At 53.7% G+C, this 44,700-nt stretch carries 39 protein-coding genes and 1 pseudogene; 18 read left to right on the top strand and 22 right to left on the bottom strand.

The window, feature by feature from the left end:
* A pseudogene (locus AC27K1_RS20980) lies at nt 1-294 on the top strand (hypothetical protein); the annotation flags it as partial.
* Nucleotides 295-423: 129 nt separating this feature from the next.
* The gene (locus AC27K1_RS20975; RefSeq protein WP_487152747.1) at nt 424-2,124 is read left to right on the top strand and encodes a hypothetical protein; all 1,701 of its coding nucleotides are present in this window, start codon (nt 424-426) and stop codon (nt 2,122-2,124) included.
* A 1-nt stretch (nt 2,125) separates the two neighbouring features.
* Here AC27K1_RS20975 and AC27K1_RS20970 read toward each other — a convergent pair whose 3' ends face one another.
* The 3 genes from AC27K1_RS20970 to AC27K1_RS20960 are packed head-to-tail and all read right to left on the bottom strand — an operon-like array spanning nt 2,126 to nt 5,036.
* Nucleotides 2,126-2,422: a PAAR domain-containing protein gene (locus AC27K1_RS20970; RefSeq protein ID WP_487152746.1), complete on the bottom strand. Its 297-nt coding sequence runs from the start codon at nt 2,420-2,422 to the stop codon at nt 2,126-2,128.
* A complete protein-coding gene (locus AC27K1_RS20965; protein ID WP_487152745.1) occupies nt 2,419-3,003 on the bottom strand; it encodes a DUF6931 family protein in 585 nt (194 codons plus the stop codon). Before AC27K1_RS20965 ends, AC27K1_RS20970 begins: the two co-directional genes overlap by 4 nt.
* Nucleotides 3,004-3,005: 2 nt before the next feature.
* Nucleotides 3,006-5,036, bottom strand: a complete 2,031-nt coding sequence (locus AC27K1_RS20960; RefSeq protein ID WP_487152744.1) for a type VI secretion system Vgr family protein — start codon at nt 5,034-5,036, stop codon at nt 3,006-3,008.
* A gap of 180 nt (nt 5,037-5,216) precedes the next feature.
* Here AC27K1_RS20960 and AC27K1_RS20955 point away from each other — a divergent pair, with 180 nt between their 5' ends.
* The 14 genes from AC27K1_RS20955 (at nt 5,217) to AC27K1_RS20890 (ending at nt 22,446) form a co-directional block, all read left to right on the top strand.
* Nucleotides 5,217-6,620: a type VI secretion system protein TssA gene (locus AC27K1_RS20955; protein WP_487152743.1), complete on the top strand. Its 1,404-nt coding sequence runs from the start codon at nt 5,217-5,219 to the stop codon at nt 6,618-6,620.
* Nucleotides 6,621-6,664: 44 nt separating this feature from the next.
* On the top strand, nt 6,665-7,189 hold the full coding sequence (locus AC27K1_RS20950) for an Hcp family type VI secretion system effector (protein WP_487152742.1): 525 nt from the start codon (nt 6,665-6,667) through the stop codon (nt 7,187-7,189).
* A gap of 76 nt (nt 7,190-7,265) precedes the next feature.
* Complete coding sequence (gene tssB, locus AC27K1_RS20945; protein ID WP_487152741.1) at nt 7,266-7,802, top strand: type VI secretion system contractile sheath small subunit; 537 nt, start codon at nt 7,266-7,268, stop codon at nt 7,800-7,802.
* Entirely contained in the window at nt 7,799-9,280 is a 1,482-nt protein-coding gene (gene tssC / locus AC27K1_RS20940; RefSeq protein ID WP_487152740.1) for a type VI secretion system contractile sheath large subunit, read from the top strand. The genes tssB and tssC overlap by 4 nt, the downstream gene beginning before the upstream one ends.
* A 26-nt stretch (nt 9,281-9,306) precedes the next feature.
* Complete coding sequence (locus tag AC27K1_RS20935; protein WP_487152739.1) at nt 9,307-10,683, top strand: type VI secretion system contractile sheath domain-containing protein; 1,377 nt, start codon at nt 9,307-9,309, stop codon at nt 10,681-10,683.
* 44 nt (nt 10,684-10,727) lie between these two features.
* Nucleotides 10,728-11,135 carry a hypothetical protein gene (locus AC27K1_RS20930; RefSeq protein WP_487152738.1) on the top strand — a complete coding sequence of 136 codons (408 nt, stop codon included), beginning with the start codon at nt 10,728-10,730 and terminating at the stop codon, nt 11,133-11,135.
* A 29-nt stretch (nt 11,136-11,164) separates the two neighbouring features.
* Nucleotides 11,165-12,979 carry a type VI secretion system baseplate subunit TssF gene (gene tssF / locus AC27K1_RS20925; protein WP_487152737.1) on the top strand — a complete coding sequence of 605 codons (1,815 nt, stop codon included), beginning with the start codon at nt 11,165-11,167 and terminating at the stop codon, nt 12,977-12,979.
* Nucleotides 12,961-13,938 carry a type VI secretion system baseplate subunit TssG gene (locus tag AC27K1_RS20920; protein WP_487152736.1) on the top strand — a complete coding sequence of 326 codons (978 nt, stop codon included), beginning with the start codon at nt 12,961-12,963 and terminating at the stop codon, nt 13,936-13,938. The genes tssF and AC27K1_RS20920 overlap by 19 nt, the downstream gene beginning before the upstream one ends.
* Nucleotides 13,939-14,049: 111 nt before the next feature.
* Nucleotides 14,050-15,105 carry a type VI secretion system-associated FHA domain protein gene (locus AC27K1_RS20915; protein ID WP_487152735.1) on the top strand — a complete coding sequence of 352 codons (1,056 nt, stop codon included), beginning with the start codon at nt 14,050-14,052 and terminating at the stop codon, nt 15,103-15,105.
* Nucleotides 15,105-15,587, top strand: a complete 483-nt coding sequence (tssJ, locus tag AC27K1_RS20910; protein WP_487152734.1) for a type VI secretion system lipoprotein TssJ — start codon at nt 15,105-15,107, stop codon at nt 15,585-15,587. Before AC27K1_RS20915 ends, tssJ begins: the two co-directional genes overlap by 1 nt.
* A 54-nt stretch (nt 15,588-15,641) precedes the next feature.
* Nucleotides 15,642-16,964, top strand: coding sequence for a type VI secretion system baseplate subunit TssK (gene tssK / locus AC27K1_RS20905; RefSeq protein ID WP_487152733.1), 1,323 nt, complete (start codon nt 15,642-15,644; stop codon nt 16,962-16,964).
* A 36-nt stretch (nt 16,965-17,000) separates the two neighbouring features.
* Nucleotides 17,001-18,176, top strand: a complete 1,176-nt coding sequence (gene icmH / locus AC27K1_RS20900) for a type IVB secretion system protein IcmH/DotU (protein WP_487152732.1) — start codon at nt 17,001-17,003, stop codon at nt 18,174-18,176.
* Nucleotides 18,173-21,628 (top strand): type VI secretion system membrane subunit TssM, encoded by a 3,456-nt coding sequence (gene tssM / locus AC27K1_RS20895; RefSeq protein WP_487152731.1) that lies wholly within the window; start codon nt 18,173-18,175, stop codon nt 21,626-21,628. Before icmH ends, tssM begins: the two co-directional genes overlap by 4 nt.
* Nucleotides 21,625-22,446 carry a protein kinase domain-containing protein gene (locus tag AC27K1_RS20890; RefSeq protein WP_487152730.1) on the top strand — a complete coding sequence of 274 codons (822 nt, stop codon included), beginning with the start codon at nt 21,625-21,627 and terminating at the stop codon, nt 22,444-22,446. Before tssM ends, AC27K1_RS20890 begins: the two co-directional genes overlap by 4 nt.
* On the opposite strand, the gene AC27K1_RS20885 is transcribed toward AC27K1_RS20890, so the two are convergent.
* The 18 genes from AC27K1_RS20885 to AC27K1_RS20800 all read right to left on the bottom strand — a co-directional run bounded on the left by AC27K1_RS20885 (nt 22,340) and on the right by AC27K1_RS20800 (nt 41,965).
* The gene (locus AC27K1_RS20885) at nt 22,340-23,095 is read right to left on the bottom strand and encodes a sulfite exporter TauE/SafE family protein (protein ID WP_487152729.1); all 756 of its coding nucleotides are present in this window, start codon (nt 23,093-23,095) and stop codon (nt 22,340-22,342) included. The two genes, AC27K1_RS20890 and AC27K1_RS20885, sit on opposite strands and share 107 nt — an antisense overlap.
* 77 nt (nt 23,096-23,172) lie before the next feature.
* Complete coding sequence (gene ccoS, locus AC27K1_RS20880; protein ID WP_487152728.1) at nt 23,173-23,358, bottom strand: cbb3-type cytochrome oxidase assembly protein CcoS; 186 nt, start codon at nt 23,356-23,358, stop codon at nt 23,173-23,175.
* A gap of 4 nt (nt 23,359-23,362) precedes the next feature.
* A complete protein-coding gene (locus AC27K1_RS20875) occupies nt 23,363-25,816 on the bottom strand; it encodes a heavy metal translocating P-type ATPase (RefSeq protein ID WP_487152727.1) in 2,454 nt (817 codons plus the stop codon).
* 11 nt (nt 25,817-25,827) lie between these two features.
* Nucleotides 25,828-26,334 carry a FixH family protein gene (locus tag AC27K1_RS20870; RefSeq protein WP_487152726.1) on the bottom strand — a complete coding sequence of 169 codons (507 nt, stop codon included), beginning with the start codon at nt 26,332-26,334 and terminating at the stop codon, nt 25,828-25,830.
* 79 nt (nt 26,335-26,413) lie between these two features.
* Nucleotides 26,414-27,838: a cytochrome c oxidase accessory protein CcoG gene (gene ccoG / locus AC27K1_RS20865; protein ID WP_487152725.1), complete on the bottom strand. Its 1,425-nt coding sequence runs from the start codon at nt 27,836-27,838 to the stop codon at nt 26,414-26,416.
* Between the two features lie 148 nt (nt 27,839-27,986).
* Nucleotides 27,987-28,883 (bottom strand): cytochrome-c oxidase, cbb3-type subunit III, encoded by an 897-nt coding sequence (ccoP, locus tag AC27K1_RS20860; RefSeq protein ID WP_487152724.1) that lies wholly within the window; start codon nt 28,881-28,883, stop codon nt 27,987-27,989.
* The gene (locus AC27K1_RS20855; RefSeq protein ID WP_487152723.1) at nt 28,876-29,091 is read right to left on the bottom strand and encodes a cbb3-type cytochrome oxidase subunit 3; all 216 of its coding nucleotides are present in this window, start codon (nt 29,089-29,091) and stop codon (nt 28,876-28,878) included. Before AC27K1_RS20855 ends, ccoP begins: the two co-directional genes overlap by 8 nt.
* Nucleotides 29,092-29,098: 7 nt before the next feature.
* Complete coding sequence (gene ccoO, locus AC27K1_RS20850) at nt 29,099-29,710, bottom strand: cytochrome-c oxidase, cbb3-type subunit II (RefSeq protein WP_487152722.1); 612 nt, start codon at nt 29,708-29,710, stop codon at nt 29,099-29,101.
* A 19-nt stretch (nt 29,711-29,729) separates the two neighbouring features.
* Nucleotides 29,730-31,154, bottom strand: a complete 1,425-nt coding sequence (ccoN, locus tag AC27K1_RS20845; protein WP_487152721.1) for a cytochrome-c oxidase, cbb3-type subunit I — start codon at nt 31,152-31,154, stop codon at nt 29,730-29,732.
* A 660-nt stretch (nt 31,155-31,814) separates the two neighbouring features.
* Complete coding sequence (gene hmgA / locus AC27K1_RS20840; RefSeq protein WP_487152720.1) at nt 31,815-33,164, bottom strand: homogentisate 1,2-dioxygenase; 1,350 nt, start codon at nt 33,162-33,164, stop codon at nt 31,815-31,817.
* 197 nt (nt 33,165-33,361) lie between these two features.
* Nucleotides 33,362-34,249: a hypothetical protein gene (locus AC27K1_RS20835; protein WP_487152719.1), complete on the bottom strand. Its 888-nt coding sequence runs from the start codon at nt 34,247-34,249 to the stop codon at nt 33,362-33,364.
* Nucleotides 34,250-34,634: 385 nt separating this feature from the next.
* Nucleotides 34,635-35,426, bottom strand: coding sequence for an outer membrane protein OmpK (locus AC27K1_RS20830; protein ID WP_487152718.1), 792 nt, complete (start codon nt 35,424-35,426; stop codon nt 34,635-34,637).
* A 184-nt stretch (nt 35,427-35,610) separates the two neighbouring features.
* Entirely contained in the window at nt 35,611-36,318 is a 708-nt protein-coding gene (gene deoD / locus AC27K1_RS20825) for a purine-nucleoside phosphorylase (RefSeq protein WP_487152717.1), read from the bottom strand.
* Between the two features lie 54 nt (nt 36,319-36,372).
* Nucleotides 36,373-37,620 carry a phosphopentomutase gene (locus AC27K1_RS20820; RefSeq protein ID WP_487152716.1) on the bottom strand — a complete coding sequence of 416 codons (1,248 nt, stop codon included), beginning with the start codon at nt 37,618-37,620 and terminating at the stop codon, nt 36,373-36,375.
* 49 nt (nt 37,621-37,669) lie between these two features.
* On the bottom strand, nt 37,670-39,007 hold the full coding sequence (gene deoA / locus AC27K1_RS20815) for a thymidine phosphorylase (protein WP_487152715.1): 1,338 nt from the start codon (nt 39,005-39,007) through the stop codon (nt 37,670-37,672).
* Nucleotides 39,008-39,041: 34 nt separating this feature from the next.
* Complete coding sequence (gene deoC / locus AC27K1_RS20810) at nt 39,042-39,815, bottom strand: deoxyribose-phosphate aldolase (protein WP_487152714.1); 774 nt, start codon at nt 39,813-39,815, stop codon at nt 39,042-39,044.
* A 58-nt stretch (nt 39,816-39,873) separates the two neighbouring features.
* Nucleotides 39,874-41,097 (bottom strand): NupC/NupG family nucleoside CNT transporter, encoded by a 1,224-nt coding sequence (locus AC27K1_RS20805; protein ID WP_487152713.1) that lies wholly within the window; start codon nt 41,095-41,097, stop codon nt 39,874-39,876.
* A 463-nt stretch (nt 41,098-41,560) separates the two neighbouring features.
* On the bottom strand, nt 41,561-41,965 hold the full coding sequence (locus tag AC27K1_RS20800; protein WP_487152712.1) for a hypothetical protein: 405 nt from the start codon (nt 41,963-41,965) through the stop codon (nt 41,561-41,563).
* Between the two features lie 263 nt (nt 41,966-42,228).
* Between AC27K1_RS20800 and AC27K1_RS20795 the strand changes: the two genes are divergently transcribed.
* Nucleotides 42,229-42,495 carry a hypothetical protein gene (locus AC27K1_RS20795; RefSeq protein WP_487152711.1) on the top strand — a complete coding sequence of 89 codons (267 nt, stop codon included), beginning with the start codon at nt 42,229-42,231 and terminating at the stop codon, nt 42,493-42,495.
* 3 nt (nt 42,496-42,498) lie between these two features.
* Here AC27K1_RS20795 and AC27K1_RS20790 read toward each other — a convergent pair whose 3' ends face one another.
* Nucleotides 42,499-43,227, bottom strand: a complete 729-nt coding sequence (locus AC27K1_RS20790; protein ID WP_487152710.1) for a substrate-binding periplasmic protein — start codon at nt 43,225-43,227, stop codon at nt 42,499-42,501.
* Between the two features lie 127 nt (nt 43,228-43,354).
* Between AC27K1_RS20790 and AC27K1_RS20785 the strand changes: the two genes are divergently transcribed.
* Nucleotides 43,355-44,512, top strand: coding sequence for a radical SAM protein (locus AC27K1_RS20785; RefSeq protein WP_487152709.1), 1,158 nt, complete (start codon nt 43,355-43,357; stop codon nt 44,510-44,512).
* Nucleotides 44,513-44,700 lie beyond the last annotated feature (188 nt).

The following is a 44,700-nucleotide window of genomic DNA, read 5'->3' as shown; positions in this document are numbered from 1 at the left end:
AATCGTTTTGTTGTACAGTCATTGACCTCCCATGAAATCAGAACGTTGTTAGAGCACGGCGTGAAAGTTACCATCAATTCAGATGATCCCGCTTATTTTCGAGCGTATATTAATCAAAATCTGGTTGCGCTAGCTGAGGATGGCTCTTTCACGAAAGAGGAAATTGTACGACTTGTGGCAAATGGTTTTGAGATCGCCTGGTTGTCAGAGGAGATAAAAGCCCGATATCTTCAGCAACTTGATCAATATATCGCACAATATGGTGACCATAATGCGGTGAAGGCATTTATTTAATCTTTGCAGGGCTTGCTGAAAAAAAACCGTTGGAAGATTAGCCGTTAATTCTGACTTCGTACTATATAGATCTCCTGATTTGCAAGACGTGCACCTGAGCACTGTGCTCTATCGAGTGGAGGTTATGTCATGCACTTCCAGAGCGAGTGGCTTGAGTTACCCTTGCCAGCCTACCGGGCCAAACTGAATGAGTGGGTGCGTGCTCTGGCCAGTTGGCAATACCGCAAGGAAACCCGGGTCCGGCATTTTCAGCAGGCGCTGGATAGGGTTTACACCTTTTGTGAAAAAAAATACAACAGCACCCATCCCTCGTTGCTTCTGGGAACACCGGAATATGCCGCTATTGCGGCCATCGGCTCCCGGCATTTTCGTGAAAACATGGCGATTTACCAGCCCACTGATGTGATGCCGCAGCGTATCGAAAGATTATTGATGAATGGAAGAACGGAAGCTGCCCTGCGTAACAAGCTGGATCTGCTCAAATACTGGAAGCATGGCGGAAACGAGCAGTTCGATCTTTACTCGCCCCTGGTCAGGGCACGGATGACATTATTGCAGGCCTCGGCTCAACAGGTGGCCAATGATTATTTTAACCGCGTGACGCGCCCGGTCTGGTACCACACCGTGAAGCTGGATACGAATGTTTCACGTACAGCCCCTTCGCGTGATGAGCAGACAGCCAGTTTCAGTGCAGGCCTTGAGGGGCATATCCAGAAAACGGTTGAGTATGAATACCAGGTCGACCTGAAAGGCGTGCTGACCGGTGAAGCGAAGGCCCGGCTGCAGGCGCTGGCGGGTGTCAGGCTGGGTGTAAAAGGGCGTATTGGGAATACCGGCTTCAATCCTGCGGAGTTGACTGAAAAGGCGTTCTATTCGGGAAAGGCCAGGGAGGCATTGAATGCGGTTGTGAAGGGAGACAGCGTGGGGGAGGGCATTAGGTCCGCGATCGGTAAGGCGGAAGACTATAAACCGATGCCCGGCGCAGAGCTGTCCGCTGAAGCGGAAGTGAATGTCGGGTTAAGGGTGTCGGGTACGGTCGCACTCGCTTATAAGGATATTGTCGAGAGCAATCTCGAGTTTGAGGGGCTTGCGGGGGCGTTGGCGTCAGGCAGCGGCAAACTGACGGCAAACCTGGACGGTGTGAACGTGGACTTGAATGCCAGTGCCTTTGCGGGGCTTAAGGGGAGTTTTACCCAGGAAGTGACAATCAGGCATAAGGGCGTCAGTGTTGCCAGTTGCTCTTTCACAGGAGAAGGGCAGTTGGGCGTGGGCACCAGCGCCAATCTGTGCATTGCATTCAGCCGTTACGAAGGCTTCAGGTTCCAGTCTGCGGCTTCCGGCGCCCTTGCCGTTGGTGGCGGTGTGGATTTCAGCATGGGACTGAACCCGGTTGGCCTGCACCTGGTATGTTATGACAACATCTACCGCCATGTTATCGTGCAGCTGGCGTCAGCACACCCGGGATTACTGGCTGAGGCCGATCGTCGTCATGAGTATATTGCCGCCTGGGCCAATTATGGGACCATTAAAGGGCAGATCGCTGAACTGCTGAGCCAGGTGGAAGACGATCGTGAAACATTGCAGCGGGCCGCCCTGAGACAGCCCGGCGTCCAGTATGGCCGGTATGATTTCAGCAAGGTGGAAGACCTGCATATCGCGGGTCGCAGCCAGTTCAGTCTTGATAAGCCGACACTGTCAGAAGAACAGAAACTCAAGCTGTCCGAGCAGGCGCTGGTAGCCACCAGAATGCGTGAAGCCGACCAAAACACCCGGCAACACCCGGCATTTGCCCAACGCTCCGGCGTGTTTGTCATGACGACACCGCTGTAATTCAGCCGCCGATCAGCACCGTTGGCATCCCTATCACAATGGTGCCACCGTGGGCAGTAGTATCTCCCATACGGGCGGCGGGCTTGCTATTGATCAGGACGGTGGCGCTGCCCAGGATGACCGAATCCGGTGGGCCTACACAGGTACACAGTTGTCCCAGCGTCGCTGCAGGCACGTTGCCAATCAACACGGTACAGGGCATCGGAAGCAATGGGCCGCCGACATGGGGAACCGGTGGAACAGCCGGGGTCTGCATGGGGCAAACATGCATATCACCGGCACGGGCAGCAGGTTTCATAAGGTTATCTCCTTTGTCAGGCGGCCATCGCCACCAGAAGCAATATCCAGCCCAATACGAAGATACTCCGGATAGCGGTGTTCTGCCTCATCACCATCGGGTAAAACGGCACAGAGGTTAATAGCGCCGGCAACAGCATGGGCATAAAGACCGGCGGGAGGCTGAACGACCGGTTGGTCTTCCGGGGTGATACTGCCGCTGCTCCAGAAAACAGCCTGGGCAATCCAGCCGGGCGCCGTTTCAAGACCGGCTGCTCGGGCCATTTTTTCCGCATGGCGCCGACTGGTCTCATCCGGTACTTTCACCCAGGCGAAAGCAGCCTGGATGGCCAGTTGTTCAGCATCGTGCCAGTCAGATCGATGTTGCGTACAGCAACAGGCCCACCAGACGGCTTCCCGAACCGGCAGGGCATGGGCCAGGAAAATGACAAGGTCCGGGTAATGGCCAGCCTTTTCCAACGCTTCGATAAAGGCGGCTGGTGTCAGCCCATCTTCGAAGCATGCAAGCGCGTTGTCCGAGGGTTGGTAGCGCGCGAGAATATCATTCGCCAGCGGGTAGGGAATTTTCAGGTAAGCAGCCATGGTCAATTGATTTTGGCAATGGCGCCCTGAACCTGCACCATGGCGCCGGCGCTGATTTTGGCCATGGCGTCCCCCTTGACGTTGACGATGGGACCTTTCAGGTCGGCTTTTGCCTGGCCCTGAACCGTTGTTGTCGTACCCTTCAGTGTGGCGGAACCCGTTGCCTTGATGTCAATGGTTGGCGCTGACAGCGATATACTGGAGGGTGAGATGACAATTTTGCTGGCACCGACTTTCAGTTCAATAGATGATTTGCCTGTCACTGTTATTGTATTGCCTTCAACCGTGATGGCCGAAGGGGCTTCAAGCGCCATATCCACGCCAGCCTTGGCATAAATCGTCTGTTTGCTGGACAGTGTCATATTATCCGTACTATTGAAGTCGGCGGTTTTATCAGCATTAACGTTTAAGGCGTCTTCTGTCTTGACCGTCATGCACTTGCGTGACGACCAGTCAGCGGTTTTTTCGACATGGGTGGTTTGTTTACCGTTTATGGTCTGATGCCAGTCATTTTTGATCAGGCTGTTCCAGTCCCGTTCTGCCTGAATCCAGAGTTCTTCCTTGCCGGTGTGGTCGTTGAAACGCAGCTCATTGCAGTTGGCCGTGTTACCGTTGGGTGTTGAATGGGTGCGAATGCCAAACTGCGTTGTCACCGGGTAGGGTGGCACATGACGCCCGTTGTAAACCGAGGTCAACACCACGGGGCGGTCTGGATCGCCATCAATGAAACTGACCAGTACTTCATCACCGACGCGGGGAATGAACTGCGTACCAAATTCATTGCCTGCAAGGGACTGGGCAACCCGCAGCCAGCAGCTGCTGGTATCATCATTTTTGCCTGCCCGGTCCCAATGGAAAAGCACTTTGATGCGCCCCTGTTTGTCATGATGAATACGGGTGTTGGCAGGGCCGGTGACAGTGGCGCTTTGCAGTCCGTGAATGATGGGTTTGGCATGGGCCGGGCTGCGGTAAGGCATACTGGCCGGAATGCAGGTAAAACAACAGTGGTATTCTTTTTCCCGCAGTGCCTCGGTGGCGCGTAACTGCTGTTCAGTACCGACAATCAGGTATTCATCATTCATACGGCTTTCCGGGTGTTCAGCGAGTTTGAAGCGCTGTCCAACAGCCAGCGTTGTGACATGTGAGGCACCCAGGTAATGGCGGAACTGGCCATCCAGTCTTTCCGTGAGCTGACGGCCCGTACTTCGCATCCTGGAACGCTCAGCCCTGCCGGCGGGGTAGCGGTACCATTCCAGCTGTGATCGCATACCTTTTCCGCGACAGAAACGGGTGTCATGGTGGCCGCCGTCAATCGGTTGTGCCAGGGCGTCGTTGTAATCCCTGAGGTAGACGCGTGTGCTATTGAGCTGGTTGACTTCCCGCCACTCGGTAATGGCGAACTGCTTTTGACCGGTTTCCCGGACATAAGGGAATTCATAGTCAGGCGATTGGGGGAATGCCTGGTTGGTGTCACCGATCAGCAGTTTGGCCTGGTCGCCCTGTACCACCGGGTGGTAGTGCCAGCCCTCATCAGCGATCAGGCGACGGATGAAATCGGCATCGGATTCGTTGAACTGTACGCAGTACTCTCTCTTGCAGGGCTGGCCACTGAGATTGAACCGATAGGCGCCCCGGAATCCCGCGTCATCAAGCACCCTGGAAATAATGACCCGACTGTTGCTGTTTTGGAAAACACGGCACTGGACGCGGTAACGCAGCAGGTCAAGCCAGTGTTCACCGGTGAGCCGATAGATCCAGGTGTTCCTGTGACTGTGGTAATCCAGTTCTTCCAGTCCGGCAATGGTGGTGACATAACGCCAGGCTTCTTTGCGCTGCGTACCAGAGCCCGGGCGATAGACAATCGTGATGTGCTGTCCGAGCAGGTCAAATGACAGGCGGGAAGGGCTTTCCAGTGTTGCCTCAAGGCGGCAGGCGCCGCAGACCGAATCATGGACGGTCAACGTGGATAGCACCATATCCCTGCCGTCAATCCGTGCAGAGACAGGACGAACGTCACTGTGAACACCCGGCATGGCCAATCTTGACTCCTGTGGCGCCTCATTCAGAACGTAACTTCGCGATCAAGACACAACTATAGAGCAAGCGGTGAAAGTCGGCGGTGTTAAACACGTGACATTTATCGACTCAATCCGTCGTTTGAGTGAAAAGCAGCTATAACTCATAAATCTTGGGATCGGGTGACGGAAGCATTTGTGTCTGGAACAGAAGTACTTGATGAGGTATCCGTTGAGCCGTTATTGCAGGCCATCACGGAAGGGGCTCCCTGTGGCGCCTCACTCAAGGCTGATCGTCGTTTATTTCGGCCATTGAGAAACAGTTTCAATCTCGCACAGACAGACCTTCGACAGTTGAGCCAGGAGCCTGATCCTGCCCACCTTGAAACGATACAGGACGACTGTCGGCAACACTGGCGACAGCTGGCCGGGCTGATCAGGCAAACGCTCGGCACGCAATCCAAAGATATTGAAATCACCGGTTGGCTGGTAGCGGCGCAGGTGATGCTCGATTCCTCACTGTCTGGCATGGCGAATGCCTTCAGGTTGCTGTCTGGTTTGTTTGAACGTTTCAGCGAACAGCTTTTTCCCCGGCTAACAGAAGAAAAACTGGCTGGGATGGCTGAGCATGAGGCAGAAAAAGCGCAGATCACTTGTCGCCTGGATGCCCTGATTCCGTTACTGGGTGAGACAGAAGGCAGCGGCTTGCTTTATATGCCGCTGTGCCTGGCGCCATTAATTGGCGATATCACCTATGCACAGTACATGAGTGATGAGCGTACGGGTCAATTGCCGGCACTAAAACAACAGGCGTCTTCCTGTCAGGCGTCAGAGCAGGACATCGCCCGGTTGAGGCTGGCAAACATTCGGTCGTCGCTCGATGTATTGACCTCGCTGGACGCCCTGTTGATGCCACAGGTGCATGGAATGGGCATACGGTTCCCCGGGTTTCGCTTTTTGACCGACTTGCTGAACGGTTTTTCCCAGGCTGTTTCGGTGTTAACGGGGATGACCTTGCCTGCGGCGTCCGCACCCGCACCTGAAAAGCCTGGGGTTGCTGACAAAGCCGATATACCCGGGGCGGAAGCGCGGGAGCCGTTGCCTGAATCGCAGGCGGATGACAAGACGACGGCCGTCAAACAGAATCCGCCTGGTGAAGGGGAAATGTATACGCGTGATCATGCATTCCGCCAGCTAAGGGCGCTGGCGGATTATTTCCGTCGTACAGAACCTCACAGCGTTGTGCCTTACTTGCTGGAAAAAGCGATTCGTTGGGGCTATACCCCTTTGCCAGAGTTATTGGATGAATTGCTGCTCGGGCATCAGGCTTTGAAACAGCAGATCTTTGTTCAGACGGGACTTGATCTTGATGCTTTGGCGCCGTTGCCAGAACCGGAAGTTGTCGCGCCGGTGACCCCCCGGGTTGACGCGAGTGCTGTGCAGGCCGGGGAGGATGTCAGTGGTTCAAAAACCGTACAGGACGATGTGCGGCAGGCAACCGGTGATGCGGGGAGTGGTCATGTGTCGCCTGAATCCGCGCCTGAAAAGCATACAGAAGAAACGACCGGGCCAAGCGATGGAGGCAGCGGTTTGAGCTGGTAGCACCGGGGCAGGTTTGAATGAGATGTTTCTGACAGGTATTCGATATGGCAAGTATTTATATGCGAGTGGATGGTCTGGATGTGCAGGGTGTTGCCACCATTGAAGGACTGGAAAACCTGGGCAAGGGATGGTTTGCGATCAAGTCTTTCAACTGGGGTGGTGTGCGGTCAGTGACCATGGATATCGGCAACGCGAATAATGCCGATTCCGGCATGGTGGCGATGAGTGAGGTGAATGCGACCAAGCAGGTCGACGGGGCGTCCGAGGGACTGCTCTCTTTCCTGTATATGCCGGGTGATGAAGGCAAGGTGGTAGAAGTGGTTTTTACCAAGCCGCATCGATCGGGCCAGGGGGCGGAAGTCTATTTCCAGATAAAGATGGATAAGGCCCGGCTGGTGACCTATAACGTCAGTGGCACGGATGGTGGCGAGCCCTATGAAAGCCTGGCCTTTTCCTACATTACGCTGCACCAGAAACACTGGCACGAATCGGCGGGCGGCAAGCTGGAGGCCGGTGGCCTTGTGTCGTATGACCTGGCCACGGGTAAAGTCATTTCCGGGAAGAAATGAGTGGTAATGGTTTCAGGGATGATCGTTAGTCAGGCGTATTCGCCTTTGCGCGAACGCTGAAGCGAGGTGAGTTGTCATGGCACTGCACTCCCAGCACAAAAGGGTCAGTAAAAACCGGGTCAGTATTACCTATGATGTCGAGACCAACGGCGCGATGGAAACACGGGAGCTGCCGTTTGTCGTGGGTGTGATCGGTGATTTTTCCGGTCACAAACCTGACAGTGAGAAAACGGATCTTGAAGAACGGGAATTTGTCCAGATTGACAAGGATAACTTCGACAGTGTGCTGAAACAGGTAGGGCCAAGGTTATCGTTCAAAGTGGACAATCGCCTGAGTCCCGGTGACGACTCCCAGTTCGAGGTCAACCTTCGGTTTAATGCGATCAAAGATTTTCACCCTGAAAGCCTGGTCGAACAGATTGAACCCCTGAAAAAACTGGTGGAAGCGCGTAATCAGCTCAAAGTGCTGCTCAGCAAGGCGGACCGTTCCCGTGACCTGGAGCGGTTGTTGAAAGAGATTTTACAGAATACGGAGTCCATTCAATCGCTGGCCAGTGAGCTGGGCGTTGATGTTTCAGGCGACGATGCGGGCAGCGGAGATGAGACCTCATGAGTACTGAAGCAGATGTCCAGGAAGAGGGCGCACAAGCCGCAACAGAAGCCGTCAGTATCCTGGATCGCGCCATTGGCGCAACCAGCCAGACATCGCCGGATACGACCAGGGAGTTGATGGCGGAACTGACCCGGCAGGCACTGGAAGGCACAGTGACCTGGGACAAGAACCTGACCCTGACCATGGAAAAGGCCATCACGGCCATTGATGCAAAAATCTCGGAGCAGCTGGCGGCAGTGCTGCATGACGAGGCCTTCCAGAAACTGGAAGGGAGCTGGCGGGGATTGCTGAAGCTGGTCAGGAACAGTGAGCTGGGGCCTGACCTGAAAATCCGCATCAGTGACTATACCCGGGATGAGCTGCTGGAACAGTTTGAGAATGCGCCAGCCATAGACCGGAGCCGTTTTTTCAACATGGTCTACCAGGAAGAGTTCGGTACGGCCGGTGGTGAGCCGTTTGGCGCGCTGTTAGGTGACTATGCCTTTTCGTACCAGGATGAAGATGTTGCGTTGCTCCGTTACATGGGCGAGGTGGCGGCCGCGTCCCATGCGCCCTTTATCGCCGCCATCAATCCCGCCATGTTCGATTTCGCCGGCTTTGAAACCTTCTACGAGGGAAAGCCGGTCGCCGCCGGGTTTGATTCACCCGCCTATGGCGCCTGGAATGCCTTCCGGGACAGTGATGATGCCCGTTACGTGGCCTTGACCCTGCCGAGAACCATGGCCCGCTTACCCTACGGGGCCGAAACCCTGCCCGTGAAGGCGTTTGCTTTTGAGGAGTTTGCCAAAGATGACACGGGACATCGTTATCCGGACAGCGGCAAGCGTTTTGTCTGGAGCAATGCCTGTTATGAATACGGGTTGTTGCTGACCCAGGCTTTTACCAAGTTTGGCTGGTGCACGGCTGTTCGAGGCATGGAAAACGGGGGCAAGGTAGAAAACCTGCCACTGTACAGCTACACCACGCCTGCGGGTGAACGGGTGGTCTGGAGTCCGACCGAGGTTAACTTTACGGATGAGCGGGAGAAAGAGCTGAGCGATCTCGGCTTCCTGCCGTTAGTGCATTACAAGAATACGAATTTTGCCGTTTTCATGGGTGGGCAGACGTCTCAGCGACCCAAAACGTACACTGACCCGGATGCGACCTCCAATGCCGCTATTTCTGCGCGTTTGCCCTATATCATGGCCAGCAGCCGTATTGCCCATTATCTGAAAATGATCGGGCGGGATCGTATCGGCTCCCACATGGAGCCAGAAGATGTAGAGAAGCAGTTAAATGAGTGGATTGGGCAATATGTGAATCCCAATGCGATTGGCAATGAGGCCAAGGCGCGGCATCCCCTGCGCGAAGCGTCCATCACGGTGCAGGAGCAACGGGGACGTCCCGGTTGTTATTCCGCTGTCGCTTATATGCGCCCGTGGCTGCAAATGGAAGAGCTGACCACGTCACTGCGGATGGTGGCGAGAATTCCCGGTTAATATAATGGCCTGAAGTTGTCCTGTTTATGGTATCTGGCCCTGTTGTTGATAAAGCGTTTGTCTGTGAGTTTTGCCAGGACTATCACGGTCCTGAAGACCATGCGCGGGCCATTATTGCCTGCCTGATTGCGGAACTGGATGTCGTGCTCAGTGATCAGTTGACGCAGGTGATACGCCATGAAGCGTTCCGGGTGCTGGAAGCCTCCTGGCGAAGCCTTGAAGGGGTGGTGTTGACCCAGGGAAGCAGCGGCTGCCAGCACCTGAAATTACTCGATTGTACCTGGGCCGAGTTATCGGCTGATCTCAACCTTGCCGCTGATATACAGCGCAGCGCCATGTTTCGTAAGGTCTACTCCCGTGAGCTTGACACCGCCGGTGGCGAACCCTTTGGTTTGCTGCTGGTGGATCATCCGGTATCGTCGGGCGCCTCGTCAGCGGCAGGATTTGATGATCTTTATACCCTGCAGTTGCTCGCCGAACTGGGCGCCAGGGCGCTGTGTCCGGTCATCAGCGGCGTTGACCGGTATTTCCTGGGTGATGACCCGTTGCGGATCATGCATGATCGGTCACGCGTTAGCCGAATCCTGGATAGCGAGGATATGACGTCCTGGCAATTGCTTCGCACGATTGAGTCAGCCCGCTTTCTAGGGCTGGTATTGCCTGCCATACGGCTCCGGCCCCGCTGGCAGGATTGCTTTCCCGGGTTTGTTTTCAGTGAACCGGCGGATAATGAGGGTGATTTGTGGGGAAGTGCGTCCTGGGCCTTTGTTGCCAACGTGATGGGTGAGTTCAACCGTATCAGCTGGTTTGGTTTTCTCCGGAGCTGTGATGAAAGTGGTGTCTCGGGGGCAATTGTTCACCATGTCCGTGAAGCAGGCCGAAGCGACCGCCGGGAGCCACACAACTATCTATATGCGCCCGTTGCCGATGTCGATATTCCGGCTGAGCAGGATGCATTCTGGGCCGAGCAGGGCTTTATTTCCCTGTCCAGTATTTACCTGAGTGGTCAGCTGGGTTTTTTCAGTAACCCATCGGTTTACCGGGCAGACAGCGTTCACAATGAACAGGTCAAGACCATGATACAGACGACATTGATGGCTTGCCGGTTTGCACATTACGTCAAGGTGCTGGCCCGTGATCTCGTGGGCACCTGGGACAGTGCCGATGAATGCCGCCAGCTGCTTCAGAACTGGATACAGAATTATGTCAGTGAGGTGGATTACGGCGAAGATGCGGTGATGGCGCGATACCCCCTGCGGGCGGCCAAAGTCATTCTGACGACGGATTCGGAGGATTCAACCCGTTACCGGTGCGAGATCAGTCTTTTACCGCAATATCAGTACGATTACCTTGACAGCTATATCCAGCTGACTACCGATGTTGTGTCCGGCAGGTCGACCTGATCGGAATGTATTTCCAGTGAATGCCAGTTCACCAGGAGCGGGTTATGGGGTTTGTAAGGCGTTTTAGGCAGAGTCGGGAAACCAGTGATGAAGGTCTCCGTGCGGATATTATCCAGCACCTGGTCACGCTGCTGTCGAGTCGCTGTCCTGTCTGGGGCGGGGCGTTAGAGAATGAAGTACTCAGGACGTCTATTGCGGGCCTGGGTTTGATGGATCCTCTGCGACGTGTGTCAGACTGGCAAGGGCGTCAACTGGCGGAGGATGCCAGCGACCTTCTTCAACGTTTTGAGCATCGCCTGGACCAAATCCATGTTGACGTCATTGAGTCCAGCCAGACCACCAACCGGGTTCAACTCCATATTCAAGCCAGCCTGGGTATCCCGTCCATGAAACGTCAGTCAGGGTTCTCCGGGGAAATATTTGATACCCGGCTTGAGGTGAAGGGACTTTAACGATGAGGCGCTGCCCGGGAGGACGTTAGTTGCCTGAATCACTGTTGAGCTATTTTGAACGTGAACTGGTTTTTCTCAGGCGGCAGGCGACTGATTTTGCGCGGATGCATCCAAAGGCTGCACGGAACCTGGATATCAGTGTCGGCAGTATTGAAGACCCGGACCTGATTCGCCTGACGGAAAGTGTGGCGTTATTAAACGCCCGGCTGCAACAGCGTCTTGATGACCGTTACCCGGAGCTGGTGCATCAGCTGCTGCAATTGTTGTTTCCGCATTTTCTTCGTCCGGTGCCCGCGTGGGTCATTCTGGTCTGTGAGCCGGATGAGGATCTCGGCGCGCCCCAGAAAATTCCCCGGCATTCAACCTTTGAAGCGATAACGCGGAACAATGATCGCTGTCTCTTTCGAACCTGCCGTGAACAGACGGTGTATCCTTTTCGGTTAACCCGTGTTGAAGCACAGCTCGCGCCTTTTGATTGTCAGCGACCAGCGGGCGCAGAAGACGCCCGTGCAGTGATTATCCTCAGTATTGAAGCCAATGATCCGGACATGAACCTTGACGAACTGGGGCTCGATGGCCTTGATCTGCATCTGTGTGGTGAGGGCAAGTTTGTATTGCAGCTGTATGATGCGCTCATCCATGGTCTGCAGCAAATAACGGTGGCGCAGGGGGATGTCGTGAACCGGTTGCCGCCAGACTGCCTTTACGGGGCAGGTTTCGAGGGGGAGTGTGACCTGTTGCCCTACAATGCCAAAACCTTTGCCGGCTTTCGTTTACTGAGTGAACTTTTTCTCTACCCGGAGAAATTCAATACCATCACGCTGGATTGCTCAGACATCTCGGGTACCGGGCCACGAATGGACATCGTGTTGTTCCTGGATGATTTGCCGGCCAACATTGTCAGGCTGTTGTCAGAAGACAATTTCCGACTGTTCTGTGTCCCGGCGGTCAACCTGTTTCCCCTGACATCGGAACCGATAAGAATTGACCATAAACGGCAGAGCTACCCGGTGATGATGGCCCCTGCACCGGATGATCAGGCGTCAGACGCCGGTGGTGGAGCCGTTTCCGGAAGCGATGGGCTGGACGTGTTTTCTATCGAGCGAATAGTGGATGTGACCGGTGGCGAAAGCCGGTTGGTCCCACCGCTGTTTGGAGAAAATTACCGTTCCCCGGAATCCTCGGTGCGCTGGTGCCTGCACCAGGCGCAACAGGATGACGGCACCTTGTTAAGTACAGTGTCCGTGGCGGATATGGGGAGCGAACCGATACAGAAGGAAGCCGTCTGGATTGCAGAGACAATGTGCAGTAACGGACGGCGGGTCAACCAGTTGGCTCCCGCGACCTCGATGACCAGTCTCGATACGTTGTCACTGTCGGGTACTGTTCGAATATTGCAGCGTCCCCATGTGCCGGTAAGAAATTTTGATCGCAAAGATGCGCCGTGGCAATTACTGGCCCATTTGCATTTTAATTTCAACGCCCTGTTTGAAGCGGAGGACCCGCCGGCGGCGCTGCGGTCATTGCTGTCGCTTTATAATTTTGGCGCCAGCCGGAAAAACCAGTTTTACATCGATGCGATTATCGGGCTGGAAGCGTCGCAGGTGGTCGAACCTTTTCGTATTAACCGGAGAAGTTGCCTGGTGACAGGCACCCGAATCCTGGTCACGTTGAACATTCGTCCCGTCGAGGGCGGGATTTGTCTGCTTACCGGTTTCCTGGATCGTTTTTTTGCCGGATTTGCCGGTTTCAACAGTTTCACGCAGGTTGTGATTCAACTGGAAGGGATGGAAGCGTTTTACCAGGTATTTCCGAAGAGGGCGGGATGCAAGGTCATGATCTGATCCAGTCACTGCTTAAGAACCCGACCGGTTTTTCACCGGACCAGGTTGTCAGGTTATTGCTGGGGAACGGACTGGCGACAGAATCCGGAATACATTACAAAACCGACCTGCTGGCAGGCTGTAAAGCGATGGCGGTTGTCAGCCTGCAAGCTACCAGCCCTTCCAGCTGGCAGGTGACGCTACACCAGGAGGCCCTGGGGGGCGCGTTGGGCGTGATGCCGCGTTATCTCTGGGAAGATGTGCTGCGACTCTGGCTGGAGCAGGGGCAGGCTGCGGGTATTGCGTTCCTGGAGATATTCAACCAGCGGTATCACCAGCTGAGTTACCGGGTGGGGTACAAGTACAATTTTGCGCAGCTGGCTGAGCATGCACAGGCCAGGACACGCCGCTCGACAGGTTCGATTTATGAGTATCTTTCCGCCCTGACCGGCACCAGGGCTATTCGCAGCCAGAAACCCACCCGGTTCTTCCAGTATGGCGCCCTGCTGGGCATGCACATGACCAACCCGGAAGCACTGTCCGGTATGCTTGAGGATTACTTCGGCTGGCAATTCCACGTGATACCCTCTGACCAGGGATACGAACCCCTTTCCAGCGATAGCCTGACATCGTTGGGTCTCGCCGGACAGAATAAGCAACTGGGAAGGGATGCCCTTCTTGGTCGAAGTGCGACGGTGCCTTTTGCCCACCTGGAGATCAGGATGGTGGCGGATAAACCCTGCGTGCTGCGTCACATTCGGGATCAGCAGTTGTTCGACGCTATTTTTGAACTGGCAAAGCGATTTGTCGGGCAGCAGGTGAAGATTCACCTGCAACTCGACATTGATAACCATTATCTGCCGCCGTTACAGCTGACAGAAGGCTTCCAGCTTGGGCTCAATACCTATATGCCGTTACAGGGAAAGGTCGACAGGAAAGTGATCCTGCCACTGAAGCAGCAGATGAAGGCAGAAATCTGAAACAACTTTATCCAGGTCAACTATTCTCTCATTGGCTGAAAGCAGAGTCTGATGCAACCGGATGAACCGGTTATGTCGTGTCAGTCCCTGCGTTTCCCTGGATATCCGGTAATGGCGCGATGTATGGGACTGGTTATCAGAATTATCTCATCACCGGAAGGTGAACCTGTGACTGACTGGAGCGTGACGTTTCCCGAAGGCGGCGGAAGTATCGGAAGGGTTCCCGGGGTTACCCTGCAGTTGTCAGACAGTAGACGTGTTGTTTCCGGGACTCATGCGATTATCAGCAGGGATCAGCAGGGCTACCGCATTACCGATGTGAGCACGAATGGTCTTTACATCAATGGCAGTACACGCCCGGTGGGGCGTGACTGTCACAGGCCTTTGAGTGATGGAGATATCCTCGATATGGGTGAATACCGCCTGCAGGTGAGCTGTTTCAACCCCGGTCAGTCTACGCTTCAGGATTTGCAACACACTGGGCAAATAGCGCCTGACGATGTTATCGACGATCCCCTGGCAAAAACGATGGGCATTCGCCAGTCATTGACGTCCGGGCATCGTGCAACAACAGGCGAGCAAAACAGGCCTGGTGCGCAGTCCGGGAGGTATACGGGAAACCGGAATGATGATTCCGGTTTCTCACTGGAGCCCGATCCTTTCTCCGAATTTGATACTCGCCAGTCGCCGTCAACAGGGATAAACCTGAACGATGAGGTCGACACAATCGCAGAACCTGACATGTCGTTCCGCCAGGCAGACAGCCAGCGTTCGCTGACCGAGTTCAGTGATCCCGCCCCGTTGTTGTTTGACGGGGGTAAGGCCGGTTCAACGTCCCGCTCAGACGCTGAGGGTCAGGAGTTGGCCTTTGTCCTTGGGCAGATGCAATGGTTTGAACAACGAAACCGGGCAAGGGAAATGGATCTTTATGATTGCCTGGAAACGGCCTTCAGCCAGGTGATTGAAGAGCTTGATCCTGTCCAGCTGGCGGCAATGTTTGATGAGTATGCACCACGCAGCCGGTGGTGGCCGGGAAGAAAGGCATTCTATTGGCGAATGTATTGTCGGCATTTTCACAAATCAGTCAGCAACCGGGATCTCTTGCTGAAGTTCCGGGGCTGTTTTGATCAGCTGTATCAGCACCAGGGCTGGCAGGGCAAAGGGTAATGCGCATACACCCTGCTGTCATGCGGATGGAACTGGGGCTGGTTATCCTGTTAGCGGGTTGCAGCTTTTTCAGTGGCGGGTTCGGGCGTCATCAACCGACCGTCACTATTGATGTGCGTGTCTCGCCGCAGATCAATCCAGACGCCCAGGGACTGGCGACACCGGTTGAATGGCGCATCTATCAACTATCACGGCGGGATTTTTTTGATCAGTCGGACTTCCTGTTGTTGTTTGATGACGACCTCGCTGTATTGAAGGGCAGTCTGTTGAACCGCCGGTTGCCCGGCAGTGCACTACCGGGCAGCCAGGATGCCATAACCCTGCCCCTGGCCCAGGGAGCGCTTTACCTGGCCGTCATGGTGGCCTTTGCCAACTATCCGGATGCGACTAACAAAGGCGTTGTTGCGCTCCAGCCAGGCCATGATAACCGGGTTCGCCTTGATATTGAGAATATCTCGGCCAGACTCACGACAGTGAAATGAACCCTTGCGGGCAGGGTTCTGCGTATGGGTTCGGCACGTTATAGGGCGTAGGGTATGGACAGGAAAAAAGTGGTCTGGAGTGAAGGGATGTTCCTCTGTCCGCAACATTTCCAGCAGCAGGAACGGTATCTCGAAGATTATGCCCGCCGCTATCTCGAACAGTTGCAGCCAGGGCGATACGGGTTGACGGACCTGGCGTTGGACGAACATCTGCTGGCCATCGGCAAGGTGGGTGTCAGGCAGGCCAGTGGCCTGTTCCCGGATGGCACACCGTTTAACCTGAGAACGGCGGTGGCGACCGAGGTGCCGGAGGAAACCCGTGACAAAATGGTTTACCTGGCGTTGCCTGTCTATAAGACGGGCAGTGTCGAAGTGGGGGATAGCACGTCGGATAACCGGCGTTACCACCTGATCAGTTACCAGGCGTTTGATGCCTGCCGCGAAGACAGTGACAGCATTCAGCTGGATGTGGCGGAACTGAATATCCGGCTCAAGCTGGAAGGCGAGGATATCCAGGACCTGACCGTGATTCCTGTTGCCCGTGTCCATGAGCGTAAGCCTGACGGCGTCGTTGAGTTAAACAAGGCGTTCATCCCCATGTGCCTGCACTTCGGTGTCTCGGAGTACCTGGTGAATCATGTCGGCGATCTTTATACCCAGATGCTGTCCCGGGCCCGGGATATTTCCCACCGAATCCGCGCAGACAAAAGCAACAAGAGCCCACAGGCGTTAATGGAGGACCATTTATGGCTGCAAACGCTCAGCCGGTGGTTACCGTTATTGCAGTCATGGCTGAATGACCGGCGAGTGCATCCCGAAGAACTCTACCGTTGGTTGTTAGTGATACAGGGGGATTTTTGCGCGTTGGAAGGCAGGTTGCAGGATGAACCGGAAAACTTCCAGGTGAACAGGTTGTATGTTTTGTTTTCAGGGCTTTTTGCAACGTTACGCACCCGGTTGCAACAGGTGCGTGTTGATGCCGTCGTACAACTGGCGTGGGATGATTCATTGCTGGTCCGGCGACGTTTGCTGCGTACCAGTATCCAGGATCGTTCCCTGTATTCTGCCAGCCGGTTTGTTCTGTCTGTGACCGCCGCCATGGGAACTCAGGAGATCAGCCGTCAGTTCCCTTTGTTGTGCAAGCTCGGTGGCAACAGCCGTATTGCAGAGCTGGTGCGTAACGCCCTGTCCGGTATTCCGCTTCAGGTATTGCCGGTACCGCCTGTCGAGTTGAAGGTCAAAACCGATGCCGCTTATTTTGAACTGGATACCCGTTCACCCCTGTGGCTGGACATGCTGAAGAAGGACGAGTCGCTTGCCCTGCATATGGATGAACAACTGGGTGATGTGACGGTGGAGCTTTTTGCCATTCGCTGATGCGGTGCTGTTATCAAGGGGGGTAGGAGATGATGAGTGACTTCGCTGTTTGTTGATGAAGAGACTGTCGATATACGGGCCGTTGATAAAGAGACGTCATCGGCTCATGACCAGGAACCCGGCCCGGGGACTTCTGAAGGTGCCGATCTCTGGGAATTGTCCAGCCTGCCTGAACGTTTTGATCTTCACTCCAATCCCCTGGTGAATATTTCCCATGAGGTGATAGCGGTACTGGTTGCCTTGCCACGACTTGGGTACCCGCAGGACATCCGGCAGTTCCGTTTGCTGTTGCTTGACCTGGTTGCTGAGGTTCGTAACCGGGGGCTGTTCCTGGATTATCACGCCAGTGTTATTGATAAAACCTGTTTTATCCTCTGTGCGGCCCTGGATGAAATGATCATGAACACCGACTGGGGGGAGGCTGCAAACTGGGGTAATAACACGTTGGTCAGCAGCGTGTTTAACCAGCGCAATGGCGGAGAAGTTTTTTTTGACTTGCTTGAACAGGCATTGCGGCAGCAAATGCGCCTGGTTGATTTTCTTGAGGTCCAGTACTGCCTGTTGCAGCTGGGTTTCAGGGGGCGGTACAGGGATGTGCCTGATAGCCCGGTCAGTGAATTCAGCGCCACAATCCTGAAGCTGCTGTTCCGTCATCATAAGGACACGAAACCACCTGAACAATCCCGTAAAAAACCAGTCAGGTATGGCAAGCCATTCCGTTTTATCCCGTTTTCGTGGCTGTTGCTGGGCGCTGGCATGCTGGTGGCAATCACGGTTCTTATTTCTGAACTCTGGTATGGCAGTCAGTCGGCCGTCCTGTTGTCGCAGTATGAGCGGCTGGCCATGGAAGTTTTCTACACGGATACAGGGCAGGATGAGGCCGCCAGCAGGGTGAGTGATGATGAGACGCCACGTTTGCTGAACTCTGCCGGTGTCCTGAGCGGGCAGCAGTTTGAGCGCGTATGGTCAGTCACATTGACCCCGTTTGAGCGAGAGAGTCGCGCCCGGGCCATCAGTAATGAACTGACCCATGCCGGTTACCTGGCAACGGTCACGCAGGCCAGGGATAAATGGGTCGTTAAAATTCCGGCGACGAGTCGCCAGAAAGCAGAGCTGCTCAAGAATGAGCTGGGCATTCGCTATAACCTGGCAGGAACGGTAGAGCTGGATCTTTTACCGGAATCCGGCACTGGGCAGGTACCGGGCGAATGAAACGCATGTTGCTGACGGCATTGAGGCCATTGTTGCTGGTAACCGGGATCAGCATGGTATCGGTTGTCAGTGTCGTCTGGCTCCTGAGCGGCTTTATGACGCCGGGATTGGGCATGATACTGCGTTTACTGTTGATTCCATTGCTGTTGACGTGTATCGCCGGTGTGGCCTGGTGGTATCACCGTCGCAAGACCAGCCGACGTACGCTTCAGGAAGAAAAGACAACACTCACGGATCTTGAACGGGATAAGACCGCGTTGGCCAGCCTGTTTGGGGACGCCATCAAACAGTTAAAAAACCGTCAGCGTCTTGCGACACGCAACCTGTATGAGCAGGCATGGTACGTGGCGCTGGGCGATGGCCGCAGTGGCAAAAGCACGCTGTTGTCGAGCAATAACCTTGAACCGTTGTTTCTTTATTCAGAGGACGAGGAAACTTCCGCCAACTGGTTGTGCCGGTTCTGGGTAGGGAAGCGGGTCGTCGTCATTGAAACCGGACCGGGACTGGTGGGCGCCGGTGTTGATGAGGCGCTGTGGCGCTATTTTTCTGACCTGTTAATGAAATACCGGCCACGCCAGGCATTGAATGGCCTGGTCATGGTGATCAGTTGCGCTGACCTGTTGCATGGGGGGCGCGATGCCCGTCGCGGCACCGTCAGCCGTATACGTGAGGCGATTCTTACGCTGAATAATCGTATCGGCATACAGCTGCCGGTTTACGCTGCATTCAGTTGTGTGGACGCCATTCGTGATTTTCTGCCGGCTTTCAGCAGCCGGCGAGAGGGCGGGGCAGACTCACCGTTTGGCGACCTGGTTGACCAGTACGACAACCGGCACTTTGATGTGCAATGGTTTCGGCATTCCCTGCAAAACCTGTTGCTGGGCCTGGTCGACAAACAGTTACGATCCATGCAGCAGGGACGGCGTCCGGAGAGCTGGCAATCCCTGTTTGCCTTGCCCTTCCAGCTGCAACTGTTTGGTCGGGTCATGGAGAATTTCTGCAAGGAACTCTGTGCCGAGTCTATGTTGCGTGAGTATGTCTGGCTGCGGGGCTATTTCCTGTTTACCTCGGAACAACAGGGCGCCCAGTATGATTTATTAACGCAGGCGGTCTCCAATTTTGGCGGCTGTACCAGTACGACGGTTAACGACCAGGTACCCGGCCGGATGACACTGTTTGCCAGCCGGCTGCTGCGGCAAATCATCTTGCCGGAGTCAGGTATTGCCGGGCGGAACCGGCAACAGGAGAGCCGTTACCTGTTTGCCCACCTGCTGGTGATACTGGTACTCGTGTTGTCGCTGGGTGTCTTTGTTTACCAGATACGTGCTAACTGGATCAGGGAGGAATCCTACTTTCATAGTATGCAATCACGCCTGGCGCTTTACCACACGGAAATATTTCGCCTGGAGCGTCAGGGACAAACCGCAGATCTTGGTTACGTGCTCCCCGTTCTGACTGACTTGAGACAGCTTTACCTGGAAGGGAACCGCAAGAAACCCTGGTATCTACGCAGTAGCCTGTTTGAGGGAGAGTTGTCGAAGGCGGTGACCCAGGCGTACCACAATCATCTTCAGCAACTGTTGTTGCCACGGCTGGTGGATCTGACGGAAACCGACTTACAGCACAGTCTTGATAATGATGATACCGGGCAGATATTCGAATACCTTCGTTTTTACCAGATGCTGTTTAACAAACGCCTCCTGAATACCAATGATCTGGAGCGTTTTCTGCTTGGGCGTCTGGCTGTCGCTGTCCCGCAGCTGAATGGGCAACAGACCGGGCAACTGGTCAGCGACCTGCTGGCGTCTGAGTATGCCGCTGTTTACAGACCCAGGGAGCAACTGGTTGAAATGGCGCGTCAGAGTCTTGCCGGTGTCCCTGTCGATCAGCTCATTTATGGCCGGCTGAAGGCGTTGCCGGATAACCGTGAAACACTGGATGTCCGCCATTTCATGGGCAAATATTTTCCCCTGATGGGCCGTTTCCGGCCTGGTTTCAACGCATTCACCTTGCCAGTGATATATACCGCCATGGGGTATGCCAACCTGGATCTCTCTGTGAAGTCACCGCTTCTTCGACAATTGTTGACGGAATACCGGCTGATCATGGGCGATTTACAGGGGCCATTTAATATTGACCTGCTGGCACTCAGCACCAATATCCAGAACCTGTATTTTTCAGATTACATTTTTCGCTGGAAAAACCTGTATGACAATATTGAAGTTGCCCACTATGACACGCTCATTGCGCTGGGTGCCTCGCTGGAAGTCTTGAGAGCGCCGTCCATCAATCCTCTTCTGGATGCGTTGAATTTTCTCGTGGCAAATACCCGGCTGGTGCAAGCCAGTGAGCCGCTGGATATATCCGCCGTCGAAAAAGCGGCAGGCAAGGCGGGAGGGCAAGGGAAGAAGTGGCTGGCATCGGAGCAGTATCGCCTGAACCCGGCCTATGTGGTGGATGAGCAGTTCCAGCAGTACGCCGATTTCGTGGAAGCCCGCCACGAGCAGGGTTCAGCGTTTGAACGGCTGGAACAGTGCGTGTCGAACCTTGATGTTTACCTGCAGGATGCACTGACAGCCCCTGATCCGGGTGAAGTCTTTTTTGCGTATGCACTGGCCCATGCTGCAGGGAACAATGACCCTGTCCGTTGCATTGATACGGTATCCACACTGGCGCCGCCGGTTGTGGCCAATATGGGGCAGGCCCTGTCCCAGCAGATCTGGAAACTGGTCCTCATGGAGGCGTATCGGCATATCGACAAAAGGTGGCGTCAGGATGTATTGCCTGTCTACAAGGCGACCCTGGCAGGACGCTTTCCCTTTGCCGTCAGTGAAGGGTGGGAATCCTCGCTCTCGGCATTTGTGACTTTCTTCCGGCCAGAGGGCGTATGGGACGGGTTCATGACCACCTATGTGGCTCCCTTTGTCGACTGGCAGGGGGTGAAGCCCGTGGTCAAATCCATTGATGGCTTTCGGTTGCCGATTAAAGCACAGGTACTGGATTTGATGGTCAAGGCAAAACGGATTCGCCATGTTTACCTGGATGCCAATGGCCAGCAATTATCCCTGGATCTGACCGTGCGTGCGTTGGGGATGAGTCCGGATGTGACGGAGTTTGTCCTGTTCGCCGCGCGGCCGGTATTCAGGTATCAGCATGGCCCCCGGGTCTGGAGCCCTCTGCACTGGCCAACCGATGATACACCCGATACGGGGGTGACGGCACAATTCTTCAGGAGTGGTGTGTTGCTGGCAGAAAAGCAATATAACGGCTTCTGGGCGCTGCTGCGCTTCTTTTGGGATGCGAGGATGAAAGCTGACACGATGGGGGTTGTCTTTGATTACCAGTTGGGTGAGCGATCGATTAAATTGCATAGCGCAGCGGTGGATGAGTATCCGGGTCCAAGAGCACAGGAACTGTTTCTGACATTCAACCTGCCGGAAACCCTGCTATGACGTTCAGGGATGCGTTTCTGGAACGGCAGGTGTTGTCACGACTGGCCGGACGTTTCACGCTAGACCGTCTCTATACTGAACAGCAACGGGTCGTAAAGGCCTACGATCATTGGTGTGGATCCCTGGTTGCCCTGAAACGGGGATGTCCAGAGCCATTGCACAGGGAGTGGAGAAGAGTAAGACAGGCGGCGGGCAGGGGGATATTGCAACCGAAAGCACTGCTTCCCTCTGTTGGGGTATTGGTTTTCCCCTGGTTGCCGTCGGGAAACCTGGCCAGTTTGATTGCCGCGGACGGCATTAGACTGCCTCAAGGGTTGGCCCTTTTGAGGCAGGTCGGAGAGGCCGTAGCGCGGTGTCATCGGCAAGGCTTTATCCATGGCGATATCAAGCCGGCGAATATCATGTGTTCTGGCGGTGGTATGTTAATCGACTTTACTTACGCTACGGATATAGGGATAGCCATTGCAAAGGTTATCCCTTGTTATGCATCTCCGGCGTTTGCGTCGCCTGCAATTTTGCGTAATCAGGGGATGATGCGCGAATCCTGTGATTGGTTCTCTTTAGCGGTATCTCTGGAATTGCTGGTACGCAGGCAGCATCCTTTTTCAGGGAAAACCATCCTCGATATGCCAGCTTGTGGCCGGATAACAGGCGGTCACTGCTTTAATTGGCAAGCCTGTTCCCGGGGGCACGAAATCACGCAGGCAGAATTCACGGATGTGCTTGATTACCTGTGTCGTGAGGCTGGGATGCATTGTGTTGAGACGCGCCAAACTGAAGATGGCTCATCACCCAGTGCTGGTGTGGGCCGGGAATAGTCCAGAGACCGAACAGCATGACCAGTATGCCGGCACTGGCCCTGACGCCACGGTGTTGCAGTACACTTTTCATCTGGTCTGCCAGCAGACCGGTTGCCAATAATACCGGGATGGTGCCAATACCGAAGCAGAGCATCAGCATCGCTGCGTTCCAGCTACTGGCGCTGGACGCTGCCCAGATCAGCGTACTGTATACAAGCCCACAGGGGAGCCAGCCCCAGAGCATGCCGACTAACAACGCTCGGGAGGGCGATGTGATCGGCAACATTGCCGCAGCCCGTGGTTGAATATGACGCCAGAGTCGATGGCCGGCCTGTTCCAGTCTAGTGAGACCAAACCACCACCCGGAAAGATAGAGTCCCATGGCGATCAGCATCAGACCCGCCAGCCAGCGAATGGCCAGGCTGGTTTCACGGCTGAACCCGCCCAGAAACCAACCCAGTGTTCCCATCAGTAAGCCGGCGATGGCGTAACTGAGAATTCGACCGGAATTATACGCCAGAAGCAAAGACAGGCGGCGTGGGAGTGTATTGCCGGCAGGCGTTGACAGTGTCAGGGCAGACATAATGCCACCGCACATCCCGATACAATGGGCGCCGCCTAGCAGGCCGAGAATGATAGCGGTCGTATACTGCAGTGTTTCAGGCATAAAAAAGCGTAGCGTTAATGAGGTCGACGGTATGTATACCGCCAGACCGCGTTAATTGTTCTGATAGAGATCACTGACTATTCGTTTTTGTCCTGTTTATCCGTGATCGTTGGTTTTTTTCGGTGCTCGTCATCAAACAGTATGCTGTGTGCAGGCCCTTCCATGTCGTCAAACTGCCCATTATCAACGGCCCAGAAAAACAGCGCCACGGCTATGATCACAAAGATCACGGCCAGGGGAATCAGCAAATATAAACTGGCCATGGCATCAGGCTCCCTGGAAAGCGGTCGCAGACAGTTTACCCTTATCTATCATAGCTGTCTCAGGTGCCAGTCGGGTGAGACGCATGGCGTTTCCAACGACGATTAATGAGCTCAGCGACATGCCGATCGCAGCCATCCAGGGGGCTATCAGGCCCGTTGCCGCCAGCGGGAGGGCGGTAATGTTGTAACCCAGTGACCACGTGAGATTCTGCCAGATAATGCGCCGTGTCTGCCGGGCAAGATCAAATGCAGTGAGCAGACGCTGCAGGTCGCCCGTTAACAGGACGGCATCGGCGGTGGTCCTTGCCAGGTCTGTGGCGTTGTTCAAGGCCAGTGAAAGGTCGGCCTGTGCCAGTACCGGGACGTCATTGATTCCATCACCCACCATGAGCACTTTGGCGCCTTGTGCCTGTCGGGCGCGTACATGGTTGAGTTTATCGTCAGGTACAGCGGCGGCCTGCCATTCATCGATACCCAGTTCGCCAGCCACCCTTGACACAACACCGGGTGTATCACCGCTGAGTAGCTCTACGGTCATTCCCCTTTGTTTCAATGACTGAACGACAGTGGCAGCCTCTGGGCGCAGTTCATCATCCAGCTCGAACCAGGCCATGGGCTGGCCGTTACAACTCAGCAATAACCATTGTCCAGACATATCGGGCGGTGACAGGTGACTGTCCGGAACACTGAATGCCGGTGTCCCTATACGGTACAGATCATTGTCTATGTAGCCACTGAGGCCTTTGCCTGTAGTATTGGTGACATCACTGGCTGTGTAGGGCGATGAGCCAGAGAAAGCCTGTGCAATGGGATGCTCGGAGTGGCTTTCGAGGGCGCTCGCCAGATTGACGACATCATCCTTTTCTCGTTTAACGTCTTCTACAAGGATAACCTGTCGCAAGATCAGCCGACCTTTGGTGAGGGTGCCCGTTTTGTCAAAAATAACATGGGTCACCTGGTTCAAACCTTCCAGCACATGACCACGGCTGATAAGAATGCCCAACTTTTGCAAAGTGCCGGTAGACGCGGTCAAGGCAGCAGGCGTGGCGAGTGACAGGGCGCAGGGGCAGGTGACAACCAGAACGGAAAGCGTGACCCAGAATGCATGCCCAGGATCGATCTGGTACCACAGTGTATATACGACGATAGAAGTCAGTAGTACGGCAGCAACAAAAAAACCAGCGACTCGATCAGCAATCCGGGCGATAGCCGGTTTATCGCTCTGTGCCCGTTCCAGCAGACGGACAATCGCAGAAAGGCGGGTGTCGTCGCCAATACGGGTGACTTCTATGTCCAATGCGTTCTCTGTATTGAGGCTGCCTGCGATAACCCGATCGCCGGTGCGGCGTGCGACTGGCATATACTCACCGGTAAGAGCAGATTCATTCAGACTGGAATGTCCGCTGATAATTAAGCCGTCTGTCGGTACGCTGTCGCCCGGTAACACCCGGACCCGGTCTCCGGGCTGGAGATCCGTAACAGGAACTCGTTCTGTCTGATTACCTTTGAGTTTCAGACAGCTGGCTGGTAACAGGTTCCGCAATGCACGACCAGCTTTGGCAGTTCGGTGTCTGGCCCGTAATTCCAGGTAGCGGCCCAACAAGAGGAAAAAGGTAAACATGCTGACGGAGTCAAAATAGACTTCACCATGGCCGTGCCAGGTTGCCCAGAGGCTGGCAATATAAGCCCCGCCAATGGCAATGGAGACGGGCACATCCATGCCCAGATGCCGGGTTTTCAGATCTCGCCACGCTGCAGTGAAGAAAGGGCGGGCGGCATAGAAAACGACAGGGGTTGCCACAAAGGCGCTGATCCATCGGATAAAATCCCGGTATTCCGCTTCCATATCCTGCATAGCACCGGCATAGAGCGCGACGGCATACATCATCACCTGCATGGCGCCAATGCCGGCAACGGCGAGCCTGCGAATGAACGTTCGGTGTTCCTGTTGCATCAGCGCTTCCTGACGCTCCGCGCGCCAGGGGTGACCCTTGTAACCAATATGGTGCAGTTCCAGCAGAATATCGCTGAGTTTGATGCTGTCAGGATCCCAGCTGACGGTTGCGCTGTGTTGGCTCAGGTTAACGGTGACGCCAGTAATGCCTGTGAGATGTGAAAGGTGTTTTTCAATCAGCCAGACACAGGCTGAACAGGTAATTCCTTCAATAAGCAGGCGAGCTTCACGGTTTCCTTCCGGTGTTGTCCGAACGAAATCTGCCTGCATGTCATCACGGTCATAAAGTGCCAATTCTGCCTGCAGCACCTGGTTGGCAGATTCAGCCCGTTCCGCGGGTTCAGTACGAAAACGGTAATAATTATCCAGGCCACCGGCCACGATGGCTTCAGCGACAGCCTTGCAGCCCGGGCAGCACATAGGCTGCTCCACGGCTTCAATGACGGCGAAATAACGCGGTGTTCCGGTAATCGGCAAATGACAGTGAAAACAGCTTACACTCATGAAAATCTCTATTACTCGCTACCGGGAACGGGCTTGTCAGCTGACAACATAACGGGAGCATCTGGCGCCATGACGACTTCATGATTGAGGCGCCAGCCTGTCTGGTAGGCCATTTCAGGGATTTGTTCGTCCAGCGTTTCCAGCTGTACGTAATAGCGTCCTTCGACACTGCTGGTCAGATTACCAATGTAGTCACCGGAAGGGGTGAGGCGTAGCATGATATCCCGGTCATTACTCTTGAAAACCGGTGAGGAAAAGCGGAGTCGCAATACCTCAGGGCGCTCGGGCAGGTTGCCGGATACCTTGGCGCGGACTTCACCCGTCAGGTCATCCACGCTGATCAGGGCGCTGACGCCCAATTCGGCGGCGCGGTTTTCCCGTGACAGGTCTTCATTGATGACCTTGCCCACCTTGTAATAATCATCCACGACCACGGTATCACGATTATTCAGCGCAACCGTGAGTGTAATGGCGCCCCAGGTAAAGGTCACCAGCAGGATGGAAATGATAAACCACACCCATGGCTCCCTGTACCATGGGGTGAAAGTGTCAGTCTGGTTGGGTTGATGATGCATTACAGAATGGCCTCTGTTGGTATTACCGGGGAGCCGGAGCCAGGAAACGGCTTTCCGTTGATACGGGTGGCATCGTATCAACATCCGCTTTGACGGTGAAGATGACCGTTGCGTTCCGCTTGCCCTTCAGTGCCGCCGGCGGAGCAATCAGCCGTACCGGTATGTTGAGCAGTTCGCCGGAGGCAACTTCGACGGTTTTGTCACCTTCATAGCGCAGGCCGTCAAGGCCAGCGATAGTGATGTGGTAACGGTGGGTTTTCTGATCCTTATTGACCAGTTTGAGGGTGTAAACGTTCTCAATCAGGCCATCAACGGTTTCGGTGTACAGGCTCTGTCGATCCCTTAGAATTTCCAGTTCAATCATGGAACGGCTGCTGGCCGCCACCAGGAACATGACTGTTATGATGATCAGCGCCACGAAATAACCGACCAGACGAGGCCGGATGATCTTGCCGGGTTTTCCTTCGACGATCTCGTTTTCGGTGCTGTAGCGGATCAGTCCTTTGTCGTAACCCATTTTATCCATGATGCTGTCGCAGGCGTCGATACAGGCAGCACAGCCAATACACTCGTATTGCAGGCCATCCCGAATATCGATACCGGTCGGGCAAACATGAACACACATCTTGCAGTCAATACAGTCACCGAGCCCTTGGGCTTTGTGATCGGCGCTTTTCTTTCTTGGGCCCCGCGACTCACCCCGTGATGGATCGTACCAGACTGTGGCGGTGTTCTCGTCATACATGACGCTCTGGAAACGGGCATAGGGGCACATGTAGATACAAACCTGTTCACGCAGCCAGCCCGCGTTGCCGTAAGTCGCCAGTGTGAAAAAACCGATCCAGAACAGGGCCCAGGGGTGTACGTCCAGGGTCAAAAGATTGGGTACAAGCTCTCGGATCGGTGTGAAATAGCCAACAAACGTGATACCCGTCGCCAGTGCTATAGCCAGCCAGAGTAGATGCTTGAGTGCTTTCCGAAGAAACTTGGTGGAACTCATTTCAGCCTTATCAAGCTTCATGCGCTGGTTGCGGTCACCTTCCGTAATATGTTCAGCCCACATGAAGACCCAGGTAAAGACACTCTGGGGGCAGGTGTAACCACACCAGACACGTCCCGCCAGAACGGTGATAAAGAAAAGCCCAAACGCACAGATGATCAGCAGGCAGGAGAGCAGGATGAAATCCTGTGGGTAGAACGTTGCGCCAAAGATATGGAATTGTCGCGCCGGAAGGTCAAACAAAACGGCCTGACGTCCCGTGATAGAAATCCAGGCGACACCAAAATAGAGAATGAAAAGCAATGCGCCGCCACTGATTCGCAGGCTGCGAAAGAAACCCTGAAACGAGCGCGTGTAGATTTTTTCCCGCTTTTTGTAGAGGTTGACGACTTCAATGATTTCGGGTTCCTGGTCGGAACCATTGTTAGGTGTGTTGGGCTCACTCATCCGGTCATGTCCCTGGCTGTTCACGGTGGCGCTTCGGCGTCGGATGTTATTGTTGAAATAGTGCAGGAAGCGTTGCGGTTTTTCTGAGTACAGTTTGGCAGCCTGTACTCAGAAAAACCGACTGCATAGCGCAGTCGGTCAGGTTGTTTTACTGGCTGTCTTTCTTGTATGACAGGCTATAGACGTAGGCGGAGACCAGGTGCACCTTTTCTTCACCGAGGATATCCTTCCAGGGAGGCATGACACCGTTCCGACCTTTACGGATGGTATACATCACCTGGGCCTGTGATGAACCGTAAAGCCATTTGCCGTTAGTCAGGTCTGGCGCACCAAGCAGCTTGTTACCTTTACCTTCGGCCCCATGACATGCGGAACAGGTGGTTTCAAACACTTTCTTGCCCTTGGCGAGATCGGCATCACTGAAGCCGGTGTCAATGCCACTCAGGCTGCGTGCATAGGCAGAAACATTACGTACACCTGTCTCACCAATGACGGCGCCCCAGGCCGGCATTTGACCACGACGGCCTTCCAGCAGGGTATGCTTGATGTCTGCCGGTGTACCACCCCACAGCCAGTCATCATCAGCCAGGTTCGGGAAACCGAAGGCGCCGCGCGCGTCACTGCCATGGCAAAGCGCGCAGTTGTTCAGAAATATCCGCTGTCCCATTTTGAGAGCCTTGGGATTGTTCTGAAGTTCCTCAATGGATTTGGCGGCATACTGTTGAAACAGCGGCGCATACTGGCGGGTATGTTTGGCGGTTTCTGCTTCCAGCTGGTTAATCTGGGTCCAGCCCAGCACCCCTTTCCAGACCCCGGGAAACAGGATCAGGTAGCCAGCGGCAAACACCAGTGTCGCTACGAACAGCCCCAGCCACCACTGGGGCATGGGGTTGTCGTATTCCTCGATGCCATCGTAGACGTGGCCCGTGGTTTCCGAGGTGGTCTGTTTGCGCTGGGCCTTGGTGGTGGCGGCCAGCACGATAACCACCACCGCAAGACAGGCAAATGTCAGGACGAAAATCCACCCGCTCCAGAAACTAGACATTCTGTTCCTCCCCCATGTTCTTTTTCTTGTCGCCGCTGTCGAGCGTACTCATCACGGCAGAACGGTGCGCGGTATCGTCAGCAAAGGGCAGGTTGGCCGCTTCATCAAAGCTGCCTTTGCGTTTGCTGCTGTAGGCCCAGAACACGATGCCGAGAAAGGCAATCATGCAAAAGACGGTGGCCAGTCCGCGCAGAGTATTGATATCCATAAGCCCGTTACCGTTTTGTCGTCAGCGCAGTGCCCAGGCCCTGAAGGTAGGCAACCAGGGCGTCCATCTCGGTTTTGCCCTTGACTTCTGCGGCGGCATTTTTGATCTGCTCATCCGTGTAAGGCACGCCAACAAGGCGAAGTGCTTCCATCTTTTGGGCGGTGTCCCTGCCATCCAGCACGTTGTCCATCAGGTGAGGGTAGGCCGGCATGATAGACGCGGGCACAACGTCACGGGGGTTGTACAGGTGGGCGCGGTGCCACTCATCGGAGTAACGCTGACCCACCCGGGCAAGGTCCGGACCTGTCCGCTTGGAACCCCAGAGGAAGGGATGGTCATAGACGGATTCACCGGCCACGGAGTAGTGCCCGTAACGCTCCACCTCCGCACGCAGCGGACGGATCATCTGGGAATGGCAGCCCACACAGCCTTCCTTGATGTAGACGTCACGGCCTTCGAGTTCCAGCGCGGGGTAGGGTTTGACGCCTGCCACCGGCTGGGTGGTCTCCTTCTGGAAAAACAGCGGCACGATCTCGACCAGGCCGCCGAAGCTGATGGCGACGACGGTCAGGATCACCATCAAGCCAAGGTTTTTTTCTACAATTTCGTGTTTATTCATGGCTCTTAACTTCCCCCTGTCACGCCATTTGAGCAGCCAGCTTCGCCTGGTCAGGCTCGGCGGCGCGGATGGTGCGGTAGACGTTGTACAGCATCACTACCATACCGGCGAGGAAGAAAGCTCCACCGATGGCGCGGACAATATAGCCGGTCTCACTCTGGATAACGGATTCGATAAAGCTGTAGGTCAGGGTGCCGTCGGCGTTGACCGCCCGCCACATCAGGCCCTGGGTGATACCGTTAACCCACATGGCGGCGATGTACAGTACGGTGCCGATCGTGGCCAGCCAGAAGTGCGCGTTGACCATCGCAATGCTGTACATGCTGTCACGTCCCCACAGGCGCGGGATCATGTGGTACAGGGCGCCGATGGACACCATGGCCACCCAGCCCAGTGCGCCGGAGTGTACGTGTCCGATGGTCCAGTCGGTGTAGTGGGAGAGCGCGTTGACGGTCTTGATCGCCATCATCGGGCCTTCGAAGGTGGACATGCCGTAGAACGACAGGGAGACCACCAGGAAGCGCAGTACCGGGTCAGTACGCAGCTTGTGCCAGGCGCCGGACAACGTCATGACACCGTTGATCATGCCGCCCCAGGAAGGTGCCAGCAGCACCAGCGACATCACCATACCCAGGCTCTGTGCCCAGTCAGGCAGCGCGGTGTAGTGCAGGTGGTGCGGGCCGGCCCAGATGTAAATGGCAATCAGTGCCCAGAAGTGAACGATGGACAGACGGTAGGAGTAAACCGGACGTTCAGCCTGCTTGGGTACGTAGTAGTACATCATGCCCAGGAAGCCGGCGGTCAGGAAGAAGCCGACGGCGTTGTGGCCGTACCACCACTGGATCATGGCATCCATGGCGCCGGAATAGGCAGAGTAGGACTTCCAGGCGGTCACCGGCACCGACATGCTGTTGACCACATGCAGCAGGGCAACGGTAATGATGAAGGCCCCGTAGAACCAGTTGGCTACATAGATGTGCTGGGCCTTACGCTTCATGACAGTGCCAAAGAAAACGTAGGCATAGACCAGCCAGACAACGGTGATCAGAATGTCGATCGGCCACTCCAGCTCGGCATACTCTTTGGAAGAGGTAATACCGAGTGGCAGGGTAATCGCTGCCAGCAGGATGACCAGGTTCCAGCCCCAGAAAGTAAAGGCCGCCAGGCCGTCAGAGATGAGCCGGGCCTGACAGGTCCGCTGCACCACATAGTATGACGTGGCGAACAGGGCAGAACCACCGAACGCGAAGATCACCGCATTGGTATGCAGTGGTCTCAGTCGACCGAAGGTCAGGTAAGGTTCAAAGTTGAGATCAGGAAACACCAGCTGGATTGCGATCAGCAAACCAACAGCCATGCCGACGATGCCCCATACCACCGTCATCACGGCAAACTGGCGAACCACTTTATAGTTGTAGTGTGTGTTCGTTGTTGCGCTACTCATGTATGGATCCACATAACCTTCGCTTAAGTACGTACATATCCCTACTTAAGTATCAGTAAGCCGAAAAGGCAAAACAATGACCTGTGTCAATATCTGGTCAGTGCCTGCGCAGTTGCTCCTCATACCCCCGCAAGGTGCTTGACGCGTCAAAACCATACCGTCAGCCGTAAGGCCGGGACCAGTCGATAGTCTGTTGTATAAAAGCTGGGTGCTAATGGGTATCTGGTTTCTACGCTGTCTGTTGTTGGTTTTGTTATCAGACAGGGCCTGCGAATGTGCCGAATCAGTCCACATCTGCAGGCCGATCCGCGAGGCGGTGACAATCATATCAGAAAGCGTGCGAATATGCGCAACCGGATACCGATAATTCCTTATTTTTATTGTTGTTTTTTCTTGTTTTTGGGTTGTTTTTTGCGCGAATGCCTGTGTCTGTCGGTGCTGTTATCCCTGAAAATGCTGTGATGTTTGCCTTGCTGGCGCTATTTCAAAAGAAAGGCAGGGCGGAAGTGTTAACAGGTTGGCTACACCGATGGACGATTGATGGGAGAGGTTCGCTCTGGTGATACCAACCATGGTCGTTTAATTGCACTGGCGCAAATGGCGATGGTCAGTGCAGATCCCGGGTGTGGCGGTGAGCCTGCCACACCCGGGATGTATGGCTTATTTCTTCGGGGCGGCTGCATTAAAGGTTGGTGCGATGTTTTGCCAGCAATCGGTATAGTTTTCCTGACGTAATCCGCCATTGATAGCAAAGGCTGTAGGTTTATAGAGGAAGGATGACTCGAACATAAAGGCCAGTGTGTTTTCCTGCTTTTGTGGCGTCAGCTTGGCTTTTGTCGCTTTTTCGACGGCGGCGCCATCTGGCCCGTGGGGCGACATGCAGTTGTGCAGGCTGCCTCCACCGGGCTTAAATCCGCCGTCTGGTTTGGCATCGTATAGCCCTTCGATAAGGCCCATGTATTCACTCATGATGTTGCGATGAAACCAGGGGGGTCTAAACGTATCCTCTGCAACCATCCAGCGTGGCGGAAAAATCACAAAGTCCACATTGGCCAGTCCCTCATGATCGAGAGGAGACGTCAGAACCGTGAATATTGATGGGTCAGGATGGTCGAAACTTACGGTATTGATGGTGTTGAAGGTTTTCAGGTCGTATTTGTAGGGCGCGTAATTCCCATGCCAGGCAACAACATCAAAGGGGGAATGATCCAGGTTGCAGGTAAAAAAATGCCCACCGAACTTGGTCAATAGTTGCGTTGGTTCATTGTTGTCTTCAAACCAGGCAACAGGTGTCTTGAAATCGCGAGGGTTTGCCAACCCATTGGCGCCAATGGGGCCAAGGTCAGGTAAACGAAAAGGGTTGCCATAATTTTCCAGCAAATAACCGCTGGCCTGGTCTTCTAATAGACTCACACGAAATTTAATACCCCGTTGAATCACGGCAATTTCGGTTGGCTTTATGTGGAGGCGTCCGAATTCAGTGTCGATGGATAGGCCGCCTTGCTGGGGAACAATCAGCAGATCACCGTCGGCATTACAGAAACAGCGCTTTTCCATGCTCTGTGATGCAGAATAAAGATGAATCGCGCTGCCTTGCCGTATTGAGGCGTCACCATTACCCGCCAAGGTGCGGATGCCCGCAATAAAATCGTATTTGTGATCAGCAGGTGGTTGGGGGCTCCAGCGCAAACGTTCGGGTGTTAGCCATGTATCGCAGAAAGGTGCTGTCTGCCAGGTTTCTGAAAGCACAGGTTCGTAGGGTGACTGTTTGGCAGATGGGTGAATCCTGTAAAGCCAGGATCGCTGGCTTTCGTGACGCCTGGCAGTGAAGCCTGTGCCGCTGAGTTGTTCGGCAATGAGTCCATAAGGCAGTTTTTGGGGGGAATTTTGTCCAACAGGCAGGGCGTTAGGGAGTGCCTCGGTGCTGAAATGATTGCCAAAACCGGACATATAGTGAAATGAATCAGTAACCTCTTTTTTACTAGCCGGTCGTTGCTTTGTCTTTTTCATCCGTCACCCCTTCAGCAGATATCAGCTCATAGAAAACGTCGAGCTGATTATTTTCTGTGAGTAGCCAGTAATTTCCCTGTTTCTTGAATCTAACATGTGTTTCTGGATGAGCAAATGTAATCCTTAAAAAGTGTCTCAGTGTTTGAGGCTGGCTTTATTGATGTTCGTCTGTAGTAGCGACAGGGCAGGATGGCCTGTCACATCGTTACTACTTTCTCAGTGTCGGGCATATCCTTTCCAGTCTCTGTTAACGGTTGTGAATCATCACCTTCTTCAAGAGTTGATGGCTGGGTTTCTGTCATGTCGTCGTCAGTTGCTGACTTTTCCAGTGTCAATTTAATGGGGCTCACCTCTTCAGAATCTGAAAGGGCATGTGTTGCCCAAAATATTACAGCTTGCTGATAAACGCCAAGGTCGTCTCTCATCAAGTTGGGCGCAGGTTCAGGTGGCGCTAACTTTGCTGTTTCCGTTAGGGGAGTTGGAAATGCGGTCGTGACTTTATATTCCATTTCTATGTTACCAGCATCATGAGCCACCTGATGAATTTGACCTACTACCGCGATATGATCAACCTTTCTCAAGGGGAGGCTAATTATTCGGCTAGCGATTTGTCGTTTTCCTCTCTTCAAAAGACGTACTTCATTATCTGTTATAGGATTATCTCCATGGGATGGGCCATATAATGGGCAGGTGAGATCAATTTGAAGGTCCTGTGATACATTTCTCAATATGATTTTGAAATCTGCCTTGGTTACAGAATGTTTTTTATTTGAGCACTCATCATCGATTTGTTTTTTGAAAGAACCAGCGTTTGGTCTCGTTATATTTTTACTTATATTTTCCGCTGATAGATTGTTGATGATGTATTCCATGAGTTTTTTATCATATGTATTTAACTTTTCTTTTGCATGTTCTCCAAGGAATAACTGGATTCCATGTTCATTTTCCATTTTTGTGAAATATGGTTTTTTTCCACCTTTTTGACCATTGCTACTCCCAGCTTGGTATGAAGCATGTGTTGTGGTTGACGTGCTTGGTAAAGGGGTTTGGTAGTGCTTTTGATTCGAGGTTAATGATGCTTCCATAATAAAATCCTATTAATAATTAACATGAAGTCAAGACAAAGGCCGGAGCCTGTTTAATAAGCTGTTTATTTGACAATTTTCTTTCTTTTTTATCACTAACCGGCTGGTTAGTGATAATCGTCCTGATTTTGCTGGTTAATGGTAATACCTATGCGTGTATAGTCGGTTAAATATCGATAGGTCTCCTTGATAGCAAAAAATGATAGCTAAATTTATAGATTGGTTAATGATGTTTGATTGCATTTGGTTGGCTAATTATCTTTCAGATACCAAACAAGAGCCAACAAATTATTGGAAATAGGAGTGATCTAAGAAATCAGCGGGAGGAAGAAACAGATAGCAGCGATCAGACCACTTAAATAGCGGTCTGATCGTAAGAGAACTATCAGAAATTATACTTCAGGGTATAAATCATAGCGTTCTGGTAGGCGTCGGCAGTTGCCAATTTGTCCTGGGAATAGCGGTACTGAACACCTGCGGTGATTTTTTCGATCGGGTGCCACCACAGAGCAAGTGCGCCGTTTTGGCCAACCTTACCGGCAGTGCCATTTACATACTTGTCAGACAAATACTCGTCATCACGATCGAAAGTCATTTCATGCCAGTTGCTGACGCTGAACTTTTCACCGCCCAGGCTGAAGTTATAGCCAGCTACCCAGCCCAGCATGTAACCATTTCTACCGTTGTACTTGTCACTCTTAACCCAGGCTGGACCGATGAAAGGCTTGACCCAGAAACCGGAGTCGTTGGCAAAGCGGTAACCAAGACCTACGATACGGTCCTGCTCACGGCTACTGTGGCCGTCGTCACGGAAGTCATAGACGTGACCGTACAGGGTAAAGTTGGTGTCGCCCAGGTAGATGTGCGTGGTGCCCTTGGCGGCAGTACGCAGGTTCTTGGAACCGTCATTTTCCTTGGTGTCGTTGGTCGGGTTCTCTACATCGAAGAAACCGTACACTTCACCCCAGTTGAAACCCGCGCCACCTTCAACTTCCAGGAAGAAGAAGTCTTTTTTTGCAGCATTGTCAGCGGTACGGTTCTGGGTGCCCTTGGACCAGTCCAGATAGTTGATGCTGACATTACCGAAACCATACACCATTTCAGCATTGGCGGCTGTGGCAGACATTGCCCCCAGAACTACCGCGGCAGCGGCAACTACGTTCTTGCGAATACCCATTAACTCTCAATCCTAATGTGTTGTTACAAACTCAAACAGCAAATCAAGTCCGCCAGGGCAACGGCTGTTTTGTTGCTCTGATTGCCATGACGTTCATTGGTTTGGCAACTCCGGCCAGTGGGGGCGACATAAACTGTCGTCTTGTCGGCCTGCCATCCTGGCAGGCCGGCTAGTCGGGTGATGATCAGGCGATCACGGAATCCAGCGTGATTTCGATCATCTCATTGAATGAATTCTGACGGTCATCAGAGGACATCTTTTCACCGGTGGGAATAACATCACTCACGGTGCATATGGTCAGTGCCTTGGCGCCGAACTCGGCGGCGACGCCGTAGAGGCCTGCGGCTTCCATATCAACACCCAGTACGCCGTGCCTGGCCATGACCTCGAACATTTCCGGCTCCGGCGTGTAGAACAGGTCTGCGGAGAACAAATTGCCGACACGTACCGGCAGCTTATGGGCGCGGGCTGCGTTGACGGCTTTTTCCAGCAGGCCGAAATCGGCAATGGCGGCAAAGTCATAGCCGCGGAAACGAATACGGTTGACGTTGGAGTCAGTGCATGCGCCCTGTGCGATGACGATATCGCGCAGTTTGACATCCGTGCTCACGGCGCCACAGCTGCCGACACGGATGATGTTCTTCACACCGTAATCGGTGATCAGTTCCTTGTAATAAATGGAGGCCGAAGGAATGCCCATGCCGGAACCCATGGTTGAGATTCGCATACCTTTATAGGTGCCGGTGTAACCCAGCATGTTGCGTACATTGGTCACTTCTTCTGCATTTTCGAAGAAGTTCTCGGCAATGTATTTTGCACGCAGTGGGTCGCCGGGCATCAGAATCGTTTCAGCAAAAGCCCCGTCAGCTGCATTGATATGTGGCGTAGCCAATTGGTTATCTCCCTGATCGCCCGACGTCAGTCCGGGCGTTGTTCATGTCGTTGATCAGGCCGTTTCGGGCATGATGTCGGGTAAAAAGCTGATGCCATGATCCATGGCTGGCAGATCAAAGTAAGCTGCCAGTGTCTGGCCGATATCTGCAAATGTTTCACGCACACCCAGTGAGCCGGGTTTTACATCAGGACCGTAAACCAGTACTGGCACATGTTCACGGGTATGGTCGGAACCGTGCCAGGTCGGGTCACAACCGTGGTCGGCTGTTAGAATCAGGATGTCGTCTTTCTCAAGCAGAGCCAAAAGTTCAGGCAAACGACGATCAAAGTATTCCAGCGCTTCGGCATAACCTGTGACATCACGACGATGGCCATAATGCATGTCAAAGTCGACGAAGTTGGTCATAACGATGGTATGGTCACCCGCCTGACGAACTTCTTCCAGTGTTGCATCGAACAGTGCTTCAAGACCCGTGGCCTTAATCTTTTTGGTGATGCCCTGGTGTGCATAGATGTCAGCGATTTTGCCGATGCTGACCACCTCGCCACTGTCGTTAGCCAGTTTTTCAAGCACGGTGGGGGAGGGCGGTGCCAGCGAATAATCACGACGGTTACCGGTACGCTCGAAGTCGCTGCTGTTGGTGCCAATGAAGGGGCGGGCGATGACCCGACCGATGTTGTAGCCTTCCAACAGTTCGCGGGAAACTTCACATAATTTCAGCAGGCGATCCAGGCCGAAGGATTCTTCGTGACAGGCGATCTGCAGGACACTGTCAGCCGAGGTGTAGAGAATCGGCTTGCCGGTGCGCATGTGCTCTTCACCCAGGCGGGCGATAATTTCAGTGCCTGAAGCGTGGCAGTCGCCCAGAATACCCGGCAGATCCATGGCAGCAGTGATTTTTTCCAGCAGTTCGGGTGGGAAGGTGTTTTCTTTTTCGGTGAAGTAGCCCCAGTCAAAAAGTACCGGAACACCTGCCATTTCCCAGTGACCGCTGGGTGTATCCTTGCCACTGGAGATTTCACAGGCCGGTGCATAGGCGCCGGTGATGGTCACATCCGTGGCCATGCCTTCAGGGAAACGACCGGTACATGCCTTGGCAGCATGCAGCAGGCCAAGACTGGCCAGATTCGGCAGATGAAGAGGACCCTGTCGACCATTCTCAGCCTTGCCGGCAGCGCAGAGCTCGGCAATATGGCCGAGGGTATCGGAACCGGTATCACCAAATTTGTCCGCATCCGGGGCGGCACCGATTCCGAAGGAATCCAGTACCAGCACAATGGCTCGTTTCTTTGCTGTCATATTCAGGCTCCGTTTACGTCCTGTCTGCTGCATGGTTTACCCCGAAAGATCATTCTTCACAATCCGCCGGGGTAATGCGGCGATACACTTCAGGCGTTGTCTCAGGGGCGGTGTCGCCTATTTTCACTGAGGCCTGAACCATGGCCGCTGCCTGCTGCCAGGACTGTTCGTCCCTGGCGTGAATCATGGCCAATGGGGTCTCTTTATTAATGACCTGGCCCAGTGTGCAGATATCGCTCAGGCCTACGCTGTAATCAATGGCGTCTGTGGCTGCTTTGCGGCCACCGCCCAGTTGTACCACGGCCAGTCCCATGCCGCGGGTATCCATGCTGTTAGCGTAGCCTTCGGTTTGCGCAAATACCGGTTTGATAATGCTGGCTTTGGGCAGGTATTTGTCGTGATTCTCAATAAAGTCTGCAGGGCCTCCCAGGCCGGCCACCATGCGATTAAAAATCTCTGCAGCCTTGCCGTCATCCAGAACGACTTGCAGCTTATCTCTTGCTTCGCACTGGTCAGCCGCCAAACCACCGGAAACCAGCAATTCCGCAGATTGTGCCATGGTGATTTCGTGCAGTCGCGGGTTGCGGTAGGCGCCCGTCAGGTATTGAACAGCTTCACGGACTTCGACGGCATTTCCCGCGGTCGACGCCAGACACTGGTTCATGTCGGTCAGCAGTGCGGTTGTTTTTACGCCTGCGCCATTGGCGACGCTGACAATGCTTTTCGCCAGCCCTTCCGAGAGTTCGTAGGTTGGCATGAATGCACCGCTGCCGACTTTCACATCCATCACCAGTGCATCAAGACTTTCCGCCAGCTTCTTGGCGAGAATGGACGCAGTAATGAGGTCAATGGATTCAACGGTGGCGGTGATATCGCGAATAGCGTAGAAACGTTTGTCAGCCGGGGCCAGTTCACCGGTCTGGCCAATAATAGCGACACCGGTTTCAAGAACGACTTGCCGAAACCGTTTTTCTGAGGCGGACGTTGTATAACCGGGAATGCTGTCCAGTTTGTCGAGCGTGCCACCGGTATGACCCAGCCCTCGGCCTGAAATCATGGGCACGTAACCACCACAGGCTGCAACCATGGGCCCCAGCATCAGGCTGACGACATCGCCGACGCCACCGGTGGAATGTTTGTCCAGGATCGGACCATTAAGATTTTCACCAGACCAGTCCAGCACTTCACCGGAGTCACGCATGGCACAGGTCAGGGCAATTCGCTCAGGCATGGATAAGCCACGGAAGAAAATGGCCATCGCCAGCGCGGCAATCTGACCTTCAGTGACACTGTCGTCGGTAATCCCGTTGACGAAACTTCGGATTTCGTTATCCGACAGTGTTTTTCCTTCACGCTTGTTGCGAATGACTTCCTGCGGTAGAAACATGGCATGATCTCCTGTGCCAGACTGGCGGTTATGCTCAGTAGCTCTGCTTGTCGATATTGCCTTCACGCAGACCCAGGGCAATCAGCAGGTTGCCCAGCAGGCTGCTGGCGCCAAAGCGGTAGTGATCCGGAGTGATCCAGTCGGCGCCCATGATCTCTTCCGCCAGCTGCAGGTGTTCTGCGGCTTCTTCAGCAGTACGGATGCCGCCGGCGGGCTTGAAGGCAACATCACGTCCACTGTCGTGTATCGCTTCCAGCATGATGCGGGCAGATTCCAGCGTGGCATTGACCGGGACTTTGCCGGTTGAAGTCTTGATGAAATCTGCACCCGCTTCAATAGCAATCTCGCTGGCGCGACGAATCAGTGCAGGATCTTTCAGTTCACCGGACTCGATAATGACTTTCAGCTTAACAGTGTCACCACAAGTGGCCTTGCACTGCTTCACCAGTTCAAAACCGATGTCTGCGTTTCCAGCGATCAGCGCGCGGTAAGGAAAGACGACATCGACTTCATCCGCACCATAGGCGATGGCGGCGCGTGTTTCTGCAACAGCAATGCTGATGTCGTCGCCACCGGCCGGGAAGTTGGTCACGGTCGCCACTTTCATGTGGTCCAGACCCAGTTCACGCAGGGTTTTCCTGGCGATGGGGACAAAACGGGGGTAAACACAGACCGCTGCAGGGGTGCCTGCGTCGGTTTTTGCTGAACGACACAGGTCAATCACTTTCTGATCAGTGTCATCGTCGTTCAGGGTGGTCAGGTCCATCAGGGTCAGCGCAAGTTGGCTGTACTTGGAAGTATCGGTCATCGGTCAGTTTCCTGATAAAGGTCAGGCCCCGCAGAGAACTGTCCGCGGGGCATTCCAATTATAGTGCGAGGAACAGGCCGGCAAGGGCGGCGCTCATCAGGTTGGACAGGCTACCTGCGGCAACCGCTTTCAGACCCATGCGGGCAATGTCCTTACGACGATCGGGCGCCATGACACCCAGACCGCCCAGCAGAATTGCAATAGACGACAGGTTTGCAAAACCGCACAGTGCAAAGGTCACGATGGCCTGGGAATGGGGAGTCAGGCTGTCCTTGATGGCAACGAAGTCGACATAGGCGACGAATTCGTTCAGTACCAGCTTCTGACCGATCAGGCTGCCGACTTGCAGTGCTTCAGAAGAGGGGATACCCAGTACCCAGGCGATCGGGGCGAATACATACCCCAGGATCTGTTGCAGAGACAGGGCTTCCAGGCCAAAGATGCCGCCGATTCCACCGATCAGGCCATTCAGCAAGGCGATCAGCGAGATGAAGGCCAGCAGCATGGCGCCTACGTTGGCAGCCAGTTTCATACCGCTGGCGGCACCGCTGGCTGCAGCGTCAATCACGTTGGCAGGCTTGTTCTCTTCGTCTTCATCAAGGTGTGCGTCTTGATTGACCTTGTCGAACTCGGTTTCCGGCTTGATGATCTTGGCCATCAGCAGACCGCCGGGAGCAGCCATGAAGCTGGCGGCGATCAGGTACTTGAGCTCAACACCCATGCTGGCATAACCGACCATTACCGCACCGGCAACCGAAGCCAGGCCGCCAACCATAACGGCAAACAGCTCAGACTGGGTCATTTTGGCGATATAGGGGCGAACCAGCAGGGGCGCTTCTGTCTGACCGACAAAGATGTTGGCTGTCGCGGAAAGCGATTCTGTACGGCTGGTGCCCAATACTTTCTGCAGCAGGCCGCCGATGACCTTGATAATCAGCTGCATAATGCCGAGGTAGTACAGAACAGCCATCAGGGAGGAGAAGAAGATGATGATGGTCAGAACGTTGATGACGAAGATGAAGCCGAGCTTGAACTTGGCCAGATCGCCAAAGAGGAAGCCAATACCTTCATTTCCGAAGTTAATGACATGCTGAACACCTTCGGCAGCACTGGCAAGCGCGGTCTGGCCTATTGGAATATAAAGAACAAAAGCACCCAGAATAGCCTGAAGAATGAAGGCGCCGCCGACAGTGCGAAGGCGAATGGCCTTGCGGTTATCCGACAGCAGAAAAGCGATTCCCAGCAGACATGCAATGCCCAGCATGCTGAATAGAATTTGCACGGTTTGTCCCCCTGACCAACATGGCCGGTTTAATCACAGTAAATGGTTGCGCCGATCTGGGAGGAAATGAGAAAACTCTTCCCCCACAAACAGCCGGTCATATCGCCAGCACATCAGCCTGTCGATGAATGCCACTCCGAGAAGCCCGATGACGTTTTGTCTCAGGCAACGCTTGTCATTTATTGCGGTTTTTTGTTGGGGTTGTGTTGCAATTGCGGCGAATGGTAAGTGGGGGATTTTGCTGAGTAAATAAATAAAAATCGCAAGACAATTCAAAAAAATTGAAAGCCGTTGATCATTAGTGATCATAATTCAACAAATGTTGATTTTTTGCTTGGAATTGCGGACTCTGACTGTTCAAAAGTGCTCAAAAATGAACATTCCGTAGAGTGGGGTTTGCCTGATAGTGCTGCATGATTTGAGGTGGTGAGGTTACCATCACCACCCGCTTTATGATGTTGAGCTATTCGGTTCTTGCCAGGGGACGTCCCGCCTTCTGCGCGGTAGCGAGTTCTCTGATGGATTGCCCGTCAACCGTAAGCCGCTTGGCTTCGCCCTCTGCTATAACGCGGACGGTGGCAGGGCGATCGTCGGGAATATTGACGGCCAGTACGATGCCGTTGAGGCTGAGCTCCTGATCCGCCAGCCGAATAACATGGTTATCCATACGGATGCTGCCTTCCTCACCGGTAAAGCCACATTCGCCGTCGAGCCTGTTGCCTTCTGTGCGTGTTGATCGGGAAAATGTCTGCCCCCTGTCGGAGGATACTGAGCAGAAACCTGAGGAGGAGTGTGAGCCGCTGAATGTAGTATCACAGCCAGTGAGCAGTAGTGTCAGGGAAGTGGTCAGTAACGTTATTTTTTTCATGGGTTCAGGCCTGTCTGTTCTGCTGTACATGCACCGGTGAAAATGTGGTTCACGGGCTTGGTGCGTGGACAGTCGTCATATATTTGTTTTTGTGATAACGGACGCCTGCGATATGTGCTTTTTACAGCTGTCGCACGAACGGGTGCAATTATAACTCTATTAAAGGACGAATAGATATGTTGTCTGGGTCTTAGGGGTGACTGCTTTGTGTAGGTGGTAAAGCTACACTTTAAGATAAGCGCATGCTATCCAGGGAGCAGTTTATGAAGGATACGCAGAAACAGCGTCTTATGGACGGAATTGAAGCCTTATATCCAGCCGATGCAGATTGCCCTCGCACCGCTTTTATTGGACAGATCATGCTGCATAATGCCCTTGAGAATGCAGTCTATAACTGGCGGGATTTACCTGCGCCGGTTCTGGCTCGCTATCTTGCCATCTGTGAGGATTACGAGCTTCAGCTTAGTCGAAATCCTGAAGAGGCGGAAAGTTTCCTGCCTGACTATCTCAATAGAAACGGTAATCTTTAAATGCTATTCGATGGGTGAATATGTCATGCCTTTCTGGTCAAGACTGTAGCCCATCCATTTATAGAGGCTGTCGTTGAAAATCGTTGCAGCTTCGCCGCTTGAGATCAAAGCCTGAATGGTGCTGGAGATCTCTTTCAGCGGGATATCGCAGTCCAGCGCGTTGGAAATGCCGGCATACAAATTGAATGTTGCGATATCTATGGGCGTTTTTTCAAATTTACCTTCCAGATCCAATAGTGAGACGAATAGATCGCCTTGGATGTCTGGGTAGATCGCGTAGTCCACGCGTCCAACTTCAAGCATTTTGAGCCCCTGGCGAGGCCGGGTTGTACGCATAACTTGCAGGTTGTTATTGGCAAACTGATTAAAGTCATCACCAAATGTCAGCCCCCTGGGAGCTACGCCACGCAGCATTGTCAGATCATCCCAGGTTTGAGGATGGTTTTCCTTGTCGCGTCTGACTACGACGGCATAGGTTTGCTGGTAAATAGCGGGTTCTATAAATGTTGTATGTTCCGCCAGTTCGCTGTTTCGCGTCATGGCTGGAATGACATGAATTAAACCTTTTTTGAAATGGCTGAGTACCCGGTTGTAGCCACCGAGATGATCGGTTGTCACATTGATGTTATGTCTTTTGAATGCTTTCTCTAGTAGCTCCTTGGCCGCGCCATGTATTTCCAGATAATCACTCCATACCACCGGTGGGAAGTCTGGAGGGCCGGACATTGTCACGCTATGGCACATTCGTGCACCTACTTTAGAAGAAGCAAGAATTAGAGCCATTACAAGTAAGGCGGTTCGGATAGTCACAGAGCACATGGTGGGTGGTTTTGTTATTGTTCTTATTTCTAGGAGCCAGATGTTTAACATGATTGTTTTGTTCTGGCAATTTTGTGAGCGTATTGCAGTCATCATGTTGTCCGTTGTCAAAAAGAAAAATGGCTTAAAGTTGGAGTGCTCTCAGCTGGGCGTATCGGTGCGTCTGGATGAACTTGGCTATTGGTGCAGTTATCGCAATGCGGAGGCGTTTTATCGACGATGTGTTGATGGCTGTGTAGTGAGGGGGCGTGATGTGCCTGTCGCCTTATCGCCTCAACATGCTGAGACGGTGACATTGCAGGTGCTGTCTCTATTGGTGCGGATTGTAGAAACATTGAACACCAATAGTGAGATTGAAAATGCTATAGATCAGCAAGCTTCAGAGTTACTGCTTTGTGCGTCTCGTCTTGATTTAAAAGATTATTGTCAGAGATCTTGCTTGGCAGATTCAGCTTATCCAGAAGTCATTCCCATTCTTCCACCTGATCGTTATGGCGATATCGTTATTCAGCCGGCGACAGGTTGTCCCAATAGTCAGTGTTCGTTTTGTGCTTTCTATCAAGGTAAACGCTTCCGTGTTTTGGGTGAGGAGGTGTTGAAACAACATGTCAGTCAGGTAAAAGCGCTATTGGATCCAGGTTGGGGTGGGCGTGATGGTGTATTTTTAGGCTCTGCCAATGCAATGGCGCTTTCAACCCGTCGTTTGTTGCCGGTATTGCAGCTGATCCGTGATGAGGTTGGTGTGATTCGGCGTGGTGTTGCTGCTTTTGGTGATGCGGATTTTGCGCCTGCGCGCCAATCGGGTGATTGGGCTTCACTCGCAGAGCTTGGTCTGCGTCAGGTGGTCATTGGTTTGGAAACCGGTTATGGTGTATTACGTGAGCAGCTCGGCAAATCAGGTGATTTGCTACCGACTCGACGAATGATAGAAGAGCTAAAAATAGCAGGTATACGGGTTGGGATAACGATTCTTGCTGGTGTTGGTCGGCATTCTCATGTTGAAAAAACACTGTCGTACGTAAAGCATTTACCCTTAGAGGCAAAGGATATTGTTTATTTGTCTCCTCTTGAGGGAGAGGGGGTGCATGTCAGTGCACCCATCGCTGATCAGTATGATGAATTATTGTTAGGGCTCCGTTCTATTACCAATGCGCAGGTTGCCCCGTATCAAATGAAGCGCTTCTTCTATTATGCATAACATTCTTTGAGGTGCATGTTGACACAGGGCCGAAACGCTGTAGAATGCGCCGCCTGTCAACGAGCTTCGCTCTCCGGTTTCACCGGGTGAAACAAGCGCTTGACACTGAAGTCCGCCGGAGTAGAATGGCGGCCTCGCTGAAACGGACAAGGTTCTCGAAACGCAGTCTGAATCACTTTCAGCGATAC

Source organism: Kistimonas ophiarachnellae, from assembly GCF_057552235.1.
The sequence above is the reverse complement of the archived record's forward strand: the minus strand, read 5'-3'. Positions and strand labels throughout refer to the sequence as shown.

Excerpts from the sequence above, each read along its gene's own strand:
- AC27K1_RS20975 (WP_487152747.1), top strand. The coding sequence starts at position 424 with ATGCACTTCCAGAGCGAGTGGCTTGAGTTACCCTTGCCAGCCTACCGG.
- AC27K1_RS20970 (WP_487152746.1), bottom strand. The coding sequence starts at position 2,422 with ATGAAACCTGCTGCCCGTGCCGGTGATATGCATGTTTGCCCCATGCAG.
- AC27K1_RS20965 (WP_487152745.1), bottom strand. The coding sequence starts at position 3,003 with ATGGCTGCTTACCTGAAAATTCCCTACCCGCTGGCGAATGATATTCTC.
- AC27K1_RS20960 (WP_487152744.1), bottom strand. The coding sequence starts at position 5,036 with ATGCCGGGTGTTCACAGTGACGTTCGTCCTGTCTCTGCACGGATTGAC.
- AC27K1_RS20950 (WP_487152742.1), top strand. The coding sequence starts at position 6,665 with ATGGCAAGTATTTATATGCGAGTGGATGGTCTGGATGTGCAGGGTGTT.
- tssB (WP_487152741.1), top strand. The coding sequence starts at position 7,266 with ATGGCACTGCACTCCCAGCACAAAAGGGTCAGTAAAAACCGGGTCAGT.
- tssC (WP_487152740.1), top strand. The coding sequence starts at position 7,799 with ATGAGTACTGAAGCAGATGTCCAGGAAGAGGGCGCACAAGCCGCAACA.
- AC27K1_RS20935 (WP_487152739.1), top strand. The coding sequence starts at position 9,307 with ATGGTATCTGGCCCTGTTGTTGATAAAGCGTTTGTCTGTGAGTTTTGC.
- AC27K1_RS20930 (WP_487152738.1), top strand. The coding sequence starts at position 10,728 with ATGGGGTTTGTAAGGCGTTTTAGGCAGAGTCGGGAAACCAGTGATGAA.
- AC27K1_RS20920 (WP_487152736.1), top strand. The coding sequence starts at position 12,961 with ATGCAAGGTCATGATCTGATCCAGTCACTGCTTAAGAACCCGACCGGT.
- AC27K1_RS20915 (WP_487152735.1), top strand. The coding sequence starts at position 14,050 with ATGGCGCGATGTATGGGACTGGTTATCAGAATTATCTCATCACCGGAA.
- tssJ (WP_487152734.1), top strand. The coding sequence starts at position 15,105 with ATGCGCATACACCCTGCTGTCATGCGGATGGAACTGGGGCTGGTTATC.
- tssK (WP_487152733.1), top strand. The coding sequence starts at position 15,642 with ATGGACAGGAAAAAAGTGGTCTGGAGTGAAGGGATGTTCCTCTGTCCG.
- tssM (WP_487152731.1), top strand. The coding sequence starts at position 18,173 with ATGAAACGCATGTTGCTGACGGCATTGAGGCCATTGTTGCTGGTAACC.
- AC27K1_RS20890 (WP_487152730.1), top strand. The coding sequence starts at position 21,625 with ATGACGTTCAGGGATGCGTTTCTGGAACGGCAGGTGTTGTCACGACTG.
- AC27K1_RS20885 (WP_487152729.1), bottom strand. The coding sequence starts at position 23,095 with ATGCCTGAAACACTGCAGTATACGACCGCTATCATTCTCGGCCTGCTA.
- ccoS (WP_487152728.1), bottom strand. The coding sequence starts at position 23,358 with ATGGCCAGTTTATATTTGCTGATTCCCCTGGCCGTGATCTTTGTGATC.
- AC27K1_RS20875 (WP_487152727.1), bottom strand. The coding sequence starts at position 25,816 with ATGAGTGTAAGCTGTTTTCACTGTCATTTGCCGATTACCGGAACACCG.
- ccoG (WP_487152725.1), bottom strand. The coding sequence starts at position 27,838 with ATGAGTGAGCCCAACACACCTAACAATGGTTCCGACCAGGAACCCGAA.
- ccoP (WP_487152724.1), bottom strand. The coding sequence starts at position 28,883 with ATGTCTAGTTTCTGGAGCGGGTGGATTTTCGTCCTGACATTTGCCTGT.
- AC27K1_RS20855 (WP_487152723.1), bottom strand. The coding sequence starts at position 29,091 with ATGGATATCAATACTCTGCGCGGACTGGCCACCGTCTTTTGCATGATT.
- ccoO (WP_487152722.1), bottom strand. The coding sequence starts at position 29,710 with ATGAATAAACACGAAATTGTAGAAAAAAACCTTGGCTTGATGGTGATC.
- ccoN (WP_487152721.1), bottom strand. The coding sequence starts at position 31,154 with ATGAGTAGCGCAACAACGAACACACACTACAACTATAAAGTGGTTCGC.
- hmgA (WP_487152720.1), bottom strand. The coding sequence starts at position 33,164 with ATGAAAAAGACAAAGCAACGACCGGCTAGTAAAAAAGAGGTTACTGAT.
- AC27K1_RS20835 (WP_487152719.1), bottom strand. The coding sequence starts at position 34,249 with ATGGAAGCATCATTAACCTCGAATCAAAAGCACTACCAAACCCCTTTA.
- AC27K1_RS20830 (WP_487152718.1), bottom strand. The coding sequence starts at position 35,426 with ATGGGTATTCGCAAGAACGTAGTTGCCGCTGCCGCGGTAGTTCTGGGG.
- AC27K1_RS20820 (WP_487152716.1), bottom strand. The coding sequence starts at position 37,620 with ATGACAGCAAAGAAACGAGCCATTGTGCTGGTACTGGATTCCTTCGGA.
- deoA (WP_487152715.1), bottom strand. The coding sequence starts at position 39,007 with ATGTTTCTACCGCAGGAAGTCATTCGCAACAAGCGTGAAGGAAAAACA.
- deoC (WP_487152714.1), bottom strand. The coding sequence starts at position 39,815 with ATGACCGATACTTCCAAGTACAGCCAACTTGCGCTGACCCTGATGGAC.
- AC27K1_RS20800 (WP_487152712.1), bottom strand. The coding sequence starts at position 41,965 with ATGAAAAAAATAACGTTACTGACCACTTCCCTGACACTACTGCTCACT.
- AC27K1_RS20795 (WP_487152711.1), top strand. The coding sequence starts at position 42,229 with ATGAAGGATACGCAGAAACAGCGTCTTATGGACGGAATTGAAGCCTTA.
- AC27K1_RS20785 (WP_487152709.1), top strand. The coding sequence starts at position 43,355 with ATGTTTAACATGATTGTTTTGTTCTGGCAATTTTGTGAGCGTATTGCA.